This window comes from Aquabacterium commune (genome assembly GCF_004362855.1).
GTDB lineage: Bacteria > Pseudomonadota > Gammaproteobacteria > Burkholderiales > Burkholderiaceae_C > Aquabacterium > Aquabacterium commune.
Genome location: NZ_SNXW01000002.1, coordinates 341,782 through 398,873 on the forward strand (window position 1 = coordinate 341,782; position 57,092 = coordinate 398,873).

52 protein-coding genes and 1 riboswitch (2 of these 53 only partly in view) are annotated in these 57,092 nt (G+C 66.5%); of the genes, 19 read left to right on the forward strand and 33 right to left on the reverse strand.

Annotated features, from left to right (window positions below; translation table 11 throughout):
• On the reverse strand, window positions 1-1,035 hold the 5' portion of the coding sequence (locus EV672_RS05350; RefSeq protein WP_133607003.1) for a glutamate synthase-related protein. The gene continues 3,774 nt to the left of window position 1, outside the view; only the first 1,035 of its 4,809 coding nucleotides appear in the window; its start codon is at window positions 1,033-1,035; its stop codon lies beyond the left edge, outside the window.
• Between the two features lie 201 nt (window positions 1,036-1,236).
• Complete coding sequence (locus EV672_RS05355; protein ID WP_133607005.1) at window positions 1,237-1,929, reverse strand: transposase; 693 nt, start codon at window positions 1,927-1,929, stop codon at window positions 1,237-1,239.
• A gap of 237 nt (window positions 1,930-2,166) precedes the next feature.
• Between EV672_RS05355 and EV672_RS05360 the strand changes: the two genes are divergently transcribed.
• The 9 genes from EV672_RS05360 (at window position 2,167) to EV672_RS05400 (ending at window position 10,300) form a co-directional block, all read left to right on the forward strand.
• Window positions 2,167-3,336 (forward strand): ferredoxin reductase, encoded by a 1,170-nt coding sequence (locus tag EV672_RS05360; RefSeq protein WP_166643463.1) that lies wholly within the window; start codon window positions 2,167-2,169, stop codon window positions 3,334-3,336.
• A gap of 9 nt (window positions 3,337-3,345) precedes the next feature.
• Window positions 3,346-4,518 (forward strand): fatty acid desaturase family protein, encoded by a 1,173-nt coding sequence (locus EV672_RS05365; RefSeq protein ID WP_208110712.1) that lies wholly within the window; start codon window positions 3,346-3,348, stop codon window positions 4,516-4,518.
• 21 nt (window positions 4,519-4,539) lie between these two features.
• Window positions 4,540-5,775, forward strand: a complete 1,236-nt coding sequence (locus tag EV672_RS05370) for a fatty acid desaturase family protein (RefSeq protein WP_243738533.1) — start codon at window positions 4,540-4,542, stop codon at window positions 5,773-5,775.
• A 327-nt stretch (window positions 5,776-6,102) separates the two neighbouring features.
• Window positions 6,103-6,423 carry a flagellar transcriptional regulator FlhD gene (gene flhD, locus EV672_RS05375; protein WP_133607009.1) on the forward strand — a complete coding sequence of 107 codons (321 nt, stop codon included), beginning with the start codon at window positions 6,103-6,105 and terminating at the stop codon, window positions 6,421-6,423.
• A 48-nt stretch (window positions 6,424-6,471) separates the two neighbouring features.
• The gene (gene flhC, locus EV672_RS05380) at window positions 6,472-7,008 is read left to right on the forward strand and encodes a flagellar transcriptional regulator FlhC (RefSeq protein ID WP_133607011.1); all 537 of its coding nucleotides are present in this window, start codon (window positions 6,472-6,474) and stop codon (window positions 7,006-7,008) included.
• Between the two features lie 326 nt (window positions 7,009-7,334).
• Window positions 7,335-8,192, forward strand: coding sequence for a flagellar motor stator protein MotA (motA, locus tag EV672_RS05385; RefSeq protein WP_133607013.1), 858 nt, complete (start codon window positions 7,335-7,337; stop codon window positions 8,190-8,192).
• Window positions 8,193-8,210: 18 nt separating this feature from the next.
• On the forward strand, window positions 8,211-9,173 hold the full coding sequence (motB, locus tag EV672_RS05390) for a flagellar motor protein MotB (protein ID WP_133607015.1): 963 nt from the start codon (window positions 8,211-8,213) through the stop codon (window positions 9,171-9,173).
• A 53-nt stretch (window positions 9,174-9,226) separates the two neighbouring features.
• On the forward strand, window positions 9,227-9,625 hold the full coding sequence (cheY, locus tag EV672_RS05395) for a chemotaxis response regulator CheY (RefSeq protein ID WP_133607017.1): 399 nt from the start codon (window positions 9,227-9,229) through the stop codon (window positions 9,623-9,625).
• A 15-nt stretch (window positions 9,626-9,640) separates the two neighbouring features.
• Window positions 9,641-10,300 carry a protein phosphatase CheZ gene (locus tag EV672_RS05400; protein WP_133607019.1) on the forward strand — a complete coding sequence of 220 codons (660 nt, stop codon included), beginning with the start codon at window positions 9,641-9,643 and terminating at the stop codon, window positions 10,298-10,300.
• A gap of 84 nt (window positions 10,301-10,384) precedes the next feature.
• Here the strand turns inward: EV672_RS05400 and EV672_RS05405 are convergent, their stop codons facing one another.
• Together EV672_RS05405 and EV672_RS05410 are read right to left on the reverse strand one after the other, a co-directional pair.
• A complete protein-coding gene (locus EV672_RS05405; RefSeq protein ID WP_208110713.1) occupies window positions 10,385-11,179 on the reverse strand; it encodes a LytR/AlgR family response regulator transcription factor in 795 nt (264 codons plus the stop codon).
• A gap of 10 nt (window positions 11,180-11,189) precedes the next feature.
• Window positions 11,190-12,398 carry a sensor histidine kinase gene (locus EV672_RS05410; protein ID WP_133607021.1) on the reverse strand — a complete coding sequence of 403 codons (1,209 nt, stop codon included), beginning with the start codon at window positions 12,396-12,398 and terminating at the stop codon, window positions 11,190-11,192.
• Between the two features lie 32 nt (window positions 12,399-12,430).
• Between EV672_RS05410 and argH the strand changes: the two genes are divergently transcribed.
• Window positions 12,431-13,846, forward strand: a complete 1,416-nt coding sequence (argH, locus tag EV672_RS05415; protein WP_133607023.1) for an argininosuccinate lyase — start codon at window positions 12,431-12,433, stop codon at window positions 13,844-13,846.
• Between the two features lie 191 nt (window positions 13,847-14,037).
• Window positions 14,038-14,481, forward strand: coding sequence for a hemerythrin domain-containing protein (locus EV672_RS05420; RefSeq protein WP_133607379.1), 444 nt, complete (start codon window positions 14,038-14,040; stop codon window positions 14,479-14,481).
• Between the two features lie 33 nt (window positions 14,482-14,514).
• Here the strand turns inward: EV672_RS05420 and dxs are convergent, their stop codons facing one another.
• Genes dxs through xseB form a run of 3 tightly spaced genes read right to left on the reverse strand, consistent with a single transcriptional unit; the run spans window position 14,515 to window position 17,657 of the window.
• Complete coding sequence (gene dxs / locus EV672_RS05425) at window positions 14,515-16,428, reverse strand: 1-deoxy-D-xylulose-5-phosphate synthase (protein ID WP_133607025.1); 1,914 nt, start codon at window positions 16,426-16,428, stop codon at window positions 14,515-14,517.
• 21 nt (window positions 16,429-16,449) lie between these two features.
• Complete coding sequence (locus EV672_RS05430; protein ID WP_133607027.1) at window positions 16,450-17,376, reverse strand: polyprenyl synthetase family protein; 927 nt, start codon at window positions 17,374-17,376, stop codon at window positions 16,450-16,452.
• The gene (gene xseB, locus EV672_RS05435) at window positions 17,373-17,657 is read right to left on the reverse strand and encodes an exodeoxyribonuclease VII small subunit (RefSeq protein ID WP_133607029.1); all 285 of its coding nucleotides are present in this window, start codon (window positions 17,655-17,657) and stop codon (window positions 17,373-17,375) included. The genes EV672_RS05430 and xseB overlap by 4 nt, the downstream gene beginning before the upstream one ends.
• 388 nt (window positions 17,658-18,045) lie before the next feature.
• Here xseB and EV672_RS05440 point away from each other — a divergent pair, with 388 nt between their 5' ends.
• Window positions 18,046-19,170, forward strand: coding sequence for an aromatic ring-hydroxylating oxygenase subunit alpha (locus EV672_RS05440; RefSeq protein ID WP_133607031.1), 1,125 nt, complete (start codon window positions 18,046-18,048; stop codon window positions 19,168-19,170).
• A gap of 11 nt (window positions 19,171-19,181) precedes the next feature.
• On the forward strand, window positions 19,182-20,084 hold the full coding sequence (locus EV672_RS05445; protein WP_243738534.1) for a DMT family transporter: 903 nt from the start codon (window positions 19,182-19,184) through the stop codon (window positions 20,082-20,084).
• A 43-nt stretch (window positions 20,085-20,127) separates the two neighbouring features.
• Here the strand turns inward: EV672_RS05445 and EV672_RS05450 are convergent, their stop codons facing one another.
• On the reverse strand, window positions 20,128-20,892 hold the full coding sequence (locus tag EV672_RS05450) for a ZIP family metal transporter (protein ID WP_243738535.1): 765 nt from the start codon (window positions 20,890-20,892) through the stop codon (window positions 20,128-20,130).
• A 158-nt stretch (window positions 20,893-21,050) separates the two neighbouring features.
• On the opposite strand from EV672_RS05450, the gene EV672_RS05455 reads away from it, so the two are divergent.
• Window positions 21,051-22,565: a Ppx/GppA phosphatase family protein gene (locus EV672_RS05455; protein ID WP_133607383.1), complete on the forward strand. Its 1,515-nt coding sequence runs from the start codon at window positions 21,051-21,053 to the stop codon at window positions 22,563-22,565.
• Between the two features lie 25 nt (window positions 22,566-22,590).
• Here EV672_RS05455 and EV672_RS05460 read toward each other — a convergent pair whose 3' ends face one another.
• The 17 genes from EV672_RS05460 to EV672_RS05540 all read right to left on the reverse strand — a co-directional run bounded on the left by EV672_RS05460 (window position 22,591) and on the right by EV672_RS05540 (window position 41,910).
• Complete coding sequence (locus tag EV672_RS05460) at window positions 22,591-23,076, reverse strand: TssQ family T6SS-associated lipoprotein (RefSeq protein WP_133607035.1); 486 nt, start codon at window positions 23,074-23,076, stop codon at window positions 22,591-22,593.
• Between the two features lie 50 nt (window positions 23,077-23,126).
• Entirely contained in the window at window positions 23,127-24,623 is a 1,497-nt protein-coding gene (locus EV672_RS05465) for a serine/threonine-protein kinase (protein ID WP_243738536.1), read from the reverse strand.
• Window positions 24,624-24,697: 74 nt separating this feature from the next.
• Window positions 24,698-25,243 carry a transcription antitermination factor NusB gene (gene nusB, locus EV672_RS05470; RefSeq protein WP_133607037.1) on the reverse strand — a complete coding sequence of 182 codons (546 nt, stop codon included), beginning with the start codon at window positions 25,241-25,243 and terminating at the stop codon, window positions 24,698-24,700.
• Window positions 25,240-25,704: a 6,7-dimethyl-8-ribityllumazine synthase gene (gene ribH / locus EV672_RS05475; RefSeq protein ID WP_133607039.1), complete on the reverse strand. Its 465-nt coding sequence runs from the start codon at window positions 25,702-25,704 to the stop codon at window positions 25,240-25,242. The genes nusB and ribH overlap by 4 nt, the downstream gene beginning before the upstream one ends.
• 91 nt (window positions 25,705-25,795) lie before the next feature.
• A complete protein-coding gene (gene ribBA / locus EV672_RS05480) occupies window positions 25,796-26,914 on the reverse strand; it encodes a bifunctional 3,4-dihydroxy-2-butanone-4-phosphate synthase/GTP cyclohydrolase II (protein WP_133607041.1) in 1,119 nt (372 codons plus the stop codon).
• A gap of 41 nt (window positions 26,915-26,955) precedes the next feature.
• Complete coding sequence (locus tag EV672_RS05485; protein WP_133607042.1) at window positions 26,956-27,600, reverse strand: riboflavin synthase; 645 nt, start codon at window positions 27,598-27,600, stop codon at window positions 26,956-26,958.
• Window positions 27,601-27,631: 31 nt separating this feature from the next.
• Window positions 27,632-28,822: a bifunctional diaminohydroxyphosphoribosylaminopyrimidine deaminase/5-amino-6-(5-phosphoribosylamino)uracil reductase RibD gene (gene ribD, locus EV672_RS05490; protein WP_243738537.1), complete on the reverse strand. Its 1,191-nt coding sequence runs from the start codon at window positions 28,820-28,822 to the stop codon at window positions 27,632-27,634.
• 94 nt (window positions 28,823-28,916) lie between these two features.
• Window positions 28,917-29,330, reverse strand: coding sequence for an energy transducer TonB (locus EV672_RS05495; RefSeq protein ID WP_133607044.1), 414 nt, complete (start codon window positions 29,328-29,330; stop codon window positions 28,917-28,919).
• A 292-nt stretch (window positions 29,331-29,622) separates the two neighbouring features.
• The gene (locus EV672_RS05500) at window positions 29,623-30,150 is read right to left on the reverse strand and encodes a type IV pilin protein (protein WP_279536168.1); all 528 of its coding nucleotides are present in this window, start codon (window positions 30,148-30,150) and stop codon (window positions 29,623-29,625) included.
• Window positions 30,147-35,531, reverse strand: coding sequence for a pilus assembly protein (locus EV672_RS05505; protein WP_133607046.1), 5,385 nt, complete (start codon window positions 35,529-35,531; stop codon window positions 30,147-30,149). The genes EV672_RS05500 and EV672_RS05505 overlap by 4 nt, the downstream gene beginning before the upstream one ends.
• 15 nt (window positions 35,532-35,546) lie before the next feature.
• Window positions 35,547-36,170, reverse strand: a complete 624-nt coding sequence (locus tag EV672_RS05510; RefSeq protein WP_243738538.1) for a pilus assembly PilX family protein — start codon at window positions 36,168-36,170, stop codon at window positions 35,547-35,549.
• A gap of 80 nt (window positions 36,171-36,250) precedes the next feature.
• Window positions 36,251-37,501, reverse strand: coding sequence for a PilW family protein (locus tag EV672_RS05515; protein ID WP_133607050.1), 1,251 nt, complete (start codon window positions 37,499-37,501; stop codon window positions 36,251-36,253).
• Window positions 37,498-38,091: a type IV pilus modification protein PilV gene (pilV, locus tag EV672_RS05520; protein ID WP_133607052.1), complete on the reverse strand. Its 594-nt coding sequence runs from the start codon at window positions 38,089-38,091 to the stop codon at window positions 37,498-37,500. The genes EV672_RS05515 and pilV overlap by 4 nt, the downstream gene beginning before the upstream one ends.
• Before the next feature lie 8 nt (window positions 38,092-38,099).
• A complete protein-coding gene (locus EV672_RS05525; RefSeq protein WP_133607054.1) occupies window positions 38,100-38,720 on the reverse strand; it encodes a GspH/FimT family pseudopilin in 621 nt (206 codons plus the stop codon).
• Window positions 38,721-38,875: 155 nt separating this feature from the next.
• Window positions 38,876-39,349 (reverse strand): transcriptional regulator NrdR, encoded by a 474-nt coding sequence (nrdR, locus tag EV672_RS05530; protein WP_133607056.1) that lies wholly within the window; start codon window positions 39,347-39,349, stop codon window positions 38,876-38,878.
• A 7-nt stretch (window positions 39,350-39,356) separates the two neighbouring features.
• The gene (gene glyA / locus EV672_RS05535; protein WP_133607058.1) at window positions 39,357-40,619 is read right to left on the reverse strand and encodes a serine hydroxymethyltransferase; all 1,263 of its coding nucleotides are present in this window, start codon (window positions 40,617-40,619) and stop codon (window positions 39,357-39,359) included.
• Window positions 40,620-40,681: 62 nt separating this feature from the next.
• Window positions 40,682-40,812: riboswitch (ZMP/ZTP riboswitch) on the reverse strand.
• A 96-nt stretch (window positions 40,813-40,908) separates the two neighbouring features.
• Window positions 40,909-41,910 carry a lytic transglycosylase domain-containing protein gene (locus EV672_RS05540; RefSeq protein WP_133607060.1) on the reverse strand — a complete coding sequence of 334 codons (1,002 nt, stop codon included), beginning with the start codon at window positions 41,908-41,910 and terminating at the stop codon, window positions 40,909-40,911.
• 369 nt (window positions 41,911-42,279) lie between these two features.
• Between EV672_RS05540 and EV672_RS05545 the strand changes: the two genes are divergently transcribed.
• The 3 genes from EV672_RS05545 to msrA all read left to right on the forward strand — a co-directional run bounded on the left by EV672_RS05545 (window position 42,280) and on the right by msrA (window position 46,943).
• Window positions 42,280-43,881, forward strand: a complete 1,602-nt coding sequence (locus EV672_RS05545; RefSeq protein WP_133607062.1) for a UbiD family decarboxylase — start codon at window positions 42,280-42,282, stop codon at window positions 43,879-43,881.
• 217 nt (window positions 43,882-44,098) lie between these two features.
• Complete coding sequence (locus EV672_RS05550; RefSeq protein WP_133607064.1) at window positions 44,099-46,288, forward strand: tetratricopeptide repeat protein; 2,190 nt, start codon at window positions 44,099-44,101, stop codon at window positions 46,286-46,288.
• A gap of 82 nt (window positions 46,289-46,370) precedes the next feature.
• On the forward strand, window positions 46,371-46,943 hold the full coding sequence (gene msrA, locus EV672_RS05555; RefSeq protein ID WP_133607066.1) for a peptide-methionine (S)-S-oxide reductase MsrA: 573 nt from the start codon (window positions 46,371-46,373) through the stop codon (window positions 46,941-46,943).
• 5 nt (window positions 46,944-46,948) lie between these two features.
• On the opposite strand, the gene pdxH is transcribed toward msrA, so the two are convergent.
• Window positions 46,949-47,584: a pyridoxamine 5'-phosphate oxidase gene (gene pdxH, locus EV672_RS05560; RefSeq protein WP_208110714.1), complete on the reverse strand. Its 636-nt coding sequence runs from the start codon at window positions 47,582-47,584 to the stop codon at window positions 46,949-46,951.
• A gap of 211 nt (window positions 47,585-47,795) precedes the next feature.
• On the opposite strand from pdxH, the gene EV672_RS05565 reads away from it, so the two are divergent.
• On the forward strand, window positions 47,796-48,317 hold the full coding sequence (locus EV672_RS05565) for an NTP transferase domain-containing protein (RefSeq protein WP_166643467.1): 522 nt from the start codon (window positions 47,796-47,798) through the stop codon (window positions 48,315-48,317).
• A 159-nt stretch (window positions 48,318-48,476) separates the two neighbouring features.
• Here EV672_RS05565 and EV672_RS05570 read toward each other — a convergent pair whose 3' ends face one another.
• From EV672_RS05570 to tyrS, 7 genes are all read right to left on the reverse strand, one after another.
• Entirely contained in the window at window positions 48,477-49,181 is a 705-nt protein-coding gene (locus tag EV672_RS05570) for a hypothetical protein (protein ID WP_133607072.1), read from the reverse strand.
• Between the two features lie 289 nt (window positions 49,182-49,470).
• Entirely contained in the window at window positions 49,471-50,217 is a 747-nt protein-coding gene (locus EV672_RS05575) for a hypothetical protein (RefSeq protein WP_133607074.1), read from the reverse strand.
• 122 nt (window positions 50,218-50,339) lie between these two features.
• Window positions 50,340-51,488, reverse strand: a complete 1,149-nt coding sequence (locus tag EV672_RS05580; protein WP_166643468.1) for an OmpW/AlkL family protein — start codon at window positions 51,486-51,488, stop codon at window positions 50,340-50,342.
• Between the two features lie 123 nt (window positions 51,489-51,611).
• Entirely contained in the window at window positions 51,612-52,307 is a 696-nt protein-coding gene (locus tag EV672_RS05585; protein ID WP_166643469.1) for a PEP-CTERM sorting domain-containing protein, read from the reverse strand.
• A 305-nt stretch (window positions 52,308-52,612) separates the two neighbouring features.
• Complete coding sequence (locus EV672_RS05590) at window positions 52,613-53,509, reverse strand: PEP-CTERM sorting domain-containing protein (RefSeq protein WP_166643470.1); 897 nt, start codon at window positions 53,507-53,509, stop codon at window positions 52,613-52,615.
• Between the two features lie 206 nt (window positions 53,510-53,715).
• Complete coding sequence (locus EV672_RS05595) at window positions 53,716-54,549, reverse strand: PEP-CTERM sorting domain-containing protein (protein ID WP_208110715.1); 834 nt, start codon at window positions 54,547-54,549, stop codon at window positions 53,716-53,718.
• A 330-nt stretch (window positions 54,550-54,879) separates the two neighbouring features.
• A complete protein-coding gene (gene tyrS, locus EV672_RS05600) occupies window positions 54,880-56,148 on the reverse strand; it encodes a tyrosine--tRNA ligase (protein ID WP_133607082.1) in 1,269 nt (422 codons plus the stop codon).
• 154 nt (window positions 56,149-56,302) lie between these two features.
• Between tyrS and EV672_RS05605 the strand changes: the two genes are divergently transcribed.
• Window positions 56,303-57,092, forward strand: the 5' portion of a protein-coding gene (locus EV672_RS05605) for a M23 family metallopeptidase (RefSeq protein ID WP_243738540.1). It continues 623 nt past the right edge of the window; only the first 790 of its 1,413 coding nucleotides appear in the window; it begins with the start codon at window positions 56,303-56,305; its stop codon lies beyond the right edge, outside the window.

Here is a 57,092-nt window from a genome sequence, read left to right on the forward strand (position 1 = left end):
GGCCAGGGGGTAGCCGGCCATCGTCAGCAGTTCGAGCGCGTTGTCGAACGTGGCGGTATCGGACTGGCCGTCCAGGCTGATCGGGTACAGCTTGGCCAGGTCTTCGCCCAGCACGGGCGACTTCATCACGCCTTCGCGGGCGCGCATCCAGTTGAAGTTGCCCTTGACGGTGTTGATTTCACCGTTGTGGGCGACCATGCGGTACGGGTGGGCCAGCGGCCACTCGGGGAAGGTGTTGGTCGAGAAGCGCTGGTGCACCAGGGCCAGGGCCGAGGTGACGCGCTCGTCGGCCAGGTCCAGGTAGTACTTGCCGACCTGGTCGGCCAGCAGCAGGCCCTTGTAGATGATGGTGCGGCACGACATGCTGGGCACGTAGTACTCGGAACCGTGGGTCAGATTCAGGCTCTGGATCTTGCTGGACGCCGTCTTGCGGATGACGAAGAGCTTGCGCTCCAGGGCATCGGGCACCAAGATGTCGTGGCCACGGCCGATGAAGACCTGGCGGATGACGGGTTCCTTCTCACGGACCAGCGGCGACATGGGCATGTCGCGGTCCACGGGGACGTCACGCCAGCCCAGCAGCACCTGGCCTTCGGCCTTGATGGCGCGCTCGAGCTCTTGCTCGCAAGCCTGGCGGGAAGCGCTTTCCTTGGGCAGGAAGATCATGCCGACGCCGTACTCGCCGGGCGGGGGCAGCTCGACGCCCTGCTTGGCCATCTCGGCGCGGTAGAACTCGTCGGGGATCTGGATCAGCAGGCCGGCACCGTCACCCATCAGCGGGTCGGCACCGACGGCACCGCGGTGGTCGATGTTTTCCAGGATCTGCAGGCCCTGGCGCACGATGCTGTGCGCCTTCTGGCCCTTGATGTGGGCGACAAAGCCCACGCCGCAGGCGTCGTGCTCGGCATTGGCGTACAGGCCGACTTCGGCGGCGGCCTGGATTTCCTGGCGGGTGGCCACGGCGGAGGTCGCAGCAGCGGCAGCGTCAGACACGGGGAAGATGGGGAACGAGGTTCCCGAAGTCGCCTGGCTCATAGGGGCGCTCCAGCAAGAGGTGTGGAAAAACAACGCGGGGGACCCCGGAGGATACTGCCCCTGTTCGCCGGACACAAGCGCTAATAAATGGGGTCAGATGTAAATATCCGACGCAGCGCGAGGGGTCTCGCTAAAAAATAGGGTCAGATCACAAAGGCCCATGCAAGGACAACACCGCGTCACGCGGATGTCAGACCAGCATCAGGGCACAGCCTTGCGGGGGCGACCACGCGGGCGCGGCGACAGGCGGCGACCGACGCTCTGGGACAGCGCGGCCTCCTGCTCGGGCGACATCAGCGCCCAGCCTTTGTGCATGGCCTGCGACAGTTCGGTGCTGCGGGCCTCGGACAGGCCCTCGCCCAGGCGCTGGCGCCAGGCGGCCTGTCGCTCGAAGGGCGTGTTGCCCAGGGCCCAGAAAGCGGCCGGGTCCAAGACCAAGGGGTCGGTGCGCAAGCCCAGGTGGTGACCAGCACTGGACCACGCCGCCCCGTACAACGCCGCACCCGCATGGGGCACGGACTCCCTTGTCTCGACCAGCACCATGGCATCAAGCACATACCGTGCCGCATCGAGCACCGTGCCGCGGTAGCGCCCGGCCCACAGGCCGCCCTGCCGGCCATGCCGGCGGTTGAAGCCCGCCACGTAGCGCCGCCCCACGGCCTGCATCAACAGGCTCAGGCCTTCAGAAGCCTCGGGCGTGGCCACCAGCATCAAGGCCGATTCACCCAGGTGGTAGGCGTGCACCGCCACCCCGTGGGCGCGGGCGGCGTCGCGCAAGGCCTCGGTGAGTGCCTGGCGGTCGGTGTCGTCGCGGGCCAGCAATTGGCCGTCGTGGACCTGCTGCACCAGCAAATGCGGCCAGCCCGCCACCCCCAGCCGCGGCAGTCTCGCCATGCTGCACCTCCGGGCAACCGCCCTGTTGATCTGTCCCCCATTGTGCACGGGGCCGACGGACACCCGACCTGACGCCGCCGCACCCCTTTGAACGTGCATTGTTCTGGTTTAACGCCCCTCGTTTGAGGGGAAGCAGGCGGTTTTCAAGGAGTTCCCCTGTGTGTCACTCGGGGCTGGGTCCTTACCCTTCACACATCCCCCATGCGCTCGCCGCATTCCCTGTTTCCCGGAGTACCCATGACCGAAACCCCCACACCGTCGCTGTCGGCCGCGGCAGCCAAGCGGCTTTCCAGCTGGCTGGGGCACCTGGGGGTCAGCCCCATGGCTTTCGACGACACCGTGGGCCTGCTCAACCCGCTGCTGCGCGTGCACCAGCTGCAGGCCCGGGTGGTGGACAAGCTCACCGAAACCCCGACCGCATCGACGCTGGTGCTGCAGGTCGGTGGCGCTTTCCCCGCCTTGAAGGCCGGCCAGTACCTGATGGTGGGCATCACCATCCAGGGCGTGCGCCACCGCCGGGCCTACTCGCCACGCCGCCTGGCCGACCGCCCCGACTGCATCGCCATCACGGTGCAGCGCCAGCCGGGCGGGCTGGTGTCCAACCACATCAACGAAGTGCTGAGCGTGGGCGATGTCATCGACATCGAGCCCCCGGCCGGCGATTTCGTGCTGCCCACCCCCGTGCCACCGGCCGTGTTGCTGATCGCCGGCGGCAGCGGCATCACCCCCTGCATGGCCATGCTGGGCGAGCTGCGTCAGCACGCGCCCGCCACCCGCGTGACCCTGCTGTACTTCGCACGCAGCCAGCGCGACCGCATCCTGGCGCAAGCCCTGACCGAGCTCACGCAGCGCTGGACCAGCTTCACCTACGTGCCGCTGGACAGCACCGTGCACACACCCGCATCCCCGGAAGATGGCCGCACCCCGCCCATCCTCAACCCGCAGGCCACCAGCACCCGCACGCTGGACGAAACCTTGCTGCACGACACCGTGCCGTCGTGGACCAGCGCCGCGACTTACTGCTGCGGCCCCGCCCCGCTGATGGACGCCGCGCGCCGCATCTGGGCCGATGCGGGCGTCAGCCGCCACCTGCACCTGGAAGCCTTTGCCGCCCCGACCCCCTCGGGCGATCCGGACGCGCGCCACCACGTCACGCTGCACCGCGCCGGCGAAAGCCGCGAGTTCGACGCCGCGGGCAACCTCACCCTGCTGGTGGCGGGCGAGCAGGCCGGCTTCCAGATCAAGCACGGTTGCCGCCAGGGCATCTGCCACGAATGCACCTGCCGCCTGCACCGCGGCAGCGTCCAAGACCTGGGCAGTGGCCAGCGCATCGACGGCGAGGGGCAGCCCATCCGCCTGTGCGTGAGCACCGCGCTGAGCGACCTTGACCTCGAATCTCTGAACTGAGCACACACCATGAGCACCCCCTTGAGCCCCACCGTGGACCGCACCGTCCACATCGGCCCCAAGAACGCGGCCGAGATGCTGGCCTTCGAGCGTGAGCTGGACGCCATCCGCGACGACACCCGCCGCACCGTGGGCGAGCGCGACGCCCGCTACATCCGCCGCATCCAGCGCCTGGTCCGCGTGACGGAAACCCTGGGCCGCGCGCTGCTGCTGTTCGGCTGGTTCCCGCCCACGTGGCTGCTGGGCGCCGCTTTGCTGGGCCTGAGCAAGATCATCGACAACATGGAGCTGGGCCACAACGTCATGCACGGCCAGTTCAACTTCATGAACGACCCGCAGTTCCATGGCGACACCTTCGATTGGGACAACACCTGCCCGAAAGAAGAGTGGCGCCACTCGCACAACTTCGTGCACCACACTTACACCAACGTCATCGGCAAGGACCGCGACTTCGGTTACGGCCTGCTGCGCCTGTCGAGTGACCTGCGCTGGAGCTGGCTGCACCCCTTCCAGCTGCTGCTGACGCTGTTGCTGGCGTCCTTCTTCCAGTGGTTCGTGGCCATCCATGACATGCAGATGGACAAGGTCGTCATCGGCCGCAAGAAGTGGTCGGAGGTGCGCCCGCAGTGGCTGCTGGTGCGCGCCAAGATGTGGCGCATCGTCAAGCGCGACTACATCGTCTGGCCGCTGGTCGGTGCGGTGGTGGCGGCGCCCTTCGGGCAGTCGCAGGACGTCGCCCTGGCCGTGCTGGCCGGCAATGTGGTGGGCAACTTCATCCGCAACATCTGGGCCTGGGCCATCATCTTCTGCGGTCACTTCACCGAGCACATCTACACCTTCAGCCGCGCGTCCATCGAGGGCGAGAGCAAGGGCCAGTGGTACCTGCGCCAGATCCTGGGCTCCAGCAACATCAGTGGCGGCAGCGTGCTGCACCTGATGAGCGGCAACCTCTCGCACCAGGTCGAACACCACCTCTTCCCGGACATCCCCGGCAACCGCTATGTGGAGATGGCACCGCGCGTGCGCGCCGTCTGCGCCAAGTACAACGTGCCGTACAACACCGGCTCCTTCGCCCTGCAGCTGTGGACGGTGGTGAAGCGCATCGCGCGCTACAGCCTGCCCGGCGGCGGCCAGAAGGCGGTGCACATCGAGGTGCCGTCGGTGTTGCCCGAGCAGGTCTGAGCCGGGGTGTTGGTGCGGCCTTTGACAGCGGAGACCCGCCAACCCGGCCCCTCCACGCCCGAGGCCCTGGACGCCTTCGCGCGTGAGCTGGACGCCATCCGCGACCAGGCCATGGCCCAGCGCGGCGCCGAGGATGCGCGCTACATCGTGCGCCTGCTGTGGGTGATCCGCGGGCTGGAGGCGGTGGGCCGCTTGGTGCTCCTGGGCGCGGCGATCTGCTGGGCTGCTGGCTGGGCTGTGGCCCCAGCACCCTGGCTTGCCGCGCTCGTCGGCACCGTGCTGCTGGGCCTGTCCAAGTGCCTGCAGAACATGGAGTTCGGGCACAACGTCATGCACGGCCAGTACGAGTGGATGAACGACCCGCGCTTCGAGGGCAAGTCGCACGAGTGGGACAGCGCCTGCGCCAAGGAAGACTGGCGCGACTTCCACAACCACATGCACCACCACTACACGAACGTGGCGGGCGTGGACCGCGACTTCGGCTACGGCATGCTGCGCCTGTCCGCCGACACCCCCTGGGAGCCGCGCCACCTGATCCAGGCGCCCTACGCCGCCCTGGTGGCCCTGCTGTTCGAGTGGGCCATCGCCATCCACAACCTGGAGTTCGAGCGCCTGCGCACCGACCGCGACGCCACCCAGGCGCGCATGCAGGCGCTGTGGCCGCGCGCCCGCGCCAAAATGGCGATGCAGCTGCAGCGCGATTTCCTGGCCTGGCCGATCCTGGCGGGCACCCTCGGCGCGCTGGCCTTCGTCCTGCGGTCTGGCATGGGCGACATGGCTGTCAGCAGCAGCGACTGGGGCACCGCCGCGCTGGCCTTCGGTGCCCCCGCGCTGGTGATGCTGGCCGGCAACGCCCTCGCCGGTGTCATCCGCAACCTCTGGACCTTCGTCGTCATCTTCTGCGGGCACTTCACGGACGGCGTCCACCTCTTCCCCGCAGACGCCGTGGCCACCGAGCACCGAGGTCACTGGTACCTGCGCCAGATCCTGGGGTCCAGCAACCTGCGCGGCGGCTGGCTCTTCCACGTGATGACGGGCAACCTGAGCCACCAGATCGAGCACCACCTCTTCCCCGACCTGCCCGCCCGCCGCTACGCCGAGGTGGCGCCCGCGGTGCGCGCGGTGTGCCTGCGCCATGGCGTGCCCTACAACACCGGCTCGCTGACATGGCAGTTCTTCACCGTCGTGCGGCGCATCGTGCGGCACAGCTTGCCAGGTGGCGAACACCTGCTGACGCCCTTGCCCCGCGCTGGGTGAGACATCCGTCACGCCCGGGCGCCACTGGCGCGCTGCGGCGTTTCACCCCATGAGACTGGCCCGGCAAAACCGGGCTTTTTTCTGCGCGGTGTTTGCCCCGTTCCTGTCCGCACAGGGACGCGTTTGTCGGATTTTTTCTGACACGAGGCTCAGCGCCCAGCCGACATGTCTTACAGCGGCCAGCCTATTCAGAAAACTGGGTGGGGTGCACAGAATCCATTCCATGCCAGCGACGAACTTCGCTGATACGCCAAACAGAACCGACAAGCCCGCCTTCCAAACCCTTTAGATCTGCCACCGGCAGGTCAGCCGCCCAAGGAGCCCACCATGAACGCCGACCAGATCCTGATGGAAATCCGCGAAGTCAACCTGTCCTACCTGATGCTGGCCCAGAGCCTCGTCCGCTCGGACCGCGAACAGGCCCTGTTCCGCTTGGGGCTGTCGGAGGCGGCGGCCAACATGCTGGCGATCCTGACCCCGGCCCAGATCATGAAGATGGCCTCCAGCAACACCCTGCTGTGCCGCATGCGCATCGACGACGACCTGGTCTGGTCCCTGCTGACCAGCCACTCCAAGTCGGCCAACGACTCGGTCACCCGCCTGCACGCCAACATCCTGATGGCCGGCCGCCACCAGGAAGCTGCCTGACCCGCACGACGACACCCCCGACTTTCAGAACGACCCCAGGAGACCACCATGCGCACCAAGAGCCTGTTGACCGAAGCCAAGCAAATCGACCGCGCCGTCACGCTCATCCACCTCGGTGCACGCCTGCAGGTCCTGGAGTCGGAGACCGACATGTCCTACGAGCGCCTGCTGCGCCTGTACAAGGAAGTTTCGGGCAAGTCGCCTTCCAAGGGCCAGCTGCCTTTCTCGACCGACTGGTTCATGACCTGGCAGCCCAACATCCACGCCAGCCTGTTCCTCAACGTCCACGAGTACCTCAACAAGGCCTCGGAGATGGACGAGATCGACGTCGTCATCAAGGCCTACCAGCTCTACCTGGAGCAGACCCAGTCCCAGGGCCTGGAGCCCCTGCTGTCGGTGACCCGCGCCTGGCGCCTGGTCAAGTTCATCGACAACGGCATGCTGACGATGACCAAGTGCAACAAGTGCGGTGGCCACTTCGTCACCCACCCGCACGAAATCGCCCGCCACTTCACCTGCGGCCTGTGCAACCCACCCGCACGCGCCGGCAAGGGCAAGGCCGCCGGTTCGCTGCAGATGCACTGAGCGGCATCAACGTGAAGTGCGCACGGATTGATCCGCCGCTGCACCCCGCCACAGCGCTGTGAACTCAAGTTCCTGTCCGTGTTGCCGAAGTTCCAGATGAGCGTCTTTTGGAAGGAAGGCGTTCTTGCTTGTCTCCTCCTGGCACCTCCAAGTGCTTTCCACGGACCCCCCTCGGGTCCGTCTTTTTTGCAGAAAACAGCCCGAAGGTTTTCCACCTGCTGGAAGCTGAGCCGGAATAGCGCCATCCCTGTGGCCTTGTTCACGGCTTTCGCCGCCCCGGTCTGGCCGAAGATCACCCCATGACCCGAACTTGCACCTGACCCACCATGTTCGTCGCAATCGGCTACATCCTCTGCCTCGGCTGCATCTTTGGTGCCTACGCCATGCACGGCGGCAACATGGGCGTGATCATCCACGCCATGCCCACGGAAATGATGGCCATCGGGGGCGGCGCCATCGGCGCCTTCCTGGTCAACAACCAGCCCAAGACGGTCAAAGCCGTGCTGCGCCAGTTCGGGCCGCTCTTCAAGGGCTCTAAGTACACGAAAGACCGGTATTTGGAGTTGATGGCGATGATGTTCGAGATCCTGCAGAAGGTGCGCAAGGAAGGCCTGATGTCCATTGAAAAGGACGTCGAGGACCCGCACAACTCTGCCCTGTTCAAGAAGTACCCTGTGATGGGCCACGACCACCACATCGTCGAGTTCATCACCGACTACCTGCGCATGATGGTCTCGGGCAACCTCAACGCCCACGAGATCGAGACCCTCATGGACAACGAAATCGACACCCACCACCACGAGGGCCATGGCGCCGTGGCGGCCGTGGCCCGCCTGGCCGGCGCCCTGCCCGCCTTCGGCATCGTGGCCGCCGTGCTGGGCGTGGTCAACACCATGGGCTCGGTGGGCCAGCCGCCCGCCGTGCTGGGCGGCATGATCGGCTCGGCCCTGGTGGGCACCTTCCTGGGCATCTTGTTGGCTTACGGCGTGGTCGAACCCCTGGGTGGCCTGATGGAGCAAAAGCTCGACGAGGGCACCAAGGAGTTCCAGGTCGTGAAAACCGTGCTGCTGGCCTCGATGCAGGGCTATGCGCCGCAGGTGGCCATCGAGTTCGGCCGCAAGGTGCTGTACTCGACCGAGCGCCCGACCTTCGCGGAGCTTGAAGCTCACGTGAAGAAGAAGTAAGGACCCGCGGAGCACAGCATGGCCGGTGATTCGAAGAAGGTCCAACCGATCATCATCAAGCGCATCAAGAAGGGCGGCCACGCTGCCCACGGTGGTGCCTGGAAGATCGCGTACGCCGACTTCGTGACGGCCATGATGGCCTTCTTCCTGCTGATGTGGCTGCTGGGCTCGACCACCGAGGGCGACAAAAAAGGCATCGCCGACTACTTCAACAGCCCGTTGAAAGTCGCCATGCTGGGTGGCAGCGGCGCGGGTGACGCGACCTCCATCCTCAAAGGGGGCGGCAACAACCTGGCCGAATCCGTGGGGCAAAACAAGAAGGGCAAGTCGGAAACCGCCGACGAAAAAGCCAGGAAAAAAGCGCTGCGTGCCGAGCAGATGCGGGCCGAAGCCGAGCGCCTGAGTGCCCTCAAGCAGAAGGTCGAAGAGGTCATCGCGAACGACGAGCGCCTGGCCAAGTACCGGTCGCAGATCCAGCTCGACCTCACAGCGGAAGGGCTGCGCATCCAGATCGTGGACGACCAGAGCCGGCCCATGTTCGAAAGCGGCGACACCGAGGTCAAGGGCTACATGCGCGACATCCTGCGCGCCATCGGCCATGTGCTCGACGAGGTGCCCAACCGCCTGACCATCGAGGGCCACACGGACGCCAAGGCCTTCAGCGCCGGCGAGCGCGGCTACAGCAACTGGGAGCTGTCGTCCGACCGGGCGAACGCTTCGCGGCGCGAGTTGATCTCCGGAGGCCTCAGCGGCGCCAAGGTGCTGCGCGTGCAGGGACTGGCAGCCAGCATGCTCTACGAGAAGGGCAACCCGGAGAGCCCCCTGAACCGGCGCATCAGCATCATCGTGATGAACCGCGAAGCCGAAGACCGCTTCTTCAGCGCCGCGCGCGTGGAATCCGGCGAGGACGCCGATGCAGAGGCCGAGGCACCCGAGGTCCCCGACATCAAGCCCTCAAGACCGGGCATCACCGGCCGATAAGACCCACAGCAGCAGGGCGGCAAGGCCCCCTTCCGATCGACAAAGGACGCGTCATGAGCAACCCCGTGGACATGAAATTTCTCATCGTGGACGACTTCTCCACCATGCGCCGCATCGTGCGCGGTTTGCTCAAAGAGAGTGGCTACACCAACGCCGAAGAGGCCGAAGACGGTGCCGTGGCGCTGAACATGCTGAAAAACGGCAAGTTCGATTTCGTCGTCAGCGACATCAACATGCCCAACATGAATGGCTTCGAACTGCTCAAGGCCATCAAGTCCGACGACGCCCTCAAGCACCTGCCCGTGCTGATGGTCACCGCCGAGGCCAAAAAAGAAGACATCGTGCTGGCGGCCCAGACGGGCGCGGCCGGCTACATCGTCAAGCCCTTCACCAAGGCCACCTTGGAAGAGAAGGTGCAGAAAATCATGCAAAAACTGGCCGCCACGGCCTGACAGGGAGCACACAGCATGAAGGTCGACCTGCCCGAGAACATGCAGATGCCCGCGGCATCGCCTGAGATCTTCCAGCAACTGGGCGCCCTGACCCGACAGCTGCACGACACCATGAACATGCTGGGCGTGTTGCCTGGCCTCAAGCACACGGTGGACGACCTGCCGGACGCGCGCAGCCGCCTGAACTACATCGCCACCAAAACGGCCGATGCCGCCGAGAAGGTGCTCAACCTGGTGGACACGGCCAAGGCCGACCAGGAACACATCGCCACCGAGACGCGCAAGCTCGCCGCACTCATCACTGCCGACCCGGTGAAGGCCGTGGCCAGTGGCGCCGTCTTCAACTTCGTGCAGGACGTGGAGACCGTCACCCACCGGGTGGACGGCCACCTGACCGACATCATGATGGCGCAGGACTTCCATGACCTGACCGGCCAGGTGGTGGCCAAGGTCGTGAAACTGGCCAGCGACCTGGAAAACCAGCTGGTCAAGCTGCTGGTGCAGGCCGCCCCGCCCGAGCAAGCGCAGAAGGTGGAGGCCGCCCTGACCAGCCACCACCACACGGATGCCGGCCAGCCGCACCTGGAAGGCCCGGTCATCGACGCCGAAGGCCGCACCGACGTGGTGGCCAACCAGAGCGAGGTCGATGACCTGCTGGCCAGCCTGGGCTTCTGATCAGGAATCAGAACCTTTCAGCCCCCGCCGATCCGACACAGCCAGGCCACGCGCCTGGCTTTTTCATGTCCTGCGCGGCAGGCTTCACAAAGGCTGGGCCATGGCCTCGCGCACCGCACTCACCTGCCGGCGCGACACGGCCAGCCACTCCAGCGTGGGCAGCACCTGCACGGCCCAGGCCTCGCCGCCATCGGGGTCGTCGGCACGGCGCTCCAGCGCTTTCATGGCCTGGCGCGACACCAGCGCGTTGCGGTGCACGCGGATGAAGCGCGCGCCCACCCGGCCCTCCAGCTCGGTCAGGGAGTCGTCGATGGTGCGGCTGTCGTCGGCGGTGCGCAGCAGCACGGCCTTTTGCTCGGCCTTGAAATACAGGATGTCGGCCAGCGGGATGCGCTCGACGCGGCCGCGCTCCTGCACCACCAGCACCTCGCCATCGTCCAGCGGCTCGTCGCGCGCAGGCTGCAAGGTGGCACGCAGGCGCTGCACGCGCTCCAGCGAGGCGTTCAGGCGCTCCAGGCGCACGGGCTTGGTCAGGTAGTCGGCAGCGGCCAGGTCGAAGGCGCGCAAGGCGTGCTCGGCGTGCGCGGTGACGAAGACCACCGCAGGCGGGCGTTGCAACTCGCGCAGGCGCGCGGCCAGCACCATGCCGTCCAGACCGGGCATCTGGATGTCCAGCACGACGAGGTCCGGCGAACGGCCGGCGCGGTCCAGCTCCTGCAGGTGCAGCAGCGCCGTCACCGACTCGCCGAACTCGGACTGCACCGCATTGGGCACCGCCGCCTGCGACAGCAAGGTGCGGATGCGGATGCGGGCGAGCGGCTCGTCGTCGATGACGACCACCGACAGGGGCAGATGCAAGGACGGGACAGGCGTGTTCATGGGGCCAGCTTCATGGGGCGGGATGCTTGGGCAAGGGCACGGCCACCCGCACCACGTACACCGGCGGCTGGCGGCCCGCGTCGCCACCGGGCGCGGCGCGCTGCAGGCCGGCGTCGAAGTCCGACTCGACATCGTGCATGAGTTTCAGGCGCTGGCGCACATTGCGCAGCGCGATGCCGTGGCCCGCCGTGGCCGGGCTCGGGCCTTGCGTGGGCACCGAATTGCTCACGGTCAACACCGCGAGCCCGGCTTGCACCTTGGTGCGCACCACGATCCAGCCGCCCAGCGGGTTGGCCTCGATGCCATGGCGCACGGCGTTTTCCACCAGGGGCTGCAGGATCAGGGCCGGCACCTCGGCCTGCGCGGCGGCATCGTCGAGCTCCCAGCGCACGGTCACGCGCTCGCCAAAGCGCAACTGCTCGATGCTGAGGTAACGCCGCGCCAGTTCGATCTCCTCGGCCAGCGTGGTGCGCACCGAGGGCGAGGTCAGCGCCTGGCGGAACAGCTCGGCCAGGTCTTCCAGCACCGCCTCGGCGCGCTGCGGGTCGATCTGCACCAGCGCGATCGCCGTGTTGAGCGTGTTGAACAAAAAGTGCGGCCGGATGCGCGCCTGCAACTCGGCCAGGCGGGCCGCGGCGTGCGCCGGCAATTGGCTGTGCGCGCGGTGCTTGAGCCAGGCCAGGCCCACACCGGCCAGGGCTGCGCCGGTCAGCATGGGTGGCACCAGGGCCCAGCCACCCCGCGGCACGGTGCCCAGCAAGTCGAGCCAGGCCAGCTGCCACTGCGCCAAGGCGCCCACCACGGCGCCCAGCCCCATCGCTGCCACCCACTGCCAGACATCGCGCTGGCGCGTCAACCAGCGGCTGGCCGCGCAGGCCACCACCAGCCACAACAGGCTGGCCGGCAAGGACACCACGGCCGATTGCGCCCAGCGCGTCAGGGCGTCGGCGGGCCCCAGGGCCTGGAATGATTGCGCCAAAGCCACCACCAGCTGCACACCCAGCACCACGCGCAGCACCACGCCGACGTGGCAGATGTCCAGCGGCGATCCGGATGGCGCTTGCGCCTCGGAGGGCGCACCGGCGCCGGTCTGCGGCAGCGCGAACTGGGTGGACACCGCCCAGCCCGGACGCGCCGCAGAGGCCACCGAAGACGGCGAAGATGCCACCGAAGATGGCGCTGCGGCTGGCGAACGGGCGGCGGGGTCCTTAAAATCCATGGTTTGCACATTCTGCTTCAAGCGCCCCCCTCATGAGCACCAACCAACTCGACAAGAAGTCCCAGGCCTGGTCGGCCCTGTTCTCGGAGCCCATGAGCGAGCTGGTCAAGCGCTACACCGCCAGCGTGTTCTTCGACAAGCGCCTGTGGGCCGCCGACATCCAGGGCTCGCTGGCCCACGCCGACATGCTGGCCGCGCAAGGCCTGATCTCGGCCGATGACCTCGCCTCCATCCAGAAGGGCATGGCGCAGATCCGCGCGGAAATCGAAGCGGGCAGCTTCGAATGGAAGCTCGACCTCGAAGACGTGCACCTCAACATCGAGGCCCGCCTGACGCAATTGGTGGGCGACGCCGGCAAGCGCCTGCACACGGGCCGCTCGCGCAACGACCAGGTCGCCACCGACGTGCGCCTGTGGCTGCGCGGTGAAATCGACGAAATCGGCGTGCTGCTGACCGCGCTGCAAACGGCCCTGGTCGATGTGGCCGAGCAAAACGCCGACGTCATCCTGCCCGGCTTCACCCACCTGCAGGTGGCCCAGCCCGTGAGCTTCGGCCACCACCTGCTGGCCTACGTCGAGATGTTCTCGCGCGATGCCGAACGCATGCTCGACCTGCGCAAACGCGTCAACCGCCTGCCCCTGGGCTCGGCCGCGCTGGCCGGCACCAGCTACCCGCTGGACCGCGAGCGCGTGGCCCGCACGCTCGGCATGTTGGACGATGCCGGCCTGCCCGCGGTGTGCCAGAACAGCCTGGACGGCGTGAGCGACCGCGACTTCGCCATCGAGTTCACCTCGGCCGCGTCCCTGCTGATGGTGCACGTCTCGCGCCTGAGCGAAGAACTCATTTTGTGGATGAGCCAGAGCTTCGGCTTCATCGACCTGGCCGACCGCTTCTGCACGGGCTCGTCGATCATGCCGCAGAAGAAAAACCCCGACGTGCCGGAGCTGGCGCGCGGCAAGACCGGCCGCGTGGTCGGCCACCTGATGGGCCTGATCACCCTGATGAAGGGCCAGCCCCTGGCCTACAACAAGGACAACCAGGAAGACAAGGAACCCTTGTTCGACACGGTGGACACGCTGAAAGACACGCTGCGCATCTTCGCCGAGATGGCCGCCGGCATCACCGTCAAGCCCGAGGCCATGGAGCGCGCCGCCAAGAAGGGCTACGCCACCGCCACCGACCTGGCCGACTACCTGGTCAAGAAGGGCCTGCCCTTCCGCGACGCCCACGAGGTGGTGGCGCACGCCGTGAAGGACGCGATTGCCGCGGGCGTGGACCTCTCGGAGCTGCCCCTGGCCACGCTGCAGACCTACAACCCGGCCATCGAGGCCGATGTGTTCGAGGTGCTGAGCCTGCGCGGCTCGCTGAACGCCCGCAACATCCTGGGTGGCACGGCACCGGTGCAGGTGCGTGCGCAGGTGGCGCGCCACCGCGCTCGACTGGCTTGAGCGCACGCTGGCCTTGCGCCAGCGCAAAACCCCATGGCCGCCGAGCCGATACGCTCGCGGCCATGAACGCTGTCACAGCCCCCGCCCCGACCGACACCCGCGCTGACGCTTCGGGCACACCCCCTGCCCCCGCCCCGTTCACCACGCCCGTGGCCCCGGGCCTGCGGTGGTCGGAGGCACTCAACCTGGCCATGCCCTTCATGGACCAGACGCACATCGAGTTCGTGGACCTGCTGGCCGCGGTGCAAACCGCCGAAGACGCCGAGTTGGTGTCGCGCTGGCAAGACCTGATCGACCACACCGACGCCCACTTCGGCCAGGAAGACCGCTGGATGGCCGACACCGGCTTCGCGCCCGGCAGCTGCCACATGACGCAGCACGCCGTGGTGCTCAAGGTGATGCGCGAGGGCTTGGCACTTGGCCATCAAAGCGATCTGGCACCCATCCGCCAGATGGCGCACGAACTCACGGTCTGGTTCCCGCACCACGCCCAGACCATGGACGCCGGCCTGGCCCTGCACCTCAAGAGCGTGGGCTACGACCCCGCCACCGGGCACATCAGCGAACCCGAATCCCTGCCAGCGCTGGCCATCAGCGGCTGCGGCGGCAGCTGCGGCCCGGGCGACACCGCCTGAACAACGGGCTCAAGCGGTCAGCCCATCCAGCACTCAGGCCACGGCGGTCGCCGCCAGCCGGGTGCGGATGGCCTGCTCGATGCCCGCCGCGTCCAGACCGCACAGGCCCAGCAGCTTGGCCGGGTCCCCGTGCTCGACGAACTGGTCGGGCAAGCCCAGCACCAGCAGGGGCTTGGCGATGCCGGCAGCGGCCAGTGCCTCGGCCACGGCCGAACCTGCCCCCCCCATCACGCAGCCCTCTTCCACCGTCACGATCAGGTCGTGCTCGGCGGCCAGTTGCTTGACGAGGTCCGCATCCAGCGGCTTGACGAAGCGCATATTGGCCACGGTCGCGCCCAAGGCCTCGCCCGCCTGCAAAGCGGGGTAGAGCAAGGTGCCAAAAGCCAGGATGGCCACGCGCTGGCCTGCAGGCTGGGTCAAACCGCCTTCTCGGCGCACTTCGCCCTTGCCCCAAGGCATGGGGTTCAGGTCGGTGGGCACGGGCACACCGGCCCCTGCACCGCGCGGGTAGCGCACGGCCACGGGGTGGTTCTGGGCATAAGCCGCGCTCAGGGCCTGGCGGCACTCGGCCTCGTCGGCCGGCGTGAGCATGCTCATGTTCGGGATGCAGCGCACGAAGGCGATGTCGAACGCCCCCATGTGCGTGGCGCCGTCCGCGCCCACGATGCCCGCGCGGTCGAGTGCGAACACCACCGGCAGGTTCTGGATGGCCACGTCGTGGACCAGCTGGTCGTAGCCGCGCTGCAGGAAGGTCGAGTAAATCGCCACCACGGGCTTGAGGCCCTCGCAGGCCAGGCCGGCGGCGAAGGTGACGGCGTGCTGCTCGGCGATGCCCACATCGAAGTAGCGTCCGGGGAATTTCTGGTGGAACTCCACCATGCCCGAGCCCTCGCGCATGGCCGGCGTGATGCCCACCAGGCGCGGGTCGGCGGCGGCCATGTCGCACAGCCATTGGCCAAACACCTGCGTGAAGGTCGGCTTGGCCAGGGCGTCGGTGGGCGACGGCTTCTTCAGGCCCACGGCGGGGTCGAACTTGCCCGGCCCGTGGTACGCGATCGGGTCGGCCTCGGCCAGCTTGTAGCCGTAGCCCTTCTTGGTGACCACGTGCAGGAACTGCGGGCCTTCGAGGTCGCGCAGGTTCTCCAGCGTGGGGATGAGGCTGTCGAGGTCGTGGCCGTCGATGGGGCCGACGTAGTTGAAGCCGAACTCCTCGAAGATGGTGGCAGGCACCACCATGCCCTTGGCGTGCTCTTCCAGCTTCTTGGCCAGCTCGAACAGCGGCGGCGCGTTGCGCAGCACCTGCTTGGCGCTTTCACGCGCGGCCGTGTAGAAGCGGCCTGACATCAGGCGCGCCAGGTAGCGGTTGAGCGCCCCCACCGGCGGCGAGATCGACATGTCGTTGTCGTTGAGCACCACCAGCACGTTGGGCATCTTGCCGGCGTGCGGCACGCCCGCGTTGTTCAGGGCCTCAAACGCCATGCCGGCCGTCATGGCACCGTCGCCGATGATGGCCACGGCACGGCGCGACTCACCGCGGATCTGCGCGCCCTGCGCCATGCCCAGCGCCGCGGAAATCGAGGTGGACGAGTGCGCCGTGCCGAAGGTGTCGTACTCGCTTTCGTCGCGGCGCGGGAAGCCGCTCATGCCGCCGAACTGGCGCAGCGTGGGCATGCGGTCGCGGCGGCCGGTCAGGATCTTGTGCGGGTAGGTCTGGTGGCCCACGTCCCACACCAGCCGGTCGTGCGGCGTGTTGAAGACGTGGTGCAGCGCGATGGTGAGCTCGACCGTGCCCAGGTTCGACGACAGGTGACCGCCTGTGCGCGAGACGCTGTGCAGGAGGTGATCACGCAGCTCGGTGGCGAGCTGTTTGAGCTCCGAGCGCGAGAGGTGCCGGATGTCGGCAGGCTGCTCGATGCGCGACAGCAGGGGGTAGGTCATGGTGCTCATCCTGGGTGGATTTCTGTGATGTCAGTGGTCGCGGTGGACGATGCGGTGCGCCAGGTCTGTGAGCGGCTGCAAGGCCGCATCTGCCAAGCCGCTGCGCGACAGCGCCGACAAGGCCTGCGCCAGCAGGGCATCGGCCTCCTGGCGCGCACCGTCCAGGCCCAGCAGGCTGACGTAGGTGGGCTTGTTGGCATCGGCGTCCTTGCCGGCGGTCTTGCCCAGGGTGTCGGACGGCTGGGTGGCGTCCAGCACATCGTCCACGATCTGGAAGGCCAGGCCCATGGCATGGCCATACGCGGTGAGGGCCTGCCAAGCGATTGAATCGGCTTGCAGGCCGCCGCAGGCCGCACCCATCTGCACGCTGGCGCGCAACAGGGCGCCGGTTTTGCGGCGGTGCATGTCGCGCAGGGTGGCTTCGTCCAGGGCCTGGCCGACGCTGGCGAGGTCGATGGCCTGGCCACCGGCCATGCCGCCCTGGCCAGACGCACGCGCCAGGATGCGCACCAGGCGCGCCTGCAGCACAGGCGGCACGCCGGCACCCTCGCCTTCGTCCGGCGTCAGCACCTCGAAAGCCAGGGCTTGCATGGCGTCACCGGCCAGCATGGCCTGGGCCTCACCGAAGGCCACGTGCACCGTGGGCTTGCCCCGGCGCAGCACGTCGTTGTCCATGCAGGGCATGTCGTCGTGCACCAGCGAATAAGCGTGGATGAGCTCAACGGCACAGGCTGCGCGCAAGGCCGCCTCGCAGCCCGCTTCGGTGGCCGTGGCGCCTGCAGCCTCGGCCGCGGCCTGCACCAGCAAGGCCCGCAGCCGCTTGCCGCCGTCCAGCACGCCGTAGCGCATGGCCTCGCCCAGGCCGGCCGGTGCCGACGTGGGCACCCACGCGCTGAGGGCGGCTTCCACGCGGGACAGCACCGCCTCGGACCACACGGCCAGTTGCTGCGGGCTCATGCGGCGTCCCAGGGCTTGAGCTGGCCGTCTTCGAGCAGCTTGACCTGGGCCTCGACGGCCTCCAGGCGCTGACGGCAGTGACCCAGCAGTTGCGCGCCACGCTGGTAGCCGACCAGCAGCTGGTCCAGCGGCAAGGCGCCAGCCTCCATGCGGGCCACCAGTTGCTCCAGCTCGGCCAGGGCGGCCTCGTAGCTGTCGGGCAGCGCAGGCAAGGCGGGCGCCGGCAGTGCGGTGTCGGTGGGTGCGCCGGTGGAGGGGTCGGTGGGTGCTTTCTTGGCCATGGTCCTGCCTGGATCACCCGAGCCTGCGGGCAAACGCGTATTCTATTTCGAGACGCCCACCCGGCTGCGGCCCCGCCGAGCGCTTGCACGCCCCTGCCACCCTCGTTTGGGGTGGACCGACAACCCCTCGGGGCGCTCGGCCAGCCTTTGGCGGGCTTGCCCCACCCTCACCCCCGGGCTAGAATCCTCGGTTACCCGCATTGCGCCCGACTTCGTGACAGGTTCATGAAATGGTTGCAAATCGGGTCCGCCCCCTGGCGGCCGGCAGCCGGATGACATCTGCCGAGCAGCCCCAGGGTCCCACAAGTCCTTGTGCGTCGGCGCTGGCGACCTCGTCCGCGGCCAGCACAAGGTGGGTTGACATTGGTTTTTGGAGATCCTGGGGATCATGTCCGACCTGAGTCCTGCGCTCAACACCCTCCGCCGCAGCAACACGCAGTTGCCCGTGTCCGTCTATTTCGACGCATCACTGTACAAGGAGGAGCAAGAACGCATCTTTCAGTCCGGTCCCCGCTACCTGGGACACGCCCTGAGCGTGCCCGAGGTCGGCGACTTCCACGCCCTGCCCCAGGAGGCCGAAGGCCGCGCGCTCGTGCGCACGAAAGATGGCATCGAGTTGCTGTCCAACGTCTGCCGCCACCGCCAGGCCATCATGCTCAAGGGCCGTGGCAACACCCGCAACAACATCGTCTGCCCCCTGCACCGCTGGACCTACAGCCACCAGGGACAGCTGATTGGTGCGCCGCACTTCGACCACGACCCCTGCCTGAACCTGAACAACTACAAGGTTCGCAACTGGAACGGCCTGCTGTTCGAGGACAACGGCCGCGACATCGCCGCGGACCTGGCCGGCATCGACGCGCGCTTCAAGCCCGGTGGTGACCTCGACTTCTCCGGCTATGTGCTGGACCACGTCGAGCTGCACACCTGCCACTACAACTGGAAGACCTTCATCGAGGTCTATCTGGAGGACTACCACGTCGGCCCCTTCCACCCCGGACTGGGCAACTTCGTGACCTGCGACGACCTGAGCTGGGACATGGCCGAGGCCTACTCCGTTCAGACCGTGGGCGTGGCCAAGGGCTTCGACAAGCCCGGCTCCGACGTCTATAAGAAGTGGCGCGAGGTGCTGATGAACTACCGCGGCGGCGAGAAGCCCTCGCAAGGCGCGGTCTGGCTGACCTACTACCCCACGATGATGGTGGAGTGGTACCCGCACGTGCTGGTGGTCTCCAACATGTACCCCCAAGGCCCGCAGGAAACGCTCAACGTGGTGGAGTTCTACTACCCCGAAGAAATCGCCGCCTTCGAGCGCGAATTCGTCGAAGCCCAGCGCGCGGCCTACATGGAGACCTGCATCGAGGACGACGAAATCGCCGAGCGCATGGACGCGGGCCGCAAGGCCTTGATGCTGCGCGGCGACAACGAAGTCGGCCCCTACCAAAGCCCCATGGAAGACGGCATGCAGCACTTCCACGAGTGGTATCGCCGCATGATGGCCTTCCAGGGCTGAGGCCCCTGCCCTTGCGCCGCTCGCCCTACTGGCAGATGGCCCTGGCCACCGTGCTGTTCGCCTGCATGGGCGTGTGCGTCAAGCTGGCATCCGAACACTTCGGCACCGCCGCGGTGGTCGGCATGCGCGGCTTCGTGGGCGCCGTGATGATGGCGGCCATCGCCTGGGGCACGGGCACCTCGCTGCGCACTTCGGTGCCCCGCCTGCACCTGCAGCGCGGGCTGTCGGGCGTGCTCGCGCTCTCGCTGTGGTTTTACTGCATCGGCCACTTGCCCCTGGCCACGGCCGTCACGCTGAACTACATGTCGTCCGTGTGGATGGCGGTCTTCCTCATCGGCCAGATCGCCTGGGCGCGCCACCAGGGCCGAGATGGTCGCCGGGTGGACCCGCGGCTCGTGGCTGCCATCGCGGTGGGCTTCGCCGGTGTGGCCCTCGTGCTGCACCCCACGCTGGCGCGCGACCAGCTGGGCGCAGGCGTGGTGGGCCTGGTGTCCGGCATGCTGGCCGCCATGGCCTATGTGCAGGTCACGGCGCTGGGCCGTGCGGGCGAGCCCGAAGTCCGCGTGGTGTTTCACTTCTCACTGATGGGCACGGTGCTGGGCGCCGGCCTGGGCGTGGTCGAAGCCTGGGCCCAGGGCACGCCGCACGCCGATGCACTGGCCGACATCCCCGCCATGGCCTGGGCCGAGCTCATCGGCGTCGGTGCCTTCGCCACCATCGCCCAGCTGCTGATGACGCGGGCCTATGCGCGCGGCAGCATGCTGGTCAACGCCAGCCTGCAGTACCTGGGCATCGTGCACGCCAGCCTGTTCGGCATGTGGCTGTTCCACGAGCACCTGGGGCCGGGCAGCGTGCTGGGCATGCTGCTCATCGTCGGTGCCGGCATGGTGGCCACGCGCTTCAAACCGGCCTGAGCCTTCAGGCCTGACAGCCCCAAGCGCAACAGCCGCATCCACCTCACTCGTGCATGGTGTGCACGATGGACGCGATCATCAGCAAGCCAACGGTCAGCCAGACGATCTGCAGCAAGGTGTCGCGCCAGCTCAGGCGCTTTTGCAGCTGCGGGATGAGGTCGGCCACGGCCACGTAAACGAAGCTGCTGGCCGCCACCACCATCATGTAAGGCAGGTAGTCCTTGAAGGGGCCGATGAGGTAGTAGCCCAGCACGCCGCCCACCACGGCCGACATGCCCGAGATCATGTTGTAGGCCAGCGCCCGCATGCGCGAGAAGCCCGCGTTGATCAGCACGATGTAGTCGCCCACCTCCTGCGGGATCTCGTGGGCGATGATGGCCAGCGCCGTGACCACGCCCAGGTGCGGGTCGGAGAGGAAGGCCGCGGCGATCAGCACGCCATCGCAGAAGTTGTGGATGCTGTCGCCCACCAGCACGCTCCAGCCGCCGCGCCCGGCCTGCTCGGCATCGAAGCCATGGTGGTGGTGGTGGTCGTCGTGCTCGTGGTGGTGGCCATGGCGGTAGAGCTCCGCCTTCTCCAGCAGGAAGAAAAACATCAGCCCGCCCAGCAAGGTCAGGAAGAGGCCGTGTGGCGGCTCGCCCGACTCGAAGGCCTCGGGCAGCACGTGCAGCAGCGCGGTGCCCAGCAGCACGCCGGTGGACAGGCCCACCAGGTGGCGAACGATCAGGCCCAGCAAGGGCGCGGACAGGGCTGCGGCCAGCAGCACCGAAACCAGGCCGCCGATGAAGGTGGCAGCCACGATGGACATCAGAATCATCCAGGCATCTTAGCAACCGGGTCAAGCCTTGGCCGAGATCGGGTGATGTCTGTCACGGAGTGGCCCGTCAAAGCAGGGACAATACCGGCATGGACACACCGCTGAGCGCCCCCCCGATCAAGACCACAACCGCCGCACCCGAGCGCGGCATGGACAAGAGCCGATTCCCCGACCTGCTGGCCGCCATCGACATGGGCTCCAACAGCTTCCGGCTGGAAATCGCCCAGATCACCCGGGGCCGCTACAAGCGCATCGACTACCTCAAGGAAACCGTGCGTCTGGGCGCCGGCCTCGACAGCCGCGGCCTGCTGACCGAGGAAGCGACCCAGCGTGGCCTGGCCTGCCTGGCCGGCTTTGCGCAACGCCTCAAAGGCTTCGCGCCCTGGCAGGTGCGCGCCGTGGCCACCCAGACCCTGCGCGAGGCCCGCAACCGCGATGCCTTCCTGCAGCGCGGCGACCGCGTGCTGGGCCTGCCCATCGAGGTCATCTCAGGCCGCGAAGAAGCCCGCCTGATCTACCAGGGTGTCTCGCGCCTGCAGCCCAGCGAGTTGCCGCGCCTGGTCATCGACATCGGCGGGCGTTCCACCGAGATGATCCTGGGCGTGGGCCGCGCGCCGCACCGCGCCGAATCGTTCGCGGTGGGCAGCGTCAGCCTGTCGCTGCAGCACTTTCCGGAAGGCCGCTACACCGCCGAGCACTTCCGCGCGGCCCAGATCGCCGCGGGCGCCGAGCTCGAAGAAGCCCTGACGATTTTCCCGCGCGAGCAATGGCAGGAGGCCCTGGGCTCTTCGGGCACGGTGGGTGCGGTTTCGCAAATCCTGGCGGCCAACGGCATCACCGATGGCAGCATCACGCCCGATGGCCTGCGCTGGTGCATCGAGCAATGCATCGCCGCGGGCAGCACCGAAAACCTCGCCCTGCCCGGCCTCAAGCCGGAGCGCAAGGCGGTGCTGGGCGGCGGGCTGTCCATCCTGTACACGCTGTCGCAGCACTTCGACATCGAGGTCATGCGCCCGGCCCGCGGTGCCTTGCGCCAGGGCGTGATCTTCGACCTCGAAGACCGCATCGAGGCTGCCAGCAACCACCGCCTGCCCGACCCCCGCGACACCTCGGTGCGCGAGCTGCAACGCCGCTTCCAGGTGGACGTGGCCCATGCCGATCGGGTGCGCAGCCGCGCCCTGAGCCTGTGGCAAAGCCTCAACGACCCCACGGCCAGCCCCGATGGCGAGCACGCCCGCGAACTGGGCTGGGCCAGCGGCCTGCACGAAATCGGCATGATGGTGTCGCACCACGACCACCACCGCCACAGCGCCTACCTGCTGGGCCATGTCGATGCCTCGGGCTATTCGCAGTCGCAACTGCGGCGCCTCGCCACCCTGGTGCTGGGCCAACGCGGCGACCTCGTCAAGCTGGCCGATCACAAGCACGACCGACCGCTGATGTCGCAGGTGATGTGCCTGCGCCTGGCCATCATCCTGCACCACGCCCGCATGGAGCTGCCCCCGAAGGTGGCGCTGCTGCAGCGTGGCCGCACCGGCAAGGCGCGCCTCGTGCTGTCGCGCAAGTGGGCGCAGATGCACCCGCGCACCCTGCACCTGCTCGACGAGGAAGTGCGCCGCTGGGCCGGCAACGGCGACCGTCAGCTGGAAATCACGCTGGCTTGAACCCAGGCCGCAGCCTAGGCCACAGTCACTTCAAGCCCAAGGCCTTGCGGTACACCTGCGACCACATCGGGTGGCCGGCTTCGGCCTTGCTCAAGGAGAACCTGGCGTCGGCCGCACGCGCGGCCTTGAAGGCCGCGGCACACAGCGCGCCACGCCGGCTGGTGCAGAAGATGAAGGCCAGGTGCTTGTGCGCCTGGGCCACATCGGCAGGTGTTGCCAGGCCCGCTCTGAGCGCCAGCTTGAACTGCGCCTCGGCCTGCGGGTACTGTGCCGACTGATACGCCCTCAAGCCCTGGGCCAGGGCCTGTTCGCCCGCCGTGGTGCTGCGCGTGGACGGCTCGGGCAACACGGGCGTGGTGGCACTGGGCACCGACACTGGGGCGGCCACGCTGGCCGACGCGGCACCGGGCTGCGCCTCGGCCTTGACCGGCTGGCGTGGGGCACCGGCACAACCCAGCAGGCAAACGCTGGCGAGCAGCGCGCTCCAGCCAGCCCGATGCCATGGCGGCATCCGGAGGCTCCGATCACACAAGGGCCAGTGCGTGCGCATGGGCCGCCCCGTCAGAACTGGTGGCGCAGCTGCACCGGCTTGCCGCCCTGCACCGCCACCGTCTGCTGGAAGGCCGGGGCATCGCCGTTGCGCACAACGATGGTGTGGCGCCCTGCGGGCAGCTTGAGCTGGTTGAGGGGCGGTGTCACCCCGACGGACACGCCGTCCACCCAGACTTCGCCCCAGGGGCTGATGGCCAGGCGCACCAGGCCTTCGGCAGGGACGGTGGCAGGCGCGGTGGCAGGCGCGGTGGCAGGCGCGGTCTGCGCCGCCGAGGCACCCATGTCGCCTGATCGGGCCTGCAAACCTTGCGCCTCTGGCGGCGTTTGAAGGGCCTTGTCCGCAGGTGGCCGAGCTGGGGCCTGCGCCAGCACCGCGCCCTGCGGCGCGGCATGCCGCTGCCACCACAGCCCCGTCATGGCGGTCACGAGGGTCACGCTGGCCAGCAACCACACGCCCGGCTTGCGCCACAGCGGTCGGGCGCCACGCGCGCGGCGCTCCACTGCCGGCGGGGTCGCACCGCTGCCCTCCGACGCGTCCAGCCAGTCGCGCAGCTCCTGCGACAGCCGCCGCGCCGAGCGCGTGCGCTGTTCCGGGTCGCGCCGGATGGCCCGCATGACGATCTCCGACAGCGCCTTGGGCACGTCCGGGTTGATGTCCTGTGGCGTCGGCACGGGCTTGCGCAGCACCGCGTCGGCAATCTCTTCCAGCGTCTCGCCCGCGAAAGCGCGGCGGAACACCAGCAACTCGTAGAGCACCACACCCAGGGCATAGACGTCCACCCGGCGGTCACCGGGTTCGCGCCTGGCCTGTTCGGGCGACATGTAGAACGGCGAGCCACCCACGATTTCCTGGAAGCGGCTGTGCGCGTCGTCGCGCTTGGGCAGGCTCTCGGCCTGGCGGATGCGCGCGATGCCGAAGTCCAGCACGCGCGGCTGGGTGCGCCCCACCATGAAGATGTTGGCCGGCTTGATGTCGCGGTGGATGACGCCCTTGTGGTGCGCGTAGGACAAGGCATCGGCCACGCGCCGCACGATCAAGGCCGCCTGCTCGGGCGTCGGCTTCCAGCCCATGGCCAGCAGCTGGCGCAGGTCCTTGCCCTTGAGCAGCTCCATGGCGATGTAGGTGCCGTGCTCGCTCGTGCCCGCGTCGTGCAGCGTGACGATGTGCGGGTGGTTGAGGCTGCCGGCCGCACGCGCCTCGTTCAGGAAGAGCGCGTTGAACTGCGCGCGGTCGGCCTGGGGCAGGTCCACGTGCAGCGTCTTGATGGCGATCAGGCGCGACAGCAGCGGGTCGTGCGCGGCGTACACCGTGCCCAAGCCCCCCTCGCCGATGACGTGCTTGAGCGCGTACCGACCGATGTGGCCGATGGTGGGCAGGGATTCGGGCGATGCGCGGCGCAGCTCGGCCGGGTCGGGCTCGGGCAGCGGCCGCGTCTCGGCGATGGTGTCGATGTCGTCCCGCGCCAGACGGTCAACGTCGGCCTCCACCTCGTGAGGCTCTGTCACCGCTGGCTGCGTGTGGATCATGGACACGGAGGAACCCCTGTTGTGGCGCCCCCGAAACCGACCATCTGCGTGGCTCAGCGCGGGCGCGCTGCTTTGACTTCGTCGGGGCGCAGGCTGGGGGCCAGATGGTCCAGCACGCCGTTGACGTATTTGTGCCCATCGGTTCCGCCGAACCCCTTGGCCAGTTCTACCGCTTCGTTGATGGCCACCTTGTAAGGCACGTCCAAACAATGTGTCAGTTCGTACGCACCGATCCACAGCACGGCGTGCTCGACAGGCGAGAGTTCATCGACCGGTCGGTCCAGAAACTTGAGCAAGGCCTCGTCGAGTTGCGTTTGCTGGTCGATGCAGCCGTGCAGCAATGCATCGTAGTGGGCTCGGTCACATTTGGAAAACTCTTCCAGCTCGCGGATGTTGGCATCCACCGAGGACGCTTCGCGGCGGTTGAGCTGCCATTCGTACAGGCCCTGCAGCGCGAACTCGCGCGCACGGCGGCGCGAGGACTTGGCGCGGTCGCGCGGGGCGCCGCCAGGGGCAGGCTTGCGGGCGGGGCGCGCCTGGCTTGCTGCCTGGGCGGTGGCCTCAGCGCCGGTGGGGGGGGTATCCGGGGTGTCGCTCACAGCAGGTCGTCCAGCAAATTGGCCATTTCCACGGCAACGCGGGCGGCATCGCGGCCCTTTTCTTCCACGCGGGCTTCGGCCTGGGCCTGGTTTTCCACGGTCAGGATGGCGTTGGCAATGGGCACGTGGTGATCCAGGCTGACGCGGGTGACGCCAGCGCCGCTCTCGTTGGCCACCAGCTCGAAGTGGTAGGTCTCGCCGCGGATGATGCAGCCGAGCGCGACCAGGGCGTCAAAGCGCTCGCTGTCGGCCATGGCCTGCAGGGCCACGGACACCTCCAGCGCACCCGGCACGGTGACGTGCTCGATGTGCTTGCGGTTCACGCCCAGCTGGAGCAGCTCGTCGATGCACACCTCGGCCAGGCGCGAGGTGAGCTCGTCGTTGAAGCGGGCCTGGACGATGCCGACCCGCAGGTCGTGCCCGTCGAGGCGATTGCTGTGTCCTTTGTCAGCGCCTTGCATGAAATTCCAATCCAAAGAGCGAAGTTGAGAGAAAAAGAGCGATGTGAAAGCGCCATTGCCGGCACCGCAAAACGAGCGGCGCCGGCGGAAATCAGTTCGACGGCGTCAGCTGCTGGCCATCGGCCGTCAGGAAGCCCACGACTTCCAGGCCATAGCCCACCATGCTGGGCAGGCGTTGCTGGTTGCCCATCAGGCGCATGCGCTGCACACCGAGGGTCTTGAGGATCTGGGCGCCCACGCCGTAGGTGCGCAGGTCCACCGGCGTCTTGGGCGCCACGTTCGGCTCGGTGGGCAGCATGCGCTCCAGCAGGCGCTCGGGGTCGTCGCCCACATTGAGCAGCACGGCCACGCCACGGCCCGCTTCGCGGATGGCGGCCAGGGCCTTGGGCAGCGGCCAGGAGTGGCTGCGGCTGCCAGCGTCCAGCCAGTCCATCACCGAAAGGGGCTCGTGCACGCGCACCAGCACCTCTTCGGGCGTCGCGCCATGCAGGCCCAGTCCCAGCGCCAGGTGGACGGCACCGGTCTTGTCCTTGAAGACGTGGGCGTCGAAGGCACCTTCGGGCGTCTGCATCGTGCGGATGCCGACTTTTTCGATCAGCGATTCGTTGCGGCTGCGGTACTGGATCAGGTCGGCGATGGTGCCGATCTTCAGGCCGTGCTCCTTGGCGAACACCTCCAGGTCGGGCAGGCGGGCCATGGTGCCGTCGTCGTTCATGATCTCGCAGATCACGGCAGACGGCGTCAGGCCGGCCATGCCGGAGAGGTCGCAACCGGCTTCGGTGTGGCCGGCGCGCATGAGCACGCCACCGTCCTGCGCTTGCAGCGGGAAGATGTGGCCGGGCTGGACCAGGTCGGTGGGCTTGGCATCGCGGGCGACGGCGGCCTGCACGGTGCGGGCGCGGTCGGCGGCGGAGATGCCCGTGGTCACGCCCTCGACGGCTTCGATGGAGACCGTGAAGGCCGTGCCGTGCTTGGTGCCGTTGCGCACCGCCATGGGCGGCAGTTGCAGGCGTTCGCAGCGGTCGCGCGTCAGCGTCAGGCAGATCAAGCCGCGGCCGTGCTTGGCCATGAAATTGATGGCTTCCGGGGTGACGTGCTCAGACGCCAGCACGAGGTCGCCCTCGTTCTCACGGTCTTCTTCGTCCACCAGGATGACCATGCGGCCAGCGGCGAGTTCGGCGATCAGCTCGGGGATGGGTGAAATCGGCATCTTGCAATTGTAGGCGGGTGGGCAGGCGCTGGCGGGGGGCGTCACGCCGAGACCGGCAATTTGCCCTCGGCGCCCAGCATGCGTTCCACATAGCGGGCGATCAGGTCCACTTCCAGGTTGACGTTGCCGCCGGCCCGGAGTTCGCCCAGGGCGGTGTTCTCGATGGTGTGGGGGATGAGGTTGATGTCGAAGGCGGTGCTGCCGTCGTCGGCATCGGCCACGCTGTTGACGGTCAGGCTCACGCCATTGACGGTGATGGAGCCCTTGTAGGCCAGGAAGCGGGCCAGGGCCTTGGGCGCGCGGATGCGCAGCAACCAGGACTCGCCCACCGGCTCGAACACCTCGACCGCGCCCACGCCATCGACGTGGCCGGTGACGATGTGCCCCCCCAGGCGATCGTGCGAGCGCAGCGCCTGCTCCAGGTTGACGCGGTGGCCTGTGCCGGCCAAGCCGACCGTGCGCGCCAGGCTTTCCGCCGACACGTCGATGGTGAAGCGGCTGGCCGCCACGTCGAAGGTGGTGACGGTCATGCAGGCGCCGTTGATGGCGATGCTGTCGCCCAGGCCCACGCCATCGAGGTAGCCGGCGGGCGTCTGGACCGTCAGGCGGCGGCCGTGCGAGGGCTGGTCGCCCAGGGGCTGGGAGTCGGTGATCTGGCCAACGCCAGTGATGATGCCGGTGAACATGTGTGAGACAGCAGGTGAAGTGGCGGTGGGGTCAGAAGCGTTCGCGGCCCGGCGGGCGCACGATCAGCCGCACGTCGGGGCCGATCTGGCACACCTCGCGGACCTCGCCTTGCCAGGCCTCGCCCAGGGTGCTCAGCGGTGACAGCGCGGCCAGCGCCCTGCCCGGCCCCAACAGCTTGGGCGCAAGATACACCAGGATCTCATCGACCCAGTCCCCGTCGATCAAATGACCATTCAGCGTGGCCCCGGCTTCCACGTGCAGTTCGTTGACGCCACGGCGCGCCAGCTCGGGCAGCAGCCAGGCGATGTCGATGCGGTCGGTCTCGCGGCCTCGCGCCGGGTCGCTCGCCGGTTCGATGGCATGCACGCCAGCGGCGTCGGCCTCGCGCTGCGAGGGTGCCGTGAGGATCTGCGCGCCGGCCGCGCTCAGCGTCACCTGGCGGGCCTGGGCCACCGCGTCCAGCGGCGCCAGGCCGACCACCAGCACGCCCCCCTCGGCGGAGAACAAGGCCGCATCGGGCGGTGTGCGCCAACGGCTGTCCAGCACCACGCGCAGGGGCTGGCGGGGCGTGGGCAGGTTGCGCACGTCCAGGCGGGGGTTGTCGTCGAGCACCGTGCCGATGCCGGTGAGCACGGCAGAGGCGCGGGCGCGCCAGTGCTGGCCGTCTTCGCGCGCCGCCGGGCCGGTGATCCACTGGCTGGCGCCGTTGTCCAGGGCGGTGCGGCCGTCCAGCGAGGCCGCGACCTTCAGCCGCACCCAAGGTCGTTGGCGCACCATGCGCGACAGGAAACCGATCAGGATCTCACGGGCCTGCAGCGCCACGGGGTGCTCCGGCGCGAGTTGCAGCACCTCGATGCCCGCGTCGCGCAGCCGCGCCGCACCCTGGCCGGCCACCAGCGGGTTCGGGTCGGCACAGGCGATGACCACGCGGGCCAGGCCCTCGCGCACCAAGGCATCGGCACACGGCGGGGTGCGGCCATGGTGGGCGCAGGGCTCCAGGGTGACGCAGGCCGTGGCGCCGCGCACACTGTGGCCACGGGCCTGGGCATCGCGCAAGGCCATCACCTCGGCGTGCGGGCCGCCCACCTGTTGGGTGTGGCCTTGGCCGAGCAGTTCGCCGTCGCGCACGATGACGCAGCCGACCGCGGGGTTCGGGGAGGAGAGGGGCAGGGCCAGTTCGGCTTGCTGGAGGGCCTGGTGCAGCCAGAGATCGTCGTTCAAGGATAGGTGCCGTCGATGGTGCCGGGGATGGTGGCGGGTGATCTGGTCGGCGCCGCCACGGGCAGACCACGGTGGCGCGAACCACCACGGCCACTCACCGGAAGCGCTCGTTGTCCGACACCAGTTCTACCACGAGGGTGGCCGCCACGGGGCGACCACCGCGCGCACCTGGGCGCATGGGCGTGCCCGGCAAGGGCACCAAAGCGCGAAGGGCCCAATCGCCCGGAGGATCGGCACGCAGCAACTCGACACGGTCAATGCGGCCTTCGGCGGAGACCCACAACCGCACCAGCATGCTGCCATGCGGCAGGGGTGCGAGCACGTCTTCGTCCAGGAACCAGCCCAGCTCGGGGCGCGGGCTTTGGTCCAGCTGGTCGGCAGGTGTGTAGCGACCCGCCAGCCACTGGGGCCCAGCCGGCTGATGCATCGACTCGGAAGGCACGACGTCGGTGCCTTGGCTGGGGGGCGCTTCTGCCAACTGGGTGCGCACCGGGGCATCGGCGGTCATCGCCACCCCATCCACGGGCGCGTCGGTGTCAGCATGGGTTGGCGGCAAAGCGGCAAGGCCTGTGCTGGGCACGCCCAAGCGGACGTGAAACGCCGCTGGCACCGCGGACGCCACACCGGCCCGGGCGCCAGTCAACCCCTGGTGCGCCCACCCCCACCACAAGACCACATGGAGACCGAACGCGCCCAGTCCTGCGGCCACCAGGACCGGGCTCAGGCGCCATGCGGGTCGTTGCCTCGCTGCGATCTGCGATCGACGCACGCGGGACGAAACAGCCAGTGCCATCCCGACCTCACTGCCAGCAGGCGTCCAGCGCCGCAGCCGCATTGGCGTAACGATCCCCTTGGTTCGCCACCGACTTCACCCCGGTGTTCGTGACGGACAGATCACCACAGGGATCGCTCTTCATGCTCCCATTGGCATTGCGGGTCGCCGTCAGGGTGTAGGCCTGCCCACCCGTGGTCGCGGTTTCGACCACCAGCGAGAGGTCATAGCGCACGCTGCCCTGGGTCGGGCTGCGCACGAAGGGCTGAGCGTTGAAGCCCGTGTTGCCGGCATCGCTGCCCGTCGACGTGCCATACACGTACGTGGCGCTGTAGTGCCGCTCCAGCCACTGCTGGGCTGCCGCCATCTGGGTCTTGAGATCGCTGCGGTGCCCACGCGCCACGTACTCGGTGTAGGACGGGTAGGCCACGGCGGCCAGGATGCCGACCACGGCCACCACGATCATCAACTCGATCAGGGTGAAGCCGCGCTGGGCTGCGCGGACGGACGGGTTGGGAAAGCGCAGGTGCATCACGGGCTCGTCGGTGGGGTTCACTTGGTCTTGAGGCCGGGGATTTCGCGCCACTGCACGCGCAGGTTGGTCGCCGGCGTCTGCAGATTGCGGTCTTCGGTGTCGCCGACCACGCGGGTGCGGGTGAGGCCCGAGCTGCCATCGAAGCCATCGCGCACAGCCAGCAATTTCTGATCGTTCACGTCCACGGCCAGCAGGTTGCGGCCGTCCACCAGGATGCTGCGGATGGGCAAGCCATTGATCGGGCTGAGCACGAACAGGGAGCCTTGTGGACCGCTGCCGCACGACTGGCTCAGCTCCTCGGCCGACTTGCCGCGCACGGTGGTGAAGAGCACGAAATTCAAGCGACTGACGGGGGAGCTGATGAGCGCCTCGCCCGCATCGCTGGCCGACGGCAACTCGAAATACCAGCCGTCGTTGAGGGCCGGATCGAAGCGTGGGGCCACGTCGGTGGCGCCCAGCGGCACGGCCTTGCCGCTGGCATCGCGCCTCACGGTGCCGTCCTCATTGAGCTGCGCGATGAAGACCTGGCCAGCGTCGGTGCCTGTGGTTTCGCGCACGGCCACACGGCGCACGAAGGTGCTGACCGGGGTGCCTGTGCTGGTGGCGGTGCTGGTGCCGGGCTTGAGCTTGGTGCCACTCAGGTCAGGTAGCTCATTGCCGCCCGTTGTGGGCGCCGGGAACATGGTGTCCTGAACCTCCCCGCTGAGCACGGTGCGGCTGTAGCCGCCGCGATCCCAGACGGTGAAGAAGCGCTGTGCGCGGGCGAGGTCCGGGAAGTCGCCAGCCTCGATGGCGCGCCCGGTGCCGAAACTCACCATGATGCCGCCGAAGGACGGAAAGGTCAGCGCCGGCGCGGTGGTGATGGGCAAGGCCTTGTTGCTGCCATCTTTCGCAGAGAACAGCGGCAGGCCCGCGCGGCCGTTGGCAGGCACCGATGCCTGCGCAGGCGCGATCAAGGCAACGCCCCACTCAGCGGGGTTGGCAGAGCGCAAATCGAAACGCCACACTTGGCCCTTGAGGTCGGTGCCATAGGCGATGTCGGCCGTGCCGTTGTTGTCGAGGTCGGCCCAGGTCACGCCCATGAGGCCGTTGTTGCTGTCGGTGGTGCTGGTGGTCAGTGCCACGTAATTGCCCGGATCGCCGCTGACGGGCTTGCGCCAGGCGCCCGTGCCAGGCCCCGCCGCATTCAGAATGAGCAGCACCGCGCGCCCGCCCTCGGAGCGGTAGCCATTGGGCTGCAGGACGCCAAAGCGGCCGCTGTTGAGGTAAACCACCTGCGATGCCTGCCCCGACACGCTGCTGCGCACGGGGTCGATCAGGTTGAAGCCCAGGTCCCTGTCGTCGTCGGCCGTGAACGACCACTTGACGATGCTGGCGGGTGCGCTACCGGCCAGGCTGGCGGGGTAGGTGACATCCAGTGCGAACACCGCGCGACCGCCTCGGCCCAGCGAGCTGAACAGGTAGGTGCGCCATTCGTTGCTTGCGCCACCCGTGGCGGTCGAGGTCTTCGGCACCAGCACGTCGGCCGTGTAGGGGCTGCCGTCCATCAAGGGCTTGGGGTCGGACGTCGAGCGCGCCATGGCACCGCCGAGCTGCCCCAGCAGCGCACCAGGCACAAACGACAGGATGGGGTCGCCCGTGTTGGCGTTGAAGCCGTGCAGCATCCCATCGAAGGACCCCACCCACAGCACATTGGGCTGCACAGGCTTTTTGTCGCTCGTCGTCGCTGCCTTTTCCAGCACGTACGCAAGGTAGGAGGGCTGCGAGGCGAAGTCGGCATCGGTGTAGCGCCCAGCCGCCTGGCTGTCCTGAAGCCACGGCGTGGAGTTCACCACCGGGCCCATGATGCCCTGCTCACCACGTGCACGGAACAAGGTTCCGGCAAAGCTGGCGTCACCACGCATGTAATTCACCAAGCGCGTGCCAGCCGTGCGCTGGGTTGCACCGATGGTGTCCGTGGCGGACAAGCCCAGCAAAGGGCGCAGCAAGGCGTTGTTGCTGTCATTGTCCGCGCCATCGCTGACCAGCGCGAAGTCTGCCCCGACGCCAGCGACCTGGGTAATGATCTTGCGCGAACCACCGGCGTCGGTGAGCTTGTCACTGCCATCCCACGCCACCTTCAGGGTTTCGAACTGACCTGTGGGCAAGAGCGCGAAGGCGCGCACATTGCCACTGAAGGTGTCGCGGCTGAACTCCGACCGGTACTTGAAAGAACCCGTCAGCAATTCGGCCGATGACACTGCGGGCGCTGAGTTGCTGCTCGCGGTCAGGCTGCTGAACAACTGGCGCAGTCGCTGTTCCAGCAACTCGGGGCGGCGCGCCAGGAAATACCCATCGGGCTCGCCGTCTGCGCACTGGCTGCCAACGCAGTTTTGGCCCGCATTGGATTGAGAGTCCCAGTTGTTGGAGGCGCCGCTGGCGCTCGGGGCATCTGGCTGGGCATCGGTGCTGACCTTGAACTCGGTTCGCTTCTCGCGCGTGTCAAAACTGCCGTATTTGGCGATGTACCAAAGCGGGTCACGCAGGGTCACGGGCGCCGCGCCATCCTTGACCAGGAAGGTCTGCGTGACGGTGGTGGTGACATTGGTACCCTCCACGAACTGGTCGGCAAAGACCACGTTCTTGCCGCGGAATTTCGTGCTCTCGGCTCCGGGGGTCATGGCCCAAGCAAAGCCGTCAACTCCCCCCTCGCCGTTGCTCATGCCCGCAGACGTGAAGTTGCACAGCAACACAAACTTTTCGGACTCCTCACCGACCAGCTTGCGGTCCTTGCAAAGGGAGCTGCTCGCATAGCCGTTGGAGCCATGGGTCAGGTAACGGCCATCAACCTGGTAAGTACCGCCCGGATTGGCTTGCGTGCCGATGATGCTGTAGCCGTGAGAGCCCAGCGCGCCCGCTTCGTGCCCCAGCACATCGGTCAGGACCTTGAGTTCGTAAGCACCCGGGTTGCCAGCGATTGGCTTGGTCTCCCAGCGGATGAAACCGATCAGGTCCATGTCGTAGTCGCCGCCGAACTGGGCGTCGTTCCAGGTGACCACGTAGGAGCCGAAGGCTTCGTCCGTGCTGTCATTGCGCCCCACCTCCAGGGCCTTGAAGGTCAACACCGCGCCCGGCATGAGCTGATCGTCATTGAAGCCACCATGGCGCCAAGAACTTTCCGGCGTGATGTACACCTTTTTGCCCGATGTGCCGATGGGCACCTCGATGCGCGGCACACCGCCCGCCAGCGAGGCCGCGTAAGACTTCACGCGCAAGGCGTGCTGCGGCAGTTTGTCCAGGCGCACATTGGCGCCGGTGTCGGCGGTCAGGGATGAGGCCACAGCGACGCCACCGACCTCACGGTTGCCCATCTCGCGGATGGCACGCGTGTTGGCGGCGAAGGCGGCTCCCGCGCCCAGATAGGCGCCCTTGATGCCAGGGGCCTCGGGACAGACGCCAGCCACACTGGCCAGGCCGGCTGTGACGACCGTGCCGATCTGCTTGGACGTGCAATCGGAACCGAACCCGGCGATGTTGCTGCCCACAGACCGGGCGGTGTTGTTGATGCGCTCGATCTGGCCGACCTTGTCCGTCAGCCCAGCCAAGGTAGCGCCACCCGCCGCGTTGGTCGAGAAAAACGCGCGCACCGCATCGTAAATGTCGTCACTGCTGCCCGGCTCATCGGTGTCGTAACTCACCGTGCCGCTGGAGATGGCCAACACATTCATGGGCCGGCAAATGCCCTTGCCGTACATGCTGCTGCGCAGCCTCTGGGTGGCCGGGTCCTTCGAGTTGGCATCGTCGAGCGGATCCACGGCGACGACGGTGCCTGAACCATCCCGCTTGGGCGTGGGCAAGCCCACCTCGGTGTCACGCGGCCAGTTCTGCGAAGCGATGCCCAGTTGGGTGTCGCCAGCGAAATAGGCCAGCGCCTGCACGATCATTTCCGAGATGGGATTGCCCCAGGAGGCATGGTCACCGTTGACCATGTCTTGAGGCCTCAGGTACTCGATGTCGGGCGGGCTGCTCGGACGGGCCGCGCCGCTGCGCAAGACGGTGCCGTTGTAGTTGCCCGCACCGTACAGGCGGATGCGATCAAAACTGACGATGATGCCAGCGGCCACCTGGTCACTGCTGGCCGTTTGCGCGCAGTTGCTGAGCTTGTCCAGCACGTTGTGACAGAAGCGGCCGCTGTAGAGGTCCACCTCGTCATTGACGGAGCCGATGTTCTTGCGCAGCACACCGCCACGCAGGTTGCTGTCGTAGCTGCCGGTGATCAGACCGAACTCGGCCAAGGCCGCCTGTTCGGGCGCGGAGGTCGTGGCGAACTCCTGCAGCAGGCCGATCGGTTTGAGCACCGCGGGGTCGCTGGCGGAGCCATTGGGATTGCGGTAGGCCCGGCAGCGTTCATTGCCAACCAGATCGGCTTTGCACGCCTGCACACGCACGGCCAGCTCATTGCCGATCTTGCCTCCTTCCGGGCCATACGTCGCGCCATCGGTTTCGTCCGAGGGCACCGCAACGGCGTGGGCGGTCGGGTCCACCTCGCCCCCCACCAATCTGCCTCTGGACGGGCCGTACTTGGCATAAAACAAGCGCGCCTTGACGCCGAAGCTGTAGTTGCGCTCCCTGGCCCAATTGCACACGGTGCCCGGCGTGGTGCCCCACAGGCTGAAGTTGCCCTTGGCCAGGCGGATCAAGGGATAACCGTTGGCCCCGGTTTCGTTGCGGTCGGCCCCGCGGCTGCAAAGGGTGAGGCCTTTGCCACCCAGGTCACCGGCCAGGGTGAAGGGCGTGAAATCGTCGATGTCGCTGCCGCTGTAGTACTTCACGAAGGCATGCGCGTCGTGCGACATCTGCGCCATCTCCAGCGTGGTGTCGGTCAGCGTGTCTTCCCGGCGGTAGCCGCCATACAGCGTTTTGCGCACGACGTCGATGCGCGTCATCGTCGCCCAGTTCAGGAAGTTGCCGCTCCACCGACCTGTGCTGTTCTTGCAAGACAGGTAGCTGGCCGCGGGCACAGACGACCCGGCCGCGCTGACGCCAATCTTGGCCGGCATGGCCACAGGCTCGAAGCGCGGGATGGCCCGGGTGCTGTTGTAGGCGTAGCACTTGTCGGCGTCGAAATAACCGTAATAGCGGAAAGTCCGCTTGTAGGTGTAGTCGTCCTGGCCGTCACCGTCGAGATCTTCGTAATCGGTGTAGATCGGCGAGAACAGGGTGTGGTCGCGCGATGCGGTCAGCATCACCATCGGGCCACCGCCACCGAACGAGATGTTGGGCGGGTAAGGCGACAAGGGCACCGAGGTGACCAGCTGTTGGCTTTGCGCCAGGCTGGGCAAGGCCACCCCCAGGCTCAGGGACAGCATCAAGGCCAGCAAGCCGCAGGCGATCAACAAGGCACGGGGCAGGATGCGGGGCATGTGTCGAGCCTCGGGTCAGAGTTCAGGAACGACGAAATAGGACTGCAGCACCACCTCGGTGCCTGCGCGGTAGCCGAAGCCTCGTGCCGTGATGCGAAACAGCAACTGGCTGCCACGGCGCAGCGGCTCCAGCAGGTATTCAGGTTGCTGCGCCACAGCAGGGATGGCGCGCGTGCCCGTGAAGGTTCCCAGGGGCACCGCCCCGGTGAAGGTGGCGCATGAACCGTCACTGCCTGCGCTGGGCTTGGTGGAGGCCGTGTCGTTCCAGCGTCCGCCCTTGCGCGTCGGCCACCAGGCCTCGCCCGTGGTGGTGGTGGAGGTGGCATCGCTGAAATTCACAGCGCCCACTTCACTTTCATTGAGGCTGCACTGCCCTCGCAGGCAGTTGGCGGTGAAACGAGGCACCTGGTTCTGCACCGGCCGGTCCGCACCGCGCGGGCACGTGGCCGTTGCCGCCCCGTTGGCGGACAGCAGCAGGTCGCGCTCGGCATCGCGCAAGGCCGCCTCTGCCGCCTGGCGGGCCACCTGGTGGTCCAGTTGGTTGCGTGCCAAGCCCTCGCCGCCCAAGGCCAGCCTGGCGCTGACCAGTGCAATGCCTGTCAGGGCAATGGTGAAAACGAGCACCACGACCAGGGCCATGCCCCGTTCGCCAGGACGTGTGTGCACACAGTCGTGGCGAGCACGCCGCGCTGCAGAAAAACAAAAACGCAGGTCGAACATCAGACAGCTCCGGCGGTGTCGGCCGAGGTGGTCGTGGTGGGGGTGGGGGTCGGAGCGGTCGAACCACCACTGGCCGGCCCGACCGTGTTGCCCTGGCGGTTCTTCACGCTGAAGACCCGCTCGAAGGTGCGCACCTGGGCGCCATCGGTGCGGGACAAGGCAATGCCTCGGCAATCGGTCACGTTGAGGGCCTTGCCCGCGGCGTTGCGCACGGCCGTGTTGTTGCTCAGGCTGCGCACCAGCACACACACGCGGACCGACACCACCTGCTGCCAGCCCGTGAGCGTCTGGTCCCCATCCTGCACTGGCAGCAGCGCACTGACATCGGAAGCTGAGACGTAACGCACCGGCGCCCCTGAGGTGAGGTCTTTCAAGCCGTAGCTCAGGACCATCTGCTCGACGCCAGGCACCAGCTCGATGTCGTCACCAAATCTCACATTCCGACCATTGCCGCGGCACTTCAAGGCGAAGGTGTTGATCTTGCTGCCACTCTCCGAGGTGAAGGTGCTGGCGCCGAGGAAGTACTGGTTGATGACCATCAGCGGCGAAGCAGGCGGCAAGCCGGCCTCGGTGCGGGGTCTGTCGGGTGTCGCAGCCGCACCGGTGGTCGCGTTGGCCGGCGTGCCCGTGCCAGGCACCGTGCCCAGGCGGGTGGTGTTGAGGGCCACCGTTGCGTCATTGGCCACATCGGCGCGGGTGCAATCGGCACGCTGACCCACCGCCACGGACATGGCATCGCTGGTGAAGTACGCCACAGCGAAGGCATCCGACCCAGCCGCGGTGCCCGTTGTCGATGTGTGAGGGGCACAGGCATGTGACTCGGTCAGGGTCTGCCCCGCACAACCGAACACCCCCCCTTGATAGGACGCGACCTTGGTCGCACCGGCGACCACCATTTGCGCGGCAGCACGATCGAAACTCATGCGCACCGAGGTCTGGAAGCCCTGTCCTGCACTCACCGGCTCCGTGCCGGTCACCGGGTAGAAGCCAGCCAGTGCAATCTCCCGGCCCAGCAGTTCCAGGGCGAACTGACCAGCCTCCGACATCGCGCCGCGCTCATCCACCGCCTTTTGTGTGCCACGGGTGTTGATGTAGAGCAGGGTGGCAGCCAGCACCAGAACGAGGTTGAGGGCGATGGCCACCATCAACTCGACCAGCGTCACCCCTCGCTGGTGCCGCAACGCAAGCCACTGCCAATGGCTTGGGCCGTCCGGCCGGCAATCACACGTCAAAGGACAGAGGACGGTCATGGCACCACCACGAAGTTGGCGCAGCGCGTCCCGTCCGGTACGCCCCTTGGGCAGCAACTCTGGAGCGCCATGCCCGTGGTGCTTGTTGCACACTCGGCGCTCGCCACAAGGGCGCGGCCATTGACGCCGTCCTGGGTGCGGTCCTTGTCCGTCCACATGAATGTGACGTTGATGCCTGTGCGCGCGTCACCCGTCACCCGCACCGAGCCCCGAGGCAAGCTTCTGCGTACCGCAGAACGCCACTGAGCCATGTCGTAGCTGGCCAAAGCAGCCCCGCTGCAGCTCGCGCCCGATGCGGCACAGTCAACCGAGGCCGCAGCCACATCGGCCGCCTGGTTCGACCAAGTCGCGTCGTACAAATAGCCTGACGATGCAGCCACGCCCGGCGCCTGGTTCAAATTGGAGCGCACCCGCTCGGCGTAGTCAGCCAGCAGCCCTGACAACTGCGCGCGTTGCCCCGAGCCCAGCTGGTAGCTGACGGTGCGGGCCTGCAACGCGGCCAAGCCAACCATGCCCAGGGCAAGCACAAGCATGGACACGAGCACCTCGATGAGGCTCACGCCCGACTGCGAACGATGGATGCGACTCATGCTCGCGCTCACGGGTTGTTGGCCGCCACAGGGGGCGTGTTGCCGGAGCCCGATGAGGTGGTTGCCACGTCCTTCACGGTGTCAACCTGAACCCGCCCCTGGAAGCTCACGGTGATGTCCCGCCGATAGGGGCTGTTGGCATCCTTGCCATCGACCACCCTGTAAGTGGATTGGCCCGACACCAAGGTGCCGCGCGCATCGAAGGTCAACACGTCCTGCTTGGCCGTGTTCACGTCCACCAACTGGTAGCGCCCATTGCCCGGCTGGCGCACCGAAATCACCTCGTCGGCTGTCAAAGCCGTCGCTGCGGTGCCACCGCAGGCCGCGTTGGTGTACGTGATCCAGCCCCGATGCCAATTGCCCAATGCCGTCCCGGTGGCGCAGGTGTTGCCCCCCTCAGCGGCCAGCTGGCAAATCGACACGCAGGTGTTGCGGTTGATGGCGTCCAACCTCGCCCGCTGCAGGGCGATGGCGAAGTCATCCTTGACGGCGTTCATGCCACTCTTGGCCAGAAAGGACTGCATCCCTGGCACAGCCACGGCCGCCAGGATGGCCACGACGGCCACAGTGACCATCAGCTCCACCAGGGTGAAGCCTCTCCGAGTGTGATTTTGTGCTCGCTTGCGCATGGAGGCCGAATGTAGCGCGTTGCCCCGCAGACGCAACACCGCTGGCCGCCGTCCACTGACCGCTCATCGCCACGGGGGCGGGTTGCCCCGCGGTTTGCGCCACCTGCCCCCGCAAGCAAGGGGGGCGTGGACGCCAGCCCCGAAGCCACAGGCGCTCAGCCCTCGGCCTTCCTGGTGGCCGCCTTGCCGGTTTCCTTGATCGCCGCGACGAACTCGCTGACGTCGTCGAAGCTGCGGTACACCGATGCAAAACGCACGTAGGCCACCTTGTCGAGTTTGCGCAGCTCGCGCATCACCCACTCGCCAAGCTGGGTGGAATCGACTTCCTTGTCACCCGACTGGCGCAGGCGCGCCTCGATGGCCTCGATGGCGCCTTCGAGCGCCTCGGCACTGACCGGCCGCTTGCGCAGCGCGATCATCATCGAGCCCTTGAGCTTGGCGCGCTCGTAGTCGGTGCGCCGACCGTCGCGCTTGACGATGGCCGGCAGCTCGATTTCCGCGCGCTCGTAGGTCGTGAAGCGCTTGTCACAGTGGTGGCACTTGCGGCGACGGCGGATGCTGTCGCCCTCGTCGGAATCCCGGGTCTCCACGACCTGGGTTTCCAGGTGGCCACAAAAGGGACAGCGCATGCCGGCTTCAGCCTGCCTTGCCGGTGTACACCGGGAACTGGCGGGTCAGGGCCGTGACCTGCTCTCGCACGCGGGCGATGGTGGCCTCGTCGTGCGGGTTGTCCAGCACGTCGGCGATCAGGTTCGCCACTTGCACGGCCTGCTCTTCCTTGAACCCACGCGTCGTCATGGCCGGCGAGCCCAGGCGCACACCGCTGGTCACGAAAGGCTTCTGCGGGTCGTTGGGGATGCCGTTCTTGTTGCAGGTGATGTGCGCGGCGCCCAGGATGGCCTCGGCTTCCTTGCCGGTCAGGTTCTTGGGGCGCAGATCCACCAGCATCACATGGCTTTCCGTGCGACCCGAGACGATGCGCAAGCCACGCTGGGTCAGGGTGTCGGCCAGCGCAGCGGCGTTCTTCACCACTTGCTGCTGGTAGGCCTTGAATTCGGGCGATGCGGCCTCCTTGAAAGCCACGGCCTTGCCAGCGATCACGTGCATCAGCGGCCCACCCTGGATGCCAGGGAAGATGGCGCTGTTGACCTTCTTGGCGATCTCTTCACCACGCATCAGGATGATGCCGCCACGGGGGCCGCGCAGGCTCTTGTGCGTGGTCGAAGTGACCACATCGGCGTGAGGCACGGGGTTGGGATAGACGCCCGCGGCGATCAGGCCGGCGTAGTGGGCCATGTCCACCATGAAGTAAGCGCCGATTTCCTTGGCGATCTTGGCGAAGCGCTCGAAGTCGATGCGCAGCGCGAAGGCCGAGGCACCGGCGATGATGATCTTGGGCTTGTGCTCGCGCGCCAGCGCTTCCATCTTGTCGTAGTCGATGTCTTCGGCGGCATTCAGGCCGTAGGACACGACCTTGAACCACTTGCCCGACATGTTCAGCGGCATGCCATGGGTCAGGTGGCCGCCTTCGGCCAGGCTCAGGCCCATGATGGTGTCGCCGGGTTGCAGCAGGGCAAAGAACACGGCCTGGTTGGCCTGCGAGCCCGAGTTGGGCTGCACATTGGCGAACTCGGCACCGAACAGGGCCTTCAGGCGGTCGATGGCCAGTTGCTCGACGACGTCCACGTGCTCGCAACCACCGTAGTAGCGCTTGCCGGGGTAGCCCTCGGCGTACTTGTTGGTCAGCTGGGAGCCCTGGGCTTCCATGACGGCCGGCGAGGTGTAGTTCTCGGAGGCGATCAGCTCGATGTGGTCTTCCTGACGCTGGTTCTCGGCCTGGATGGCGGCGAACAGCTCGGGGTCAACGTTGGCGATGGTGTGCTTGGCGCGGTCAAACATGGAGGCAGTCCTCTTCGCGATGAAGATGGGTGAAAACCGACACCCGCAGGTGCTGCGGATGGGAGGGCTGCCCAGGCGAACGGCTGACGCAACCCCGAACGAAACGGGTCAGGGTTGGTTGCGCTTCCCGGTGGTTCACCACCTCAGGCTCGCCCTTGGGGCCAGCCATGTATCGCCAGTTGCGCAACGCAGCAAATTGTAGCGGAGGCGGCCCGGGCTGTGCGCGGCAAGCCCGCCACAGCCCCACCGCATCGCGGGGGATCCTCCTCGGACCCGCCCGGCGATGCCGTCAGCGGCGAGCACCTTCCGGTGCGGACAGCAGCGCCACGTGCTCGACCGCACGGTGCGGCGCGGCCGGCGTCGGGGCCGACTCACTCACCGCAGGCGTGGCCGTGCCCGCGGGCGTGGCATCGGGCGAAGCGGGTGGCGCAACAGGCACCGCGACGGGGCCCACCACTGGCGCGGCCGATGCGACCGTCGCTTGCGGCAAAGGTGCGTTCACAGCCACCTTCTGACCTGCGGCCACCTGTTGGAGGTAGGCCGCCTCGGCCAGCACCTTGGCGGCGTAACCACCGTCGTCGGGCATGTTGGCCGCACCCACATAGTGCTTCAGGCCACCGCTGAGGCTGCCGGCACGGCGAACGCAATCCACCAGCACCTGCACACCGACGCGCAGGTTGGTGACCGGGTCAAAGGCGGCGTTCTGACCACCGAAGATGGCGTACTTGTCGTGGTGGATGCGGGTCATGACCTGCATCAGGCCCTGGGCGCCCACATGGCTTTGCGCGAAGGGGTTGAAGCCCGACTCCACCGCCATCACGGCCAGCACCAGGGTGGGCTCCATGCCCACACGCTTGCCGACCACCCAGGCTTCCTGCACCAGGCGGCTGATGGGTTCGGGCGCCACGTTGTAGCGGCGAGCGATCCAGAACGCCACCGCCGACTGCTGTCGGTTCAGCTCGGCCGGGTTGGCCGCGGTCGCGCGCTGGATGGCGTCCGGCTCGGCCATGGCCAGCAGGACCTCGTCGGCACCGGCGCTGCCGTCAACGGCCTCGGTGCGCGTGGTGGCGCGCTCGGTCAACCAACCCAAAGCCCGGGCTTCCATGGCATGGCGCACCTCGGCCTGTGTGGCCAGGAACACCGCGGCCAGCACCGCGACCAGACCAACGGCTGCCAGGGCGTGGTGGCTCAACCAGCGCACGCCTTCCAGCACATCGGACACGACCAGGCGAACCACCGCCACCAAATTTTGCAGGGACAGACCCTGCCGAGACACCGACGGCGAAGACATCGCCAAAGGTTCAGACGACAACAACTCGTCTGCAGCACGTTCACACGCTGACATGAAGCTCCTTTCCTCACCGAGGCACAGGGCCGACGCGTCCGCAGACTGACGCCGGGTCTCTGCACACGGACGGTGATAATGGCCCCGGCAAGACAGCGGTGCGGCCTGTGCAAGGGCTCGCTCACCGCCACGAAGTGGCCCACCGCTCTGAGGGCAGGCCTGAAGGAAAACGCCGGGGCTGACAGCGTTGCGCCCGGTTGGGGCGCAAGGGGAAACCCGGGGCAAACTGCTTTCCGGGTTCAACGGGGCGGATTCTAGGCAAGGCTGAAATAACCAGTCAAGTATAAAGACTGCATTCTTTATTCCTTTTACACCATGAAATACCGAGACTTGCGGGACTTCGTCGCAGGCCTGGAGCGCCAAGGCGAGCTCCAGCGCATCGCCGATCCGGTGTCCGTGCACCTGGACATGACCGCCCTGAGCGACCGCGTGCTGCGCGCCGAAGGCCCCGCCTTGTGGTTCGATCGCCCGGTGGGCGCCATCCAGGCCAACGGCCAGCCCCTGCGCGCCTACCGCCATCCGGTGCTGGCCAACCTGTTCGGCACCCCGAAACGGGTGGCCCTGGGGATGGGGGCATCCGACGTCAGCGAACTGCGCGACATCGGCCGGCTGTTGGCCAGCTTGAAAGAGCCCGAGCCACCGAAGGGGCTCAAAGACGCCGGCAAGCTCCTGCACATGGCCAAGGCGCTGTGGGACATGAAGCCAGCCAGCGTGCGCAGCGCCCCCTGCCAGGCGGAAGTGCGACAAGGCAGCGACATCGACCTGACCGAGCTGCCCATCCAGCATTGCTGGCCCGAAGACGCAGGCCCGCTGCTGACCTGGGGCCTGGTCGTCACCCGCGGGCCGCAGAACGTGCCCAACCCGCGCAGGCGCCAGAACCTGGGCATCTACCGGCAGCAACTCATTGGCAAACGCCAGCTCATCATGCGCTGGCTGACCCACCGTGGCGGTGCGCTCGACTTCCGCGAGTTCGCGCTGGCCCACCCCGGCCAGCCCTTCCCCATTGCCGTGGCCCTGGGCGCCGACCCGGCCACCATCCTGGGCGCCGTCACACCCGTGCCCGACACCCTGGGCGAGTACCAATTCGCTGGCCTGCTGCGTGGCAGCCGCACCGAAGTCACCGACACCGCGGTGGGCGAAGGCGAGCACAAGCTGCAGGTGCCCGCCTCGGCCGAATTTGTGCTCGAAGGCCACATCCCCACCGCGCCGGCCGGCTACGAGGGCGAGAGCGAGCATGGCGTGCGCTTGAAAGAGAAGAACGGCTACCTGCACGCGCTCGAAGGTCCGTTCGGCGACCACACCGGTTACTACAATGAGCAGGACTGGTTCCCGGTGTTCGAGGTCACGCGCCTGACCCACCGCAAGGACCCGGTCTATCACTCGACTTACACCGGCAAGCCGCCCGACGAGCCCGCCGTGCTGGGCGTGGCGCTCAACGAAGTCTTCGTGCCCATCCTGCAAAAGCAGTTTCCGGAGATCGTGGACTTTTACCTGCCCCCGGAGGGCTGCAGCTACCGGATGGCCATCGTCAGCATGAAGAAGGCCTACGCCGGCCACAGCAAACGGCTGATGTTCGGCATCTGGAGCTTCCTGCGCCAGTTCATGTACACCAAGTTCATCGTCATCGTTGACGACGACGTTGACATCCGCAACTGGCAGGAAGTGATCTGGGCCGTCACCACCCGCATGGACCCGGTGCGCGACACCACCCTGGTGGACCACACCCCCATCGACTACCTCGATTTCGCCTCGCCCATCAGCGGCCTGGGCGGCAAGATGGGGCTGGACGCCACGAACAAATGGCCCGGCGAAACCAACCGTGAATGGGGCCGCACCATCACCATGCCCAGCGACGTGAGCCAGCGGGTGGAGGGCCTGTTTTCGCGCATCATGCACGCCCCGGGCCACAAGGCCTGACCCCTGGCGCAACCGATGGGCCAAGGGGCTTGCCAAGGCAGGCGTCTTGGCCTAATCTGAACCCGTCTGCAAAGGCAGACAACCCAAAAGGGCGCAGTCACTGCGCCTTGGGGAGCTCGGGACCCTTCCCTCCCGGCTTCCTTGCACGGTCGTGAACCGTGTAGGCCCCCGGCTGCGGCCGGGGGTTTCGTTTGTGGATGCGGCAGAATCTGCCGACATGAGCACAACACCCACCCCGCTGCCCCCGCACGAAGAATCCAGGCTGATCGCCCTGTTCAATGCTGGGCGAAACGCCGAGGTGGAGACGTTGGCACGAGAGTTGGTCCGCCAGCACCCGCAAGCGGCATTCGCGTGGAAGGCGCTTGGCACGGCGCAGCTGCTGCAAAACAAGAATTGCGTGGAAGCGCTCAGCCAGGCTGCGGCACTGCAGCCGCAGGACGCCGAAACCCTGTGCAACCTGGGCAATGCTCAGAAGGCCCAAGGCCAGATGCAGGCGGCCGAAGCCAGCTACCGACAGGCCCTGCACTGGCGGCCAGGTCATGCAGCGGGGCACTACAACCTCGCCATCTTGCTGAACGAGCAGAACCGACTGGCCGAGGCAGAAGCCGCCTACCGGCAGACGCTCCAGTTGCAACCCGGCATGGCCGACGCCCACAACAACCTCGGCCAGGTGCTGGAGCGCCTCGGGCGCAGCAGCGAGGCCGCCGACGCCTATGCCGCCGCCGTGGCCGCGCGCCCAGACCATGCCGAAGCCTGGTGCAACCTCGGCGCGGTGCTCGGCCAGCAAGGCAAGTTGGCAGATGCGCAAGCGGCCCTGCGCAAGGCCATCGCCCTCAATCCACGTTTCGCACAGGCGCACCACAACCTGGGCATCGCCCTCAAACAGGCGCACCAGCATGATGCCGCTTGCGACAGCCTGAGGACCGCCGCCAAGCTGAAGTCCGACTACGTCGAACCACGCCAAGCGCTGGGCGACCTGCTGCGCACCTTGCGACGCTACGAAGAAGCGATCCTGATGCTCAAACGGGTGATCGCCCTGAAACCGAAACACGCCGACGCCTGGATCGACCTGGGCAATGTGCACAAGGACCTTGGCGAGCTGCAGGACGCTGTTGACTGCTACGCGCAGGCCCTGGCCATCGACCCCCACCACGAGCAAGCCCACGGCTGCCTGCAAATGGTCAGCAACTATGTTCCCGGCATCGGTGCCTCGCGCCTGCGGGAGCAGGCCTTGGCCTACGGCGCGTTCGTGAACCAGCACGCGCGGCCCTTCACCGTCTGGACGGGCAAGCTGGACCCGGAGCGTCCGCTGCGGGTTGGGCTGGTCTCAGGCGACCTGTACAGCCACCCCGTCGGCTACTTCCTGGAAAGCGTGCTGCAGGCCCTCCATCGGCAAGCCGGCAACGACATTCAATTGACGGTTTACGCCACGCAACCATACAAGGACGCGCTGACCGACCGTTTGATGGCCTGCACCGCGCGATGGAACATGGTGTTTGGCATGTCGGACGAGGCACTCGCCCAGCGCATCCACGCGGATGGCATCGACATCCTCATCGACCTCGCAGGCCACACCGCCCACAACCGCTTGCCGGTGTTCGGCTGGAAACCCGCGCCGGTGCAAGTGACCTGGCTGGGCTACTTCGCCACCACCGGCGTTTCGCAGATCGACCACCTGCTGGCCGACCCCTGGACGGTGCCGGCAAGCTTGGAGGCCGGCTTCACCGAGCACATCTGGCGCTTGCCGCAAACGCGCTTGTGCTTCACCCCCCCTTCGGCATCCGCTGCGGTCAGCGCGCTTCCAGCCTTGCGCACCGGACACATCACCTTCGGTTGCTTCAACAACCTGACGAAGCTGAACGACGAAGTCATCGCGCTGTGGGCGAGGGTGCTGCACGCCGTGCCGGGCAGCCGACTGCTGCTCAAAGCCAGCCAACTGGGCAGCGCCATGGTGCGGCAGACAATGCAGTCGCGCTTCAAAGCCCAGGGCGTGGCCAGCGACCGGCTCATCCTGCAAGGCCCCTCGACGCGGGAGGACTACCTTCAGGCCTATGGACAGATTGACATCGCACTGGACCCCTTCCCGTTCACTGGCGGCACAACCAGTGCCGAAGGCCTCTGGATGGGCGTGCCCGTCCTGACCCTGGCCGGCGACAGCATGGTGGCACGGCAAGGCGTCAGCCTGCTGATGAACGCTGGCCTGCCCGACTGGGTTGCGGATGCCCCCGAAGACTACGTGGCCAAAGCAATGGCTCACGCCAGCGATCTGACCACTCTGGCGACACTGCGTTCAGGTTTGCGCGAACGGGTGATGCAGTCACCCTTGTTCGATGCCGAGCGATTCGCTGACCACCTCGGCACAGCCCTGCGGGAGATGTGGCGCGCACATGCGCGGAGGGCTCGCTGAGGTCGTGCAGTGGATGGTGCGAGCTGGCACAGCAGCGGCGCAAAGCCCCTCACCCGCAAGACAACCGCCACCGGACGACAAGATGCCCACCACCAACGCCATCACCGACTCGCCACACCTGCAACAAGCCACGCTGGGCGGCGGCTGTTTCTGGTGCCTTGAGGCCGCCTTCAACCAACTCGGTGGCGTGGTGCTGGCCGAATCAGGCTACAGCAATGGCCACCACCCCTCGCCCAGCTACGAAGCCGTCTGCAGCGGCACCACCGGCCACGCCGAAGTCGTCAGGGTCACTTTCGACCCCGAACGCATCAGCTACCGCCAGTTGCTGACCGTCTTCTTCAGCCTCCACGATCCCACCACGCTGAACAGGCAAGGCAACGACGTGGGCACGCAGTACCGCTCCGGCATCTACACGCACGACGGGGCGCAGGTTGAAACAGCGCGCCAAGTGATCGGTGAACTGTCAGACAGCGGTGCATTCGACGCCCCCATCGTGACGGAAATCGCGCAGGTGGCCAACTACCACCCAGCCGAGGCCTACCATCAGGGCTATGTGGCCGAGAACCCTTACCAAGGCTACTGCACGGTGATCGTCAGGCCCAAGTTGGCCAAGTTCCAACGCACTTTCGCCGCCCTGCTGAAAGCGCCTGACTGAGTACCTCAGGGCGCCAGCCGACTGATCAGCCAACTGCCGTCGGCCTGCTGCTCGTAGGCGATGCGATCATGAAGTCGCGACGGACGGCCCTGCCAGAACTCCCAACGGTCGGGCAGCAGGCGGTATCCACCCCAATGGGCAGGCCTCGGGGGGGCGTCGCCCAGGCTCGCCTGGAGGTCGGCCCAGGAGCGCTCCAAGGTTTCACGCGAGCTCAGCACGCTGCTCTGGGGAGATGCCCAGGCACCGATGCGGGAGCCCAGGGGCCGGCTGTGAAAGTACGCGTCGGACTCCTCGGCAGACACCTGCTCGACACGCCCCTCGATGCGCACCACCCGTTCGAGTTCGGGCCAGAAGAACTGCATCGCAGCGTGCTGGTTCGCGGCCAGATCCTGGCCCTTGCGGCTCTGATAGTTGGTGAACCAGACCAAGCCCTGTGCATCCGCACCCTTGAGCAGGAGCACCCGGGTGGAGGGACGGCCGTTGGCACCCACCGTGGCCAGTGTCATCGCGCTCGGCTCCAGGGCACGAGACTTCACGGCCTCCTCCAGCCAGAGGTGGAACTGGTCGTTGGGACGCGCCTGCACGTGCGCCTCGTCCAAAGCAGCCTGTTCGTAGCTTTTGCGCATGCGCGCCAGATCCATGCTCGATTTATCCATGGTGAAAGTATGGCTCGTTTTGATTGCCCTTGGGAATGACACGAATCAAGCCTTCGCCCGGGTATGCACTTAGGTGAATCCGCGCTGGCGACACCCACTTCGGGGATTCACACTCAAACCCAGGAGACAGGACATGGACTCACGCGCCACAGCCATCATTGCGGTCCCGCATCAGGCATGTGGTCAAACCGGGAGCATGCTCCTGCACAGCATGAACCGCACGGTGGCGCAATGCGCCGAAGCCGACCTGGACGTGCTCGTCGTGGCGCCCCAGGCAGCGCTCAGCGCGTGGCACGAATGGTGCCAATCCTCCTGCGCCAGCGTGGTGAGCCTGCCGCCCAGCTCCGATCGGCAACTCCTGGTGAGCGCCCTGCGGGCGGGCGTTCAGATGAGTCCCAAGTCGTGCGGCTGGTTTCTCATCCCCGCCGACATCCTCATGCGCAAGCCCAGCACACTGCTCCAGTTGCATGAAGCCCTGCGCCACCACCTCATCGTCCATGCCACGGTGGGGCAGCAACCCAGACTGCCCGTTGGATTCGACCGGGAACTGTTCTCCGAACTCATCCACCTGGACTCCGACCACGCCCTGCACCGGCTCATGAACCGCTACCCCACCCAACCGGTGGAAGTCGATGATCCGGGCGTGCTCATGCACCACTGGCATCCGGAGCCAGCGCTGCCACTGGCGCAAGGCAGCACGCGTCACCCTGAGGCTTGAGCGCATGCCAGCGCTCGCTGGCCACTTCTCCGGGGCTGCGACACAAACGACAGCACCGCACGAGCACCGCACAAAAAAAACCAGTCAGCTCGCACTGACTGGTTTGGCTCTTTGGCGAGCGCCTGGGCGCTCAGGGGCGGACCAGCCGCCCCGCCAGAATCACTTGGCCACGTAGGGCTTGGAGGAAGCGCAGGTCGAGCGCAGGTTGGTGCTGATGTCCTGGGTCAGGGTGCCGAAGTTGAAGTCCAGGGCAGGCAGCGCGATGTCAGGCAGTTGCAGGGAGGAGATCAGGGCAGCCTTGGCAACAGGGGTCAGGGCCAGGTTCTTCAGGACCTCATGGCCCGTCACCGTCAGAGGGAACTTGTACTTGAGGGCCAGGGCCGAGTCCACCTCGAAGGTGTAGATCGGCTGCTGGGCCATGGCGACGCCACCCATGGGGGTGATGTCAGCGGTGACCTGCTTGTTGACGTAGTCGATGGTGAAGTTTGCCAGGGTCAGGCCGAACTTCGAGCCGGTGTCGTCGTCGGTGCGGTCAAAGAACAGGGCAGAGCCGACAGCCGAGCCGGACTTGATGGCCAGGTTCGAACCGGCCACCACCTTGGTGACCGGGAAGCTGTAGGCGCGGTAGAACGTTGCGCCGGTGTTGCCGCCGGTGAGCATCTCGCCCACGGGCGTGGCGTTGCCCTTGGCGCGCACAGAGAGGTTGACCAGGTCGAACGAGTCCAGGTTGTCCTGGGTGAAGGCCTGCACCGAATTCGACTTGGTGCAGTTGAGCGGCAGGGTCAGGTCGGCGTGGGCTGCGGAGGCGGCAAAGACGAAGGCGGTTGCTGCGGCGACGCGGAAAGAAACTGCGAAGGCTTTCATGGGTTCTCCTTAGGGATCACGGTTGGGGGCACTGGCGATCACGTTGTGTGTTCGTTGGATTCATCTTCTCAAGATACCCAGAAATGCAGACCCCGCGAATAAGTGTCGGGGGCTAGGGAATCCGAGCAACTTTCCACACCGTCAAGGGCAAACCCGGAGCGATTAACGGGTCGCGAAACTAGGGTTTCCGAGATTTGGCGGAGATTCTTCCCGGGGCATTTGAATCTTGATCGGCCATGAAAAAAGCGGCCCCGTGAGGCCGCTTTTTTGCATGACGGAAAATCTGTGCTTACTTCGCAACGTAGGGCGTCGCATTGACTGGGCGGGCACGGAACTGGGCGTTCACGTCCTGCGTCAGCGTGCCGAAGTCAAAGTCAAGTGCGGGCTGTGTGACCTCGGGCAGTTCGAGTGCCTGGATCAACGCCTGCTTGGCCTGCGTGGTGAGTTTCAGGCTGCCCAGCTGCTCGTGCAGCACGATGGTCAGGGGGAATTTGTATTTCAACGCCAGCGGGGCGTTCGTGGTGAAGTTATAGAGCGGCATTTGCTTCACGGTGATACCACCTTTGGGGGTGGTATCTGCCAACACCTGCTTGCTCAGGTAATTGATCGTGAAATTGGCCAAGGTCAGGCCAAGGCGTGCGCCGGTGTCATCGTTGAGGCGGTTGAAATACAGTGCCGCGCCACTCGCAGTCCCGGACTGGATGCTGAGCGTCGCACCGATGACAATTTTGGTGATGGGGAAGCCGAACGCCACGGGCGTTTCCGAGCCAGCAGGCGCTGCCTTGTCCACATAAGTGGTGCCGCGGGGCTCCACAACGAGGTTCACCGTGGTGAAGGAATCCAGGTTGTCCTGGGTGAATGCCTGCACCGAATTGGCCACCAAGGCGCTGGTGGGCAGGGTCAGGGCGTGGGCAGAAGCGGTCGCGAAAAATGCGGCCACGGTGAGGGCGCTGAGGCGGATCGAGCGGACAAGCATGGAGGGCTCCGGCATGTTGAAGAGACGGCCAAACAACGTGTCTGGCAACGCAGTCATCATGCCGGGACCGATCGCGAGATACCCCCCCCACGATCGGGGGATAAGCCACCGCAGCGTGTGAGCTAAAGCACGACAGCGGGCAATGGCCCCCTCACACCAAGCAAGGGATCACCCTAGGTCGTTCAGAAATCCATGCCCACGCTCACGGTGATGATCGTGTTGGTCAGCTTCATTTTTTGCTCGCGCACGAAGGTACCCAAGCTGGTCTGGCCTTTGTTGAAGGCGACAAGTTCGTTGACCAAGGTGGACGCAGGCACCGTGCCGTCACCAATGAGGATGCCGTCACCCTCCGTGATCGCCGTGGAGAGTCCGGGCGACAGGTCGGCAATGACTGGATCCCCAGAGCGAATCTGCGTGTTCGACGTCACAAGCCGCGACTCGGCTCTCAGGCCAATGCGGCCCACCGAGACGTTGATGTGCCAGTCCTCATTGATGGCCGTCTTCAAACCGAGGAAGGGGCCGAAGCCAAAGGTGTTCTTGGTGGTGATGGTGGTCGGGCCACCGACGTATCGCTCCAGTTCAGGCGTGGCCTTGGCGCCGAAGAAAACGGCGTACATGGCGCCCACACCGACATAAGGGCGGAACATCGCGTTGGCTTCACCGAAGTTGTAACTGCCGATCACCAGAGGCGGCAGAAGTTTCGTGGTCGCGATGACCTTGCCGTTGATCCCGTTGGGCTGCCCACTCGGATTCGTGCCGTCGCCGGTGATGTTCACCTTCAGTGGCGCCGCCAGCACGAAACCCTCCAACAGCCATTTGCGTTCCTGGTCGAGCCAGTAACCCATCGACACCGTGGGCGTGCCAATGTTTTTCTGCGCCCTGGCCCTGATGCCCGGTGGCGTGCCAATGCCAGCCACACCTTCAGCGTCCAGACCATCACGCAAAATGCGGTCTCGTACAAACAGATCCCACGTGATGCCGGTACCCCCATCCTGCGCGTCGTAGCGCGCGCAATTCAGGCCCGCGACCCGCGGGTCGGAGGGGTTGGTGGTGCAGATGGTGGCGGTGTCGATCGCACTCGAGATGTCGCTGCGGCTCAGCACAAAACCAGACAGATCGCGGGCATCTTCGGATTTCGTTTTGGTGATCACCGAGGTGTAACCAATGCGCATGAACAGGCGGTCACGGACCTTGCTGTCCCAGCCTGCGGGGAAGATCGAGTTGGGCAGTTGCTGAGCGGCTGTCGGCAAGGCGGCACAAGCCCCGGCAGTGGCCAGCAACAGCGCGGCAATGCGCCTCACACCGGCAACACGGTCGTACGAAAAATACATGGTGTCTCCAAGGCAACCTCGATGCGGGCTGCTTTCGGTTGAAAGTCTGCTTGATGGACGGGCGGCGCGCCCTGGGGCTTCACCCAACATCCGGCATCTGAGAAACGTGCAAGCCGCGAGGCCTCAAGGTTGTGCGCGACGGCGCACTGAACCCACCGCGGCGATGCCGACGAGGCCCAGGCTCAGCATGGCAAGGGTGCTGGGCTCCGGAACAGGCGCGGCAACGGGTTGGGCAAACGCCGAAATGGTGGACGTGATCCGGCCAAAGCCGTCCACATTGGTCAGCGTGCGGTTGTTGACCGAATTGATCCCAGAGCGCCCCGTGTTGTTGAGGTTGAGCGCTTTGACAAAGATGTTGTCAATGTCTGTCGCGTTGGCCAGGAAAATACCGGACAAGGTGTTGGTGGCAGAAAACAGCTGAGGCGCTCCGTTGACCGTGAACGTGGTGGGGCCCGTGAGCGTGTCCGCCGTCCAGAGCCGGTAGTTCGACAAAGGCGCAAAGCCATTGCCACCACTCAAATCGGCATAGATGTCGATGGAAGCGGTGGTGCCGGCGGTGTAGCGCGACAGGTCAACGCGCAGGTTGGAAATGCTCAGCGACCCAGGGCCCAAGGTGGCCTGGCTGGTGGTCACTGTCTGCAGCGAGCCGCCCGACGTTTGCACACCAGTGACGTTGACCGTTGTGCCGTCGAACGAGCCGGTGATGCTGGTCACGGGCGCCTTGGCACTCACGCTGCCGTTGACGTACCGCACGATGCCAGTCGAACTGGTACTGGTGTTGAACGCGACCGTGGCAGGCTCCACGGCAGACAGCTTCACGGACGCCAGGTTGAGCGCAGTGAGCAGCACATTGGAGAAGCTCAGGGCGCCTTCACCGCTGAGTTGACTCACGGTGTATCCCTGGTCCGTGATGCTGGCGTTCTTTTCCAGGGTGTAAGAGCTGGCCTGGGCCATGCCGCTGGCGGCCATGAACGCACAGGCGACGGGCAAACACTTCTTGAATTTCACTGCGGTCTCCGAAACGGTGCAGCACGCCACGGCGCACTAAAAAAAAGAGGTGTCATACCCTCCATGGAAGGGGTTTGACACCTCTCGCTCACGCCGTCAAACGACGGCGTCTGGCATCAACGTGCCGCGCGGCGGCGTGCCAGGCCGAGACCCACCAGGCCCAGGCCCATCAGCACGTAGGTGCTGGGCTCAGGCACCTGGGACACAGGAGCAACAGACGCCGTGATGTTCGACAGGATGGAGCCGAAACCAGCGGTGTTGACAACGCCGGTCGCAGAAACGCGGGTGTTCACCGAGGTGATGCCCGAGCGGCCGGTGTTGTTCAGGCCCAAGGTCTTGACGAAGATGTTGTCGATGTCAGCCGAATTCACCAGGAACAGACCCGTGATGGTGTTCTGGCCGCCGATGGTGGTGGTGCCGGAATTCACGCCAAACGAGGTGGGGCCGGAGATGCTGTCGAAGGACCACAGCGCGTAGCGGCTCAGGTTGACCGAGCCGTAGGTGAAGCCAGCGGCCGAGGCCGTGCTGTTGCCCAAGATGTCGGCGTAGATGATCTTGTTGGTGAGGTCCACCTGCAGGTTGGAGATGCTCAGTTCGCCAGGGCCGTTGGTGGCGCTGTTCTTCAGCGTGGTCTGCAGGGCGCCGCCGGCGGTGCCCACGTTGGTCACGTTCAGGGTGGCGCCGTCGAAATTGCTGGTCAGGCTGGTCACGGGGGCGGCTGCGCTCACCGAGGTGTAACGCACGATGCCGGTGCTCGTGGTCGAGGTGGTCGGTGCGACGGTGGCAGGCGCCACGGGAGCAACTTTCACCTGGGCCAGGTTCAACGCGGTGATCAGCGAGCTCGAGAAGCCCAGCGAACCGGTGCCAGACAGCTGGCTGAAGGTGTAGCCGTTGCTGTCCACGCTGGTGGTGGCGCCGGTGGTGGTCAGGGTCTTGGTTTCGACCGCAGCGTGGGCGGCGCCGGCCAGTGCGACGAAGGCAGAAGCGGCGATCAGGCTTTTGTTGAAGTTCATGAATCTCTCCACATGGGGGTTTTCAATCGGAGACCGTTGCATGTTGGTTGGCAACGGCGCCGTCATGTTGTCACTTTAGGGGTCTGAGCCTGCTTGAGCATCAGGGAAGCTCCTGCAGGCGACCGCTGAACGCGGAAAATGGGCACTATTTGGAGCCAAACCCCCCGCATCGGGGGGCGGGGCGCCCCGGGGTGCCCCTCCTCGAATCAGCGAGCCTTGCGACGGGCAGCGAAGCCGATGGCAGCCAGACCCACGCCCATCAGGGCATAGGTGCCGGGTTCGGGCACAGCGGGCGTGACCTTGGAGACGGACACGGTGATAGAGGACGTGATGGTGCCGTAGCCGATCGCGCCGTTGTTCACACCAGCCAGGGCGTCAGCACCCAGACCATTCAGGTTCGTGCCCTGGACGAGCAGGTTATAGGCCCCGCTGTAAATCTGCAGGTTGCGCAGCGTGGTGTTGGCGGTGTAGGTGCCGCCGGCAGCGATGATGGCGTCCAGGTTGAAGGTGGTGTCGCCCAAGATTTCCTGGTAACGCCAAACCTTCACGTTCTCTTGGGTGCCAACGCCGTTGTCACCAACGATGGTGGCATAGACGTCCTGGTTGACCAGGTCAACGCGCAGGTCCTTGATCGTGACGAAACCGGTGCCGTTGGCCACGCCAGCGTCAACGCTGTCCAGGGTCACGGTCTGGGTGGCGCCGCCCTCGGTACCGACGCCGATGATGGTGATGTCAGCACCGGTGCCGGTGCCGGTCAGCGACAGCACAGGGGCAGCCGCGCTGGCTGCGGTGTAGCCACCGACGGGGCCGGTGATGGTCGGAGTGGCGGGGGCCACACCGGTCACGCCAACAACACCCAGGTTCAGGGTGTCCAGCAGGTCTTGCGAGAACGTCAGGGTGCCCGAACCGGTCAGACCGCTGATGGTGTAGTCACCATAGGCCAGGGACTCGCCCTGGTTGATGGTGGCGGTGACGGCGTGTGCGCCACCAGCGGCCATGAAGGCGCTGGCGATGACCAAGCTCTTGAACTTGAATTTCATTGTGATCTCCACTCGTATGCGAACTTGCTTGTGTGAAAACTGCTTGCAACCCCAAGGCGTTCGCAACCTCCCCGGGGTATCGGTAGCCCTCTCGGATCTACGTTGTTCTGATCTTGCGTGATGCCAGAAGCAAAGACCACGTGGAAATTCCCGTCGATTGCAACAAACCGTCAACCCTGGGGTGCGATGCCACGACGAGCCCCTCAGCCAAGGGTAGTGGAAGTACCTAAGCGTGATTTTGTGGCCACCGATCCTGCGTTGCGCGCCTTTAAGAAGCAGATGTCGCCAAATGAACCCAACAAGCCAACAAGTTCTTCCGGAGCGTCGAGATCAAGCCACGGTGACGCGGGCAAATTTGCGTTTGCCCACCTGCACGACGAACTGCCCGCTGGACAGGCGCAGCGCCTTGTCGCTGACAACGTCGCCGTCGATGCGCACACCGCCCTGCTCGATCATGCGCATGGCCTCGCTGCTGGAGGGCACCAGGCCCGCCTGCTTGAGCAAGGCGCCGATGCCCAAGCCCTCCGCCGGCGCGGTGAGCGTCAGCTCGGGGATGTCGTCCGGCACGCCACCCTTCGATCGGTTGACGAAGTCCTGCAGGGCTGTGTCGGCCGCGGCCGCGCCGTGGAAGCGCGCCACGATTTCCTGGCCCAGCGCGACCTTGGCATCGCGCGGGTTGCGGCCCGCGGCGCACTCGGCTTTGAGCTGTGCGATGTCGTCGAGCGAGCGGAAGCTCAGCAGGGTGAAGTAAGACCACATCAGGCCGTCGCTGATGCTCATGAGCTTGCCGAACATGTCGTTGGGCGCTTCGCTGATGCCGATGTAGTTGTTCTTGGACTTGGACATCTTCTCGACGCCGTCCAGGCCCACCAGCAGGGGCATGGTCAGGATGCACTGGGCTTCCTGGCCATATTCGGCCTGCAGGTGGCGCCCCATCAGCAGGTTGAACTTCTGGTCGGTGCCGCCGAGTTCCAGGTCGGACTTCAGCGCAACCGAGTCGTAGCCCTGCATCAGCGGGTAGAGGAATTCGTGGACGCTGATGGAGGTGCCGGCGTGGAAGCGGTCGTGGAAGTCATTGCGCTCCATCATCCGCGCCACGGTGTAGCGGCTGGCGAGCTGGATCATGCCGCGGGCGCCCAGGGCGTCGCACCACTCGCTGTTGTAGCGGATCTCGGTTTTGGCAGGGTCGAGGACCAGGCTGGCCTGTTTGTAGTAGGTCTCGGCATTGGCCTTGACCTGCTCGGGCGTGAGCGGCGGGCGCGTGGTGTTGCGGCCCGACGGGTCGCCGATCAGCGAGGTGAAGTCCCCGATCAAGAAAATCACCTGGTGACCGATATCCTGGAGTTGACGCAGTTTGTTCAGCACGACGGTGTGACCGAGGTGGATGTCCGGCGCGGTCGGGTCCAGGCCCAGTTTGACCCGCAGCGGCACCCCCGTGGCTTCGGAGCGTGCCAGCTTGCGCACCCATTCGGCCTCGGGCAGCAGTTCGTCCACGCCACGCTGCGTGATGGCCAGGGCCTCGCGCACGCGGTCGGTGACGGGGTGCTGGGCTGGGGCGGCATCAGCCAGGGTTTCGGGTGCTTTTTCGGATGGAGACATGGTGGGCCAACAGGTGAAAATCAGCATGCGGTAGGGGCGGGAGCCGCCGCTATACTTCGCAGCTTGCATGGCGTCCGGCACAGACATTGCGCGCGGGCGAGGGCAGATTTTAGGTGACGCGCAGCAGCAGCGGCTCCAGACAGGAACACACGTTTTGAACCAGGCTTTCTCGTTCGCACGGCTCGCACAAATCGCTGAAGACCTCCAGTCCGCCGCACACCGCCATCCGCGCCGTGTCAGCGCCGCTGTGCTGACCCTGCTGGCTGGCTCGGCCTTCACCGCCTTCGGTGTGGCGCCGCTGTCAGCGCTGCCAGATGTGGCGCCCCCGCTCATCACCCAGATCATCCAGCCGGTCACGTCCGCAGCACTGCCCGAGCAGTTGCAACGCCTGGACATGCAGTCGCTGACGCTGTTCCGCAGCGATGTCACCCGCTCGGCCGACACCGCCGACAGCCTGCTGGCCCGCCTGGGTGTGGACGACGCCGAAGCCGCCGCCTTCATCCGCAATGATCCGCTGGCAGCCACCGTGCTGCAGGGTCGCATCGGCAAGTCGGTCAAAGCCACGGTGGAAGATGGCCAACTGCGCCAGCTGGTCGTGCGCGGCCCAGCCGACACCACCAGCGACATCGACACCCACTTCACCCGCCTGACCATCGAGCGCCAGACCGGCGCCGCTCATGCGGGCTTCGTGGTGCGCAAGGAAGTCGCGCCGCTGGACCGCCGCCCGCAGATGGGCTCCGGCACCATCCAGTCCTCGCTGTACGCCGCGGCCGACGACGCCCGCCTGCCCGATGGCGTGACCAACCAGCTGGCCGAAATCTTCGGCACCGACATCGATTTTCGCCGCGAGCTGCGCAAGGGCGATGCCTTCAGCGTGCTTTATGACGCGCTGCTGGCCGATGGCGAGCCGGTGACCTGGGGCAATGTGGCCGGCCGCGTCCTGG

Bases quoted from the DNA above. Each gene is read 5' to 3' on its own strand.
- EV672_RS05355 (WP_133607005.1), bottom strand. From the start codon at position 1,929: ATGGCGAGACTGCCGCGGCTGGGGGTGGCGGGCTGGCCGCATTTGCTG.
- EV672_RS05360 (WP_166643463.1), top strand. From the start codon at position 2,167: ATGACCGAAACCCCCACACCGTCGCTGTCGGCCGCGGCAGCCAAGCGG.
- EV672_RS05365 (WP_208110712.1), top strand. From the start codon at position 3,346: ATGAGCACCCCCTTGAGCCCCACCGTGGACCGCACCGTCCACATCGGC.
- flhD (WP_133607009.1), top strand. From the start codon at position 6,103: ATGAACGCCGACCAGATCCTGATGGAAATCCGCGAAGTCAACCTGTCC.
- flhC (WP_133607011.1), top strand. From the start codon at position 6,472: ATGCGCACCAAGAGCCTGTTGACCGAAGCCAAGCAAATCGACCGCGCC.
- motA (WP_133607013.1), top strand. From the start codon at position 7,335: ATGTTCGTCGCAATCGGCTACATCCTCTGCCTCGGCTGCATCTTTGGT.
- motB (WP_133607015.1), top strand. From the start codon at position 8,211: ATGGCCGGTGATTCGAAGAAGGTCCAACCGATCATCATCAAGCGCATC.
- cheY (WP_133607017.1), top strand. From the start codon at position 9,227: ATGAGCAACCCCGTGGACATGAAATTTCTCATCGTGGACGACTTCTCC.
- EV672_RS05400 (WP_133607019.1), top strand. From the start codon at position 9,641: ATGAAGGTCGACCTGCCCGAGAACATGCAGATGCCCGCGGCATCGCCT.
- EV672_RS05405 (WP_208110713.1), bottom strand. From the start codon at position 11,179: ATGAACACGCCTGTCCCGTCCTTGCATCTGCCCCTGTCGGTGGTCGTC.
- EV672_RS05410 (WP_133607021.1), bottom strand. From the start codon at position 12,398: ATGGATTTTAAGGACCCCGCCGCCCGTTCGCCAGCCGCAGCGCCATCT.
- argH (WP_133607023.1), top strand. From the start codon at position 12,431: ATGAGCACCAACCAACTCGACAAGAAGTCCCAGGCCTGGTCGGCCCTG.
- EV672_RS05420 (WP_133607379.1), top strand. From the start codon at position 14,038: ATGCCCTTCATGGACCAGACGCACATCGAGTTCGTGGACCTGCTGGCC.
- dxs (WP_133607025.1), bottom strand. From the start codon at position 16,428: ATGAGCACCATGACCTACCCCCTGCTGTCGCGCATCGAGCAGCCTGCC.
- EV672_RS05430 (WP_133607027.1), bottom strand. From the start codon at position 17,376: ATGAGCCCGCAGCAACTGGCCGTGTGGTCCGAGGCGGTGCTGTCCCGC.
- xseB (WP_133607029.1), bottom strand. From the start codon at position 17,657: ATGGCCAAGAAAGCACCCACCGACCCCTCCACCGGCGCACCCACCGAC.
- EV672_RS05440 (WP_133607031.1), top strand. From the start codon at position 18,046: ATGTCCGACCTGAGTCCTGCGCTCAACACCCTCCGCCGCAGCAACACG.
- EV672_RS05450 (WP_243738535.1), bottom strand. From the start codon at position 20,892: ATGTCCATCGTGGCTGCCACCTTCATCGGCGGCCTGGTTTCGGTGCTG.
- EV672_RS05455 (WP_133607383.1), top strand. From the start codon at position 21,051: ATGGACAAGAGCCGATTCCCCGACCTGCTGGCCGCCATCGACATGGGC.
- EV672_RS05460 (WP_133607035.1), bottom strand. From the start codon at position 23,076: ATGCCGCCATGGCATCGGGCTGGCTGGAGCGCGCTGCTCGCCAGCGTT.
- ribH (WP_133607039.1), bottom strand. From the start codon at position 25,704: ATGCAAGGCGCTGACAAAGGACACAGCAATCGCCTCGACGGGCACGAC.
- ribBA (WP_133607041.1), bottom strand. From the start codon at position 26,914: ATGCCGATTTCACCCATCCCCGAGCTGATCGCCGAACTCGCCGCTGGC.
- EV672_RS05485 (WP_133607042.1), bottom strand. From the start codon at position 27,600: ATGTTCACCGGCATCATCACTGGCGTTGGCCAGATCACCGACTCCCAG.
- EV672_RS05495 (WP_133607044.1), bottom strand. From the start codon at position 29,330: ATGACCGCCGATGCCCCGGTGCGCACCCAGTTGGCAGAAGCGCCCCCC.
- EV672_RS05505 (WP_133607046.1), bottom strand. From the start codon at position 35,531: ATGCCCCGCATCCTGCCCCGTGCCTTGTTGATCGCCTGCGGCTTGCTG.
- EV672_RS05510 (WP_243738538.1), bottom strand. From the start codon at position 36,170: ATGGCCCTGGTCGTGGTGCTCGTTTTCACCATTGCCCTGACAGGCATT.
- EV672_RS05515 (WP_133607050.1), bottom strand. From the start codon at position 37,501: ATGACCGTCCTCTGTCCTTTGACGTGTGATTGCCGGCCGGACGGCCCA.
- pilV (WP_133607052.1), bottom strand. From the start codon at position 38,091: ATGAGTCGCATCCATCGTTCGCAGTCGGGCGTGAGCCTCATCGAGGTG.
- EV672_RS05525 (WP_133607054.1), bottom strand. From the start codon at position 38,720: ATGCGCAAGCGAGCACAAAATCACACTCGGAGAGGCTTCACCCTGGTG.
- nrdR (WP_133607056.1), bottom strand. From the start codon at position 39,349: ATGCGCTGTCCCTTTTGTGGCCACCTGGAAACCCAGGTCGTGGAGACC.
- glyA (WP_133607058.1), bottom strand. From the start codon at position 40,619: ATGTTTGACCGCGCCAAGCACACCATCGCCAACGTTGACCCCGAGCTG.
- EV672_RS05540 (WP_133607060.1), bottom strand. From the start codon at position 41,910: ATGTCTTCGCCGTCGGTGTCTCGGCAGGGTCTGTCCCTGCAAAATTTG.
- EV672_RS05545 (WP_133607062.1), top strand. From the start codon at position 42,280: ATGAAATACCGAGACTTGCGGGACTTCGTCGCAGGCCTGGAGCGCCAA.
- EV672_RS05550 (WP_133607064.1), top strand. From the start codon at position 44,099: ATGAGCACAACACCCACCCCGCTGCCCCCGCACGAAGAATCCAGGCTG.
- msrA (WP_133607066.1), top strand. From the start codon at position 46,371: ATGCCCACCACCAACGCCATCACCGACTCGCCACACCTGCAACAAGCC.
- pdxH (WP_208110714.1), bottom strand. From the start codon at position 47,584: ATGGATCTGGCGCGCATGCGCAAAAGCTACGAACAGGCTGCTTTGGAC.
- EV672_RS05565 (WP_166643467.1), top strand. From the start codon at position 47,796: ATGCTCCTGCACAGCATGAACCGCACGGTGGCGCAATGCGCCGAAGCC.
- EV672_RS05570 (WP_133607072.1), bottom strand. From the start codon at position 49,181: ATGAAAGCCTTCGCAGTTTCTTTCCGCGTCGCCGCAGCAACCGCCTTC.
- EV672_RS05575 (WP_133607074.1), bottom strand. From the start codon at position 50,217: ATGATGACTGCGTTGCCAGACACGTTGTTTGGCCGTCTCTTCAACATG.
- EV672_RS05580 (WP_166643468.1), bottom strand. From the start codon at position 51,488: ATGTATTTTTCGTACGACCGTGTTGCCGGTGTGAGGCGCATTGCCGCG.
- EV672_RS05590 (WP_166643470.1), bottom strand. From the start codon at position 53,509: ATGAACTTCAACAAAAGCCTGATCGCCGCTTCTGCCTTCGTCGCACTG.
- EV672_RS05595 (WP_208110715.1), bottom strand. From the start codon at position 54,549: ATGAAATTCAAGTTCAAGAGCTTGGTCATCGCCAGCGCCTTCATGGCC.
- tyrS (WP_133607082.1), bottom strand. From the start codon at position 56,148: ATGTCTCCATCCGAAAAAGCACCCGAAACCCTGGCTGATGCCGCCCCA.